The organism is Paracoccus sp. 08 (assembly GCF_024105395.1).
GTDB classification, from domain to species: domain Bacteria; phylum Pseudomonadota; class Alphaproteobacteria; order Rhodobacterales; family Rhodobacteraceae; genus Paracoccus; species Paracoccus marcusii.
In genome coordinates this window covers 170,680-226,864 of sequence record NZ_WEKR01000064.1, presented here as the reverse complement: position 1 = coordinate 226,864, position 56,185 = coordinate 170,680, and the positions used below count along the sequence as shown (strand labels likewise).

Here is a 56,185-nt window from a genome sequence, read left to right as displayed (position 1 = left end):
GATCGGGCGGTCACGGTCGGCGCGCATGCCACGCTTCTTCCTGTCGCCGCCGTCCAGTTCCTCGCCCAGCCGCTCCAGCCGCCGGATCGTCTCGGGCTTCAACCCGCCATAGGCGAGTTCCTGGATGCGATAGGCCAGCCGGCTTTCGAGGTAGCGGCGATTGAAGGGTGGCGGTTCGCAGTCGAACAGATCGCGCCACTGCTTTTTCAGGTCAGGCGTCGGCATGGTCTTGAGCGCGGCGAGGCGCGCGGGGATGGGATCGGGCTTGTTCATGCATTTCTCCGGTGAGTTGGAGTTGCATGACGGCATTGGTCGGGCGGATAGTGTAGAGTGCTTTCTCCAGTATCGTTAGATACTTCGCCCGCCCCCCGCATCCGAAGCCGAACCAGCCCGAGCGCCAGCAGCCTGCACAGCTCGGCGCGGCGTTCTGCGGGCGTCATCTGGTCCGGCGGGAGAGGATTAGGGCGTTTCATGTCTTGGTAGCCGTGATCGGTGGTGCTGTTACCGATCAAAAGCCACCCGGCCGCCCGGGACGGGACATCTCAGAAGAACGGAATGCAGAAATGCGAACAGGGAGAGAACATCAGGGGTTGCCGATCACGGATATGTCCATGATTATCGTGGGTTGAATCAATCGAGAGCAGTTGTTCATTGAGGTGAGTTCATGGCGCGGAGGAAGAGCGAATTCGGACCGAACCTCGGGAGTATCCTTCAGGGCGCCCCAGCTGCGCTGGTCCGGCAGTTTCTCGCCAGCTTCAAACGGCCCGACGACACTCTTCTCGCTCCGCCGGAAATCATTGATGGCACGACCGATGATCAAGGCAAGGCCGCGCTGAGTGCGTACCTGCGTTCGGAGGACAAGGAAATCATCGGGCTACTTGAGGGCATCGCTGGCGCTCTGCTCGACATGGGCCAGGACAAGGGAGCGACCTCACTCGACACGGTTGCGGGGCAACGGCTGCAGAATGTCGACTACGACCATTATGAGTCCCAGCCTGACCTTCTGTGCAAGAGCATCTGGATGCGCACGGTCTTCCCGATGCACTTTCACGACGCCCAGAGCTTCTATGCCGCGCGGCGCTATCGAGAACGGCGGACGTACTACACATGCTGCGAGGTGGACTTCGACCACGCTTCTGTTGCCGACGCAGAGGGAATCCCTGACGAGAAGCTCTGTGACGCTGTTCAGGAAGCTCTGGGACTGAAGGGCAAGGTCACCGCGTCCGTCCTCGAATTGCCCGAGACCGCCAACTACCCGCCGTCCTTCATGGTCGCCCTGCGCCATCCCGGGCCCCTGTCAAGTATCGACAATCATCGCGAGGAAGGGGGCTGGACCGTCCACTACTACAGGCCATCACACGAGGCTGTCCTGATCTACACGCCCAAGCTGAAGAAAATCGAGGTCGCATCTGCCAGCGGCGAGGTTCGCGAAAAAACCTCGAAAGTCTTCGCGGAGGTCGTTCTAGGGCGCCCGCCTTCGGCCAAGCCGCTGACCCGCCGAGAGTTTAACCTCGAACGCTTCAGGTCCTCCTTCGATCTGGATCGCCCAGATTTCGACGATGTCGAGATTACGCTGGCGGCGGTAGTCGAGGCCGAGGTGCGCCTCGGCTCGTGGGGCCGGCGGCTGAACATCAAGGTGACCATAGAAGACACGATGGAGGACGTTGTCCGGAAATACGTCGCCAATTCAGCCGCCCTGATCCGGAGTTTCGGCTTCACAAAAATCGCCATCGCAATTGGTTACACCCGTCGATCAGACGGCAAGAAGGGAACCTTCCGGGTCTCGATCTCGAATGGCAGCAGTTCGGACGTGCAGAGCATGCGCGATCCGTTCCTTCGGGACCTTGGGTTCCGACTGCTCGAACACTGGGGTCTTACGCAGAACCTGCGGACGCTCACCGATCAGGAACGGGCGCAGTGGTTCGGCTTTCTTCTGTCGCTGTACGACCTGCCCGGCGACACTGTTGCAGGTGCGTTCTTCAACTCCGCGGGCGTCGATCCAGCCCGCTTGGTGAGTGCGAGATTGATTGCCCGCAAAGGGCGGCAGGTGATTGGGCTCGCCGAGGATGACGATGAGGTTGTCGAAGTTGAGCAGGAAACGGGTCCGGAGCCGGGGACGGTTCGACAAACCGGTTCCTTTGGGGAGGCGGACGGATTGCGTCTCGACACCAATGCGATCGAGTACGGGATCGATCAAGCATGGCTCGCCGAAACCATCCTCAAGGCGATAGCTGGCTCTCTCGGCATCAGGAACATCGAAACCATCAACGAGTTCCTCGTCTCGCTTGGGCCGATTGCACTGGGTGAGCGAAAGGTCCCGCTTTACCTGGCGCGCCGCCTTGCCGATCTGAAAGCCCGCGAGAATGTCGAGAATGCGCTTCGGTCGCGACATACGGCGGGTCCTGGTCTCGTACTCGCCGTGTCCAATGATCCACCACGATTCCTCGGGCCGAACGTCGTGATCGCGCTACGCGACCTGTTGCTTCAGGACGGAAGCCTCGGCGATCTGGACCAGGAGGAAATGGCTCGGCGATTCGAGGCGAACCGAACGCTAGCGTCCTCCGCGCAAGTCGCCCAAGTTGTACGACACACGCCTCGCTCTGCGACGCTCATCATCCCGGGTCTCGATCCGCTAACGCTTGATGGCGCGGGCCAGATCCAACTCTTCGAAAGCCTTGTTGAAGCGGCGACCGATGGCACAGGCCAGCGGCTGACCAAGGTCCTGATGGACGGGATGGGGTCTGACAATCCCAGACAGCTGTTCTCTTCCGGCGCATGGGCGAAGGCGCATCCGACTTACATCCGGCACGGCTCGAGCAATCGCTATTGGCGTCTCGGCGAGGCGACCGACACCGCGTGATCTAGAGTTCATCTAGGGTTTCGGGCGGGACGGTCTAACAAACCGCTGATTATTGGAAGGGCTCCACATCAGAGGAGCACTTCCATGCCGACTCCCTTCCCCTCGCGCCAGGCAGCCCAGACGAGCTGGTCCGGCGCAGCGAAGACCAAGCCCACCACCCACAACTCGGAATGGCGCTGCACGCGCTGTGACAAGCTGCTCGGCCTCTGCCTGGACGGCCGCATGCACCTGCGCTTCGCGCGGGGGCACGAGTATCTCGTGGGCTTCCCGGTGCAGGCCACCTGCCGCGGCTGCGGCTCGCTGAACAACGCGACCGCACCCGCGCGCTGACGCGCGCATTCACCCAACCCCCTGAAATCGCAGAGACGCGCGACGTCCTGACCTGGCCACGAGAAGGCGCCGGACGCCTGGCCGCAAGGCAGGCGTCCGATGTCCTTCGCGTGGCACGAGATCCGTGATCACCTCATGCAATCATCCACGAACCTTCACTTCCAGCGCAGCTTCGACGCCGTCCGGCGTGCGCAGGCTGCCCTCACACCGTTCCGGGATCCGGCGGCCCTGCTGGACGGGCTGCATCGCACGACCGGCGATCCGGCCCGGAAGAACCTGATCCTCGCCGCGCTGGTGAAGGCGGCGCAGGGCAACGGGTCCGCGTCCGACTGCGCCCTGACGCTGCTGTTGCTGGCGCTCTGGCCCGGCCTCGACGCCATCCGGCGCCGGTCGATCTGGCGCAGGATCGGCACCGCCGACGAGGTTGCGTCAGACATTCTGGCGCGCACCACCGAGGCGGTCCGCGGCCTCGACCTCGGGCGCGTCAACTGGATCGCGGCCACGGTCCTGCGAAATGTCGAGCGCGACATGATCCGCGTGCGCCAGCGCGACACGGCGCGCGAACATCTCGCCAGCGGCGCCGACCCCGACGAGGTGGCGGACAGCGGCGACAGCGGGATCGGCGAGACGGGGTACGCACGGCTGAATGGCGCGGTGCGGAAGCTGCTCGGCGACGACGCCCTGCTGGTGATCCGCGTGGCGATCGAAGGCTTCTCCCCGGCCGAGGTCGCCGTCGAACTCGGTCTGACCGAGGCCGCCGCCCGCAAGCGGTACCAGCGCGCGATGCGCCGACTGCACGACGCCCTCGAGGAAATCCCCTGACCCGATGTCCCGATCCGGTCCCGCTGGTGGCTTTTCCCATTCGAGCGCCCCGAGCGCCTTCCCTCCAACCGAAAGCAGACACGCATGAACCGCACTGCCGATCTGTCGCTCGAGGATTTCAGGCGTCTCCCGGGGCTCTATCGCCGCTGGGAGCTGACCGAGGTCTGCGAGCCCAACCGCAACTATCAGATCGAGGACGCCGGCGCCCATGCCGACGGGACGCCGCTCTTGGCGATCTACGTCGCCGAGCCCGCGCCCGACGTCCGCGAGGCCGCGTGATGCGCCTCCTCGATCACCTCATCTCACGGAGAAAAGCCATGCCGGACCAGCCGGACGACATCACCCGTCTTCGCGCCGCGAGCTACGCCCTCGAAGACCTCCCCGAAACCATTTCCCTGCCGCAGCGCCCCGGTGACGAGCCGCGCGCCCCGCTGCCGGTCCTCGAGGCGACCGTGGACGAGATCGCCTTCGCCATCGTGGAAGCGGAGCGCGAGAGCACGGCCGCCTACCGCCGCGCCGACGCGCTTAAGCGCCTCTACAAGCTCGCTCGCGAGGCGGGGNGCGTCGGCGCAGATCGCGCCGCCACGGCGGTGATGAAGAAGGAGGGCCAGTGATGGCCCTTCCCATCATCGGAGCCGACGAACGGCTGGCGCAACGCAAGGGCATCAAGGGCGTCATCTTCGGCCGGTCCGGCATCGGCAAGACCAGCCTGCTCTGGACGCTGAACGCCTCCACCACGCTCTTCCTCGACCTCGAGGCCGGGGATCTGGCGGTCGAGGGGCTGGAGATCGACACTCTCCGGCCCCGCACCTGGAAGGAATGCCGCGATTTCGCGGTGTTCATCGGCGGGCCGAACCCGGCGCTGCGCGAGGACCAGCCTTACAGCAAGGCGCATTTCGACGAAGTCTGCGGGCGTTACGGCGATCCGGCGGTGATCGGCAAATACGAGACCGTCTTCATCGACTCGATCACCGTGGCCGGGCGGCTCTGCTTCCAGTGGTGCCGTGGCCAGCCCGAGGCGTTCTCCGAGAAGACCGGCAAGCCCGACATCCGTGGCGCCTACGGTCTGCACGGCCGCGAGATGATCGGGTGGCTGACCCACCTGCAGCACACGCGCGGCAAGCATGTCTGGTTCGTGGGCATCCTTGACGAGCGGCTCGACGACTTCAATCGCAAGGTCTTCCAGCCGCAGATCGACGGCTCGAAGACAGGGCTCGAACTGCCGGGGATCGTCGATCAGGTCATCACCATGGCCGACATCCCGGACCCCGGCGGCCAGCCGCAGCGGGCATTCGTCTGCCAGACGCTGAACCCCTGGGGCTATCCGGCCAAGGACCGCTCGGGCCGCCTCGACAGGGTCGAGGCCCCGCATCTCGGACGGCTGATGGAGAAGATCCAGCGCCCCGCGGCGCCTGCCTCCGAACGCCTGACCTGGCCGCCGGTGACGCCCACCGATCCCGCCCCCGCGCAGGAGCCCGACCATGGCTGAGCGCCTCTCGCCACGCCCGGTGTCCCGATCCGGTCGCCGGGGTGGCTTTCCCCTTCTGACGCCGCTGCGCGTCCCACCCTCCAACTGAAAGGAGCCGCGCAATGTCCGGACCCTGGAACGACTTCAACTCCGCCCAATCGAACACCAACGTCATCCCGAAGGGCACGCTCGCCAAGGTGCGGCTGACCCTGCGCCCGGGCGGCTTCGACGACCCCTCGCAGGGCTGGACCGGCGGCTGGGCGCGCCGCGCCGCCACCGGCGCCGTCTATCTCGACGCCGAATACACGGTGCTCGAGGGGCCCTATGCCCGGCGCAAGGTCTGGTCGCTGATCGGCCTCTACAGCCCGAAGGGACCGGACTGGGCCAACATGGGGCGCGGCCTGATCCGCGGTATCCTCAACTCGGCGCGCGGCGTGTCCGACAAGGACAACTCGCCGGAGGCGCAGGCCCGCCGCCGCATCAACGGCTTCGGCGATCTCGACGGGGTCGAGTTCATCGCCCGTATCGACATCGGTCAGGACACCAACGGCGACGACAAGAACGAGATCCGCGCTGCCGTCACGCCCGACCATCGCGACTATGCCGCGCTGATGGGCACGGTCGCGCCGCAGTTCACCGCCGCCCCGGCGCAGGGCCACGCCCCGCAGCAACCCACGACGGCCACCCAGCCCAGCCAGCCCGCGTCCGCCCCCGGCACCGCCGGTCGGCCGAGCTGGGCGCAGTAAGGGGGAGACCGGCCATGCGCCTGCGCCCCCGCCAGAAAACCTTCGTCGAGCGCAGCGTGGCTGCGCTCGCTTCCCGCGGCAACACGCTGGGCGTGGCGCCCACCGGCGCGGGCAAGACCATCATGCTCTCGGCGGTCACCGGCGAGATGATCGGCGACGGGGCCAAGGCCTGCGTGTTGGCCCATCGCGATGAGCTGACCGCGCAGAACCGCGCCAAGTTCCAGCGCGTGGTGCCGGGCGTCGCCACATCGGTCATCGACGCCACCGAGAAGTCCTGGGGCGGCCAGGTCGCCTTCGCCATGGTGCCGACGCTGGCGCGGGCCTCGAACCTTGCAGACATGCCGCGCATCGACCTGCTGGTCGTGGATGAGGCGCACCATGCCGTCGCAGACAGCTACCGCCGCATCATCGATCGGGTGCGCGAAGCCAATCCCGACGCCCGCATCTTCGGGGTCACGGCGACGCCGAACCGGGGCGACAAGAAGGGCCTGCGCGAGGTTTTCGACAATGTCGCCGACCAGGTGCGGCTGGGCGAGCTGATCGCCTCGGGCCACCTGGTGCCGCCCCGCACCTTCGTCATCGATGTCGGCGTGCAGGACGAGCTGCGTTCTGTCCGCAAGACGATGTCGGATTTCGACATGGCGGAGGTCGCGGGCATCATGGACCGCGCCCCCGTCACCGACGAGGTGATCCGGCACTGGAAGGAAAAGGCGGGCGACCGGCAGACCGTGGTGTTCTGCTCCACCGTCGCCCATGCCGAACACGTCACCGACGCGTTCCGGGCCGCGGGCGTTTCCGCCGCGCTGATCCATGGCGACCTGGCGGCCGAGACCCGCAAGGCGATCCTCGCCGACTACGCGGCGGGCAGCATCCGCGTCGTCGTCAACGTGGCGGTGCTGACCGAGGGCTGGGACCACCCGCCCACCTCCTGCGTCGTGCTGCTGCGGCCCAGTTCCTACAAGTCCACAATGATCCAGATGGTCGGGCGCGGGCTGCGCACCGTCGACCCCGAGGAATACCCCGGCATCGTGAAGACCGACTGCGTCGTGCTGGATTTCGGCACCTCCAGCCTGATCCACGGCACGCTGGAACAGGATGTCGATCTCGACGGCAAGACCGAGACCGGCGAGGCGCCGACCAAGACCTGTCCTGCCTGCGAGGCGGAGATCCCGCTGGCCGCCACCGAATGCCCGCTCTGCGGTGAGGCGTTCCCCCGCGAGGATCTGGATGCAGGCGAAGGTGGGGCCGCGGCGCCGCTCTCGGGCTTCATGATGACCGAGATCGACCTGCTGAAGCGGTCCAGCTTCGCGTGGGTCGACCTCTACGGCACGGACGATGCGCTGATGGCCACCGGCTTCGCAGCCTGGGGCGGCATCTTCTGGCTGGACGGGGTCTGGTACGCCATCGGCGGGGCGAAGGGCGAACGCCCGCATCTGCTGGGTGTGGGCGAGCGCACGGTCTGCCTCGCGCAGGCGGACGACTGGCTGAACACCCACGAGACGGACGAAAGCGCCTTCAAGACCCGTTCCTGGCTGCGCCAGCCGCCGACCGAGAAGCAGTTGCAATACCTGCCGCCCGAGTGCCGCCATGACTTCGGCCTGACGCGCTACCGCGCCTCGGCGCTGATGACCTTCGGCTTCAACAAGCGCGCCATTCGCCAGCTGATCGACACAGCCGCCCGGCCCGAACGGAGGGCGGCATGACCCATGTCCACATCCACCCCCATCACGGCCGCGGACCGGCGGCGGCTCTGGCATCCGCGTGGAACGCTCTGTGCTGTCTGCCGGCAACCCACCCGTGGTTTTGGCTGGTTCGATCCGCACCGGTCGAAGCGGCCCCGGCCCTCGGTCTGGTTCTGCTCGATGCCCTGCCAGTCCTTCTGGACGCGCTTGGCGCGGGAGCGTTTCGCCATGGTTGACCTGACCGAGGAAGAGCGCGCCGCGATCTCCGCCACCATGAAGCGCGTGGCGCTGCTGATGGACGAGATCGGCTGGGCCACACCGCTTGCCGAGCTGACCGAGGCACAGGTGCGCGCGCTGATCGAGGAAGCCGTCGAGGGCTTCCGCGAGGCCATGTCCGACATCGCCCGGGCGCAGACGCCGGAGGTGCCGTTTTGACCCTCGATTACAATCATCGCCCCAGCTTCGCCGACCGAGTCAACGCCGCCGTCGATCAGGCGCTCACCGCCGATCAGGCCACGCGGCCGCTCCGCGACTATCTCGGCGGATCCCGCCTCGGCCATGCCTGCGAGCGCGCCCTTCAGTTCGAGTTCACGGCGACGCCGAAGGACGAGGGCCAGGGTTTCAGCGGCCAGTCGCTGCGCATCTTCGCCATCGGCCACGCGCTCGAGGATCTGGCCGTCGCCTGGCTGCGCGGCGCGGGCTTCGACCTCTACACCCGGAAGGGCAACCGTCCCGATGGCGGCCAGTTCGGCTTCTCGGTCGCGGGCGGGCGCATCCGCGGTCATGTCGACGGCATCATCGCTGCGGGGCCCGAAGGCTTCGGTCTGGCCGTTCCCGCACTGTGGGAATGCAAGACGATGAACGCCAAGAACTGGCGCGCCTGCGTCAAGGACGGCGTGACCAAGTCGAAGCCGGTCTATGCCGCCCAGATCGCGGTCTATCAGGCCTACATGGAAACCAGCGTGCCCGGCATCAGCGCCGCGCCCGCGCTCTTCACCGCGATCAACAAGGACACCGCCGAGCTTCACCATGAGCTGGTGCCCTTCGACGCCGATCTCGCGCAGCGCATGTCCGACCGGGGCGTGCGGATCCTGCAGGCGACCGATGCGGGCGAGCTTCTGCCACGCGTCGCGACCACGCCCGACTTCTTCGAATGCCGCTTCTGCCCGTGGTCCGAGCGCTGCTGGGGGCTTCCGGCATGAGCGACGACGGTATCCTGCACTTCAACCCGTGGACGGACTTCAACGACGGGCCACCCTCCGAGAACCCGTTCGGCTGCGACCCCGACCCAGAGCAGATCGCCGTGTTCCTCGACACGGTCTTCAGCTGGTGCGAGGGGCTGATCCCGCTCCGCGGCTTCGTCGACAAGGGTCAGGGCCGGGACGGCAAGCCGCACAACATCTGGATCCCGGCCGACGACACTGCGCCCGAGAAACTCGAAACCTTCGCCGCATGGGCGAACCGCGAGGGCGCCGCCGTCTATGTCATCCCCGGCACGGTCGAGGAGCAGGGCCAGGCCCGCGCCGCCGATGTGCTGCAGATGCAGGCCATCGTCGTCGATCTGGACGCGGGCCACATCCCGGCCAAGCTGGACCATGTCACCCGCCACCTCGGCGCGCCCACGCTCATCATCGAAAGCGGCGGGCGCACGCCCGAGGGCGCCGCGAAGCTCCATGTCTGGTGGCAACTCACCGAGCCTGCCGAGGGCGATGACCTGGCCACCCTCTGCCGCCTGCGCGGCGAGATTGCCGTGAAGGTCGGCGGCGACACGCATTTCCGCTCCGCGCACCAGCCGATCCGGGTGCCGGGCACGGTCTATCACAAGTACGGCCACCAGCGCCTCGTGCAGATCCGCGAACAGCGCGACGTCGAGGTCGACCTTGCGGACTTTGCCGATCGGGTCGCCGAGATGCCGCCGCTGCCCGGTGTGGGCTTCGCCAGCGACGTTGCCGCGCCGACCGAGAAGCTTGGCATCGACGCGGTGCTCACCACGCCGGTGCGCGAAGGCGCGGTGGACGATTGGTCCCGCTTCCAGGGGGCCAGCGCCGCCATCGGCCATTACGTGCGCCTGGTGCACGAAGGCCGCCTCGACCCGTTCGCGGGCTGGGAGGCGATCTGCGGCTACAACGCCGCCATGCTGCGCCCGTCCTGGCCGCTCGATCGGCTGATGGCCGAGTCCGAACGGCTCTGGGCGCTGCATGTGAAGCGCAACGGTCCGCCGCTCCTGCGCACAGCCCATGCCGATGCCCCGACCATCCCGTTGCCGACCTTCAGCCTCGGCGCGCTGCTCGACGACAGCAGTCCAATGCCGGAGGACATCATCGGACCCCGCGTGCTGACCCCTGGCGGGCTCCTCGTGCTGGGTGGCGCGCCCAAGGTCGGCAAGAGCGATTTCCTGATCTCCTGGCTCGTGCACATGGCCGCTGGGGTGCCCTTCCTCGGCTTCACACCGCCCCGGCCGCTGCGCGTGTTCTACCTGCAGGCCGAGATCCAGTATCACTATCTGCGCGAGCGCATGCAGCAGATCGCGCTGCCCGCCGCCGTGATCGCCGCCGCGCGCGACACCTTCATTGCCACACCGAAGCTGAAGCTGCTGCTCGACGCGGAGGGCGTCGCCCGCGTGGCCGAGGCGATCCGGGCCGCATTCGCCGACGCGCCGCCCGACATCATCGTCATCGACCCGATCCGCAATCTCTTCGACGGCGGACCTGAGGGGGGCGGCGAGAACGACAACACCGCCATGATGTTCTTCCTGAAGGACCGGGTGGAGCTTCTCCGCGATGCCGTCAATCCGGACGCGGGCGTCATCCTCGCCCACCACACCCGCAAGGCCACAAAGCATCAGGTCAAGGACGATCCCTTCCTCGCGCTCTCCGGCGCCAGCGCGCTGCGCGGCTTCTACACCTCGGGGCTGCTCATGCACCGCCCCGACGAGGACAGCACCGTCCGCCGGCTGGAGATCGAGCTGCGGAACGGCCCCGCGCTGCCAGGCAAGCTCATCGACAAGGTGAAGGGCGAATGGGTCGAGCTGAACCCGATGAACGAGCGCCTGGTGCGCAAGGAGGTCGGGGCCAAGTTCGACGCCGAACGGCTGCGCAAGCACGATGTCATTCTCGGCATGTTGCTGGATGAGGCGGCGGGTGAGCGGCTCTACACCGCCATGCAGTTCGCCGAGACCTTCGAGAACCGGGGCGGTCTGGGCAGCAAGCACACCATCCGCGAGCGGCTCAGCGTGCTGGCGACCAAGGGCTTCGTGAAGTTCCTGCGCGACCCCTCGGGGTTCGGTTTCCCCATCACCCGGTCGCGGTTCGGCTACCTCTGCGTCGAGGGCATGCAGTTCGGCGTGCCCGTCGAGGAGATCGATCCGGCCACCGGCGAGGTCACCACCGAGGCCCGTCCGGTCCTGCCCAGCCACTTCAAGTGTCCCCAATCCGGGGTCTGCTTGCAGGTCGAAAACCCCGCCGTCTGGGTCTACCCGGAGGGGCTGGAGGACGACCTCACTCATATGAGTGAGGCCTGACTCATATGACAGCGCCAACTGTGCACTCAACGAAATCAACGGGTTACGGGCAAATAAGAGTTAGGTCCCTAACTCATGCCCGAAGACTTCATGAAGTCTTATTCCGCAATGATTTCAGCTACTTGCCCTCCTCGGAACAGTTAGGTGTCAAACCCCCATACTACGTATGGGAGGGCCACCCCACAGGGTTGGCCACTCCTCCCATACGTCCGGGCCAGCCGCGCGCGCCGCCGTGACGGTCTGTTGTGCTTCCCGATCCGACGACGGCGGCCCCGTACCGCCAAGCACCAGACCGCCGTCGTCTTCCACCACCACAGGCCACCGGCAAAGGAGACCCATCATGGCTCAGCCGACTCTGATCCCCAATTGCGACGGCGCAAGGTTTGAATCGCTGCCGCTCGACGCCCCCCGCAACCGCTGCATCCTCGCGCTCGACCTTGGCACCTCGACCGGCTGGGCGATCCGCGGCCACGACGGTCTGATCACCAGCGGCACCGTCTCGCTGCGCCCGGGCCGCTTCGATGGCGGCGGTATGCGCTACCTGCGCTTCACCAACTGGCTGACCGAGATCGACCGGCTGTCCGGGCCCGTCGCCGCCATCTGGTTCGAGGAAGTCCGCCGCCACGCAGGCACCGACGCGAGCCACATCTACGGCGGGCTCATGGCCACGCTGACCGCATGGGCCGAGCTGCGCGGCGTGCCCTACGAGGGCGTCCCGGTCGGCACGATCAAGCGTCATGCCGCTGGCAAGGGCAACGCAGACAAGGCCGCCATGGTCGCCGCCGTCCGCGCCCGCGGCTTCAGCCCGGCCGACGACAACGAGGCCGACGCCATCGCCATCCTCCTCTGGGCGATCGAGACGAAGGGAGGTGTCGCATGAGATGGCATCCCCACGGCTACGGCGGCCGACGCCGGGATCCCGAACAGGTCAAGCGCGAGGGCTGGCAGGAACAGGGCGTCCTCGCGGTCTTCGCCGATGACGACCGCCTCACCTGGCCCGAGCGTGAACTTGTCCGCCAGCTTGGCGAGAAGCTCTACGGCCCGCGCCCTTCCGACAGGGAGGCGCGCCATGGCTGATCGCGAATGGACTGCCGACTGCGTCGCCGATCATTTCGAGGAGGCGTTCCGCACCCTGCGCAAGCTGCCGCCGGTCAAGGCGCAGGGCTACTTCAACACCTGGCCCGACATCGTGCGGACCAGCCGCGAGATCGCGGCGATGGAGCCGCAGCCGATGCGGGTCTGGCCCTCGGCCGCCGCGATCACCCGGCTCGAGCAGACCTTCGACTGGGTGCTCTGGATCGAGGAGGCGGAGCGCAAGCTGGTCTGGTCGCGCGCGGCCCGGGTGCCGTGGAAGCAGATCAGCGGCGAGCTGGGGTGCGACCGCACGACCGCGTGGCGTCGCTGGCAGCTCGCGTTGACCAAGATCGCTGCGCGCCTGAATGCGCAGTGACTCCAATGTGTTGCAACACTTTTCCCTTCGACATCTGCAACAGATCCATGCTATTCCGAAGGCAAGATGGGGAGAGTGCGCTGGAAAGCCCGCTCTCCCCTTTGCGTTGACGGGGGCCGTCTGGACCCCGGTATCCAGCGAGGGTCCGGCCGGGGTCCAGCTCACGGCAGTTTCCGGTTCCTTCCTGGCGATATTCGTATGCTGGCGGGCGAAGCGCGGGACATCGCCAGCGACAGGGCCGGATTTTTGGGAAGCCACCCGGAAGCCGGAGCCGCGCGCGCCCCGCACAAACCCCAATGAACGCTGGCCTTCCGACCGGACACCGATGGTGTCCGCTGGACCCCGTGTGGAGTCCGGCCCGGCATCCGGAGTCCGGAAGCCACCGGCATCCACCCGCCCGAGGAACCTTGCCCACCATGACGCTGAGCTTCGCCCCGGACGCGATCGAGACCTGGCCGCTGTCGCGCCTCCAGCCCTACGCGAAGAACGCAAAGGCGCACGGGCCGGACCAGGTCGCGAAGATTGCTGCCAGCATGGCCGAGTTCGGCTGGACCGTGCCCTGCCTCGTCGGCGAGGACGGCGAGTTGATCGCGGGGCACGGGCGCGTACTGGCCGCCACGCAGCTGGGGCTGACAGAAGCGCCCGTGATCGTGCTCGGGCATCTGACCGAGGCACAACGCCGGGCCTATCGCATCGCGGACAACAAGCTGACCGAACTCGGCACCTGGGACGAGGCGCTGCTGTCGGCGGAACTGAACGACCTGCTGGCCGAGGATTTCGACCTGTCGCTGGTCGGCTTCTCCGACGGCGAGTTGGACAAGCTGCTGGCGTTTGTGCCGGAGGGGGACGGTGAAGAAGGTGGCGCCGGGGGCTCCGTGCCGCCGGTGACCATCCCCGAACCGCCGCGCAACCCGGCCTCGCGCACCGGCGATCTGTGGATCCTTGGCGATCACCGCCTGCTCTGCGGCGACAGCACCAGCGCTGCCGACGTTCGCCGCCTGATGAATGGCGAGCGGGCGATCTTGTTCGCGACCGATCCGCCGTATCTGGTGGACTACGACGGCTCGAACCATCCGACGCGCAACAAGGACTGGTCGGCGTCCTACGGGACGACATGGGACGACAGTTCGCAGGGGGCCGAGCTTTACGACGGCTTCATCGCCGCGGCAGTCGCCGAGGCGATCACCGAGGATGCCGGCTGGTACTGCTGGCACGCCTCGCGCCGTCAGGCGATGCTCGAGGCCTGCTGGGAAAAGGCGGGCGCCTTCGTCCATCAGCAGATCATCTGGGTGAAGGACCGGGGCGTCCTGACCCGATCGCACTACCTCTGGAAGCACGAACCCTGCTTCATGGGCTGGCGCCGTCCGAACCGCCCGCCGAAGGTCGCCGAGCAGACGTTGCCCTCGACGTGGGAGATGCCGTCCTTCGCCAAGGACGAGCGCCCCGACCATCCGACGCCGAAACCGCTCGACGCCTTCGGCATCCCGATGCGCCAGCATGTCGCCCGCGGCGGGCTTTGCTACGAGCCGTTCTCGGGCTCCGGCTCGCAGATCATGGCGGGCGAAGCCAACGGCCGCCGCGTCTTCGCAATGGAAATCAGCCCGGCCTATGTCGATGTCGCCGTCGAGCGCTGGCAGGCCGAGACCGGGAAGGACGCAATTCTTGAAGGCGACGGCCGGACCTTCGCACAGGTGAGAACCGAGCGGCTGGGTGACGATGCCGAAGCCCCGGCCGATGCCCCGGCAAAGGACGCAGCCCCCGAACCCGCGCGAAAGCGCAAGACCGCCGCATGAAGCAGTCCCGCCTCATGTCGCTGGTCGAGTCCGTCGCCAACGTGATCGTCGGCTACGGTGTCGCCGTGGTCACGCAGATCCTGATCTTCCCGATCTTCGGGCTTCACACGACGCTGGCGCAGAACCTGAAGATGGGCGCGGTGTTCACCGTGGTGAGCATCGCACGATCCTTCGCCTTGCGGCGGGTGTTCGAGGCGATCCGGATGCGGGGCGCCAAATGATCGACCGCCGCCCCGGAGGGACGGCGGCCATCAACTTGTCGGGGTCCGGTGCGTCAAGCGGCGGGGAGCTTGTACACGCGCCCCCGGTTCTCGACCTTCTCGGAGGTCACCTCGAGCCCGAGTTTCTTCTTCAGCGCCCCGGCCATCGCGCCGCGCACCGTGTGCGACTGCCAGCCCGTTGCGGCCATGATCTCCTCGATGGTCGCGCCGTCCGGCGCGCGCAGCATGGCGATCAGGGTGGCTTGCTTGGTGCCCTCGCGCGGCGTGCGCGTCTTGGGCGCGGCCTTCGGTTCCGTGGGAGTGTCCGGCACGGGCTCCTCGGTCGGCGCGTCCGTCGCGCCCGCAGGCGCGGGGTTCGCGTCCTCGGGCTCGATGCCTATGGCGGCGAGGCCTGCGTCGGTCGCGACCAGTGTGACGCCGTGGCCGTCGCCGGTCTCGCGCCAGGCGGGCTCGCCCTTGCGCGTGTCCGCGTCGACCTCTTCGAGGAAGCCCTTGGCGAGCATCGCGCCGACCACCTTGGCGGCGGCGCCACCCCGCAGGCTCTCGGGCAGCGGCAGGGCGATATGCTCGGGCCGCTGGGCGGCGGCGCTCAGGATCAGGGCTTGGGTGTCGGAAAGCTTGGTCATCGTCGTCTCCCGTATCGGGGCGCGCGGGATGCAGGCCCTTCTACGAGGTCGAGCCCGCCAGTCGGCGGGCGGGACCGGGAGCGGGCCGTCTCACTCGGCGTGTTCGCCTTCGTGGAAAGCCATGTCGGTGATCTCGCGCAGCTTGGCGCGATAGTGGTTCAGGGTGCCGACGTGCCCCCAATTGATCTCGTCGGGGAGGGTCTCGAAGTGGTCGGCGCTGAGGGCGGCGAGCCGCTCCAGCATCGCGCCGATCTCGGTCTTTGCGGCGATAAAGGCGTCGAGGGCTTTCGTGTTGTCGGTCGCGCGGCGGGTCATCGGGCTGGCTCCTTGGGTCGATTTGCATCGCGTCGTCGAAGTGACGTTCGCTCTGTCCACCGCACTTATCAACTCGATAAGCACATGATTTTGAATGATAATCGGAGCCGTCGATGCAGGGCATGAGCGAGCGCCAGTACGCCGCCCATGTCGGGCTGTCGCGCGGTGCGATCCAGAAGGCGAAGGCCGCCGAGCGGCTGGTCCTCTATCCCGACGGCAGCATCAACGCGGCCGCCAGCGACGCGCGGCGGGCGGAAACGACGGACCCGTCCAAGACCCGCAAGCCGCCCGCGCCGAAGCTGAAGCCCGTCCCCGAGGCGGCGGTGGCCGCAGTCGGCGACACGCTCCGCGAACAGGGTCTGTCGGTCCCGGCCGTCGGCGGCGGCACGACGTTCCTGCAGGCGAAGACGGCGAACGAGGTGCTGAAGGCGCAGGAGCGACGCATCCGGCTCCAGAAGCTGAAGGGGGAGTTGATCGAGCGGGCCCGCGCGCTGGCGCTGGTGTTCCGGCTGGCGCGGGAGGAACGGGACACGTGGGTGAACTGGCCGGCGCGTGCGGCGGCGCTGATGGCGGCCGAGCTCTCGGGCTCATCCAGCGACGCGACGGGCCAGCAGATCACCGTGGAGCCAGCCGCGATGCAGAAGGTGCTGGAGAAACATGTACGCGCCCACCTCGACGAACTCGCCGAGGTCCGGCCCGACTTCCGGTGAAGATGATGCGCTGACGGACTTCGACGGCGCGGGCGAGATCCTGCGCGCCTGGGGCAGCGGGCTCAGACCCGACCCGGACCTGACCGTCTCGGAATGGGCGGACCGGCACCGCATGCTCTCGGGCCGCGCCTCGGCCGAGCCCGGGCGATACCGCACGGTGCGTACGCCCTACATGCGCGAGATCATGGACCGGCTGTCGCCCGGCGATCCCACGCAGCGGATCGTGTTCATGAAGGCGGCGCAGGTCGGGGCGACCGAGGCGGGGAACAACTGGATCGGGTTCGCGATCCACCAGGCGCCGGGCCCGATGCTCGCGGTCCAACCGACCGTGGAACTGGCGAAACGCAACTCGCGGCAGCGGATCGACCCGCTGATCGACGAAAGCCCGGAGCTGCGGGAGCGGGTGAAGCCCGCGCGATCCCGCGATGCGGGCAACACCATGCTGTCGAAGGAGTTCGCGGGCGGCATCCTGATCATGACCGGCGCGAACTCAGCGGTCGGGCTGCGCTCCACCCCGGCGCGCTACATCTTCCTCGACGAGGTCGATGCCTATCCCGCCTCGGCCGACGAGGAAGGCGATCCGGTCACGCTGGCCGAGGCGCGGTCGCTGACATTTGCCCATCGGCGCAAGGTGTTCCTGGTCTCGACCCCGACGATCCGGGGGCTCAGCCGGATCGAGCGAGAGTTTGAAGCTTCCGACCAGCGGCGGTTTTTCGTGCCATGCCCGCATTGCGGTCACGAACAATGGCTGAAGTTCGAGCGGCTGCGTTGGCAAAAGGGGCGGCCGGAGACTGCTGAATATCACTGCGAGGGCTGCGACCAGCCCATCGCAGAGCACAACAAGACGGCGATGCTGGAAACGGGCGAATGGCGCGCGACGGCCGTTGCGGCTGATCCCGGTACCGTTGGTTATCACCTCTCGGCCCTCTATTCGCCGATCGGCTGGCTGAGTTGGGAGCGGATCGTGCGCGCATGGGACGCGGCCCAAGGGTCGGACGAGGCGATCAAGGCGTTCCGCAACACGATCCTCGGCGAGACATGGGTCGAGACCGGGGAAGCGCCCGACTGGCAGCGGCTCTACGACCGGCGCGAGCGCTGGACGTCCGGCACGGTGCCAGCGGGCGGGTTGTTCCTGACCGCCGGAGCCGACGTCCAGAAGGACCGGATCGAGATCGATGTCTGGGCCTGGGGCCGTGGCCTCGAAAGCTGGCTCGTCGATCACGTCGTCATCGAGGGCGGCCCCGACCGGCACGACGCGTGGTCGGAACTGACCGCGCTGCTTGACCGAAGCTGGCCGCATGAACGCGGCGCGCGTCTGCGCATTGCGCGGCTGGCCATCGACACCGGCTACGAGGCCCCGGCGGTCTATTCCTGGTCGCGGGCGCAGGGGTTCGCGCAGGTCTCGCCTGTGAAGGGCGTCGAGGGGTTCAACCGCTCGAGCCCGGTCTCGGGGCCGACCTTCGTCGACGCGACCGAGGGCGGCAAACGCCTGCGGCGCGGGGCGCGGCTCTGGACCGTGGCGGTCTCGACCTTCAAGGCCGAGACCTACCGCTTCCTGCGGCTGGCGCGGCCGACCGAGGAGGAGATGGCCGACGGGGCGGCGTTCCCGCCCGGCTCGGTGCATCTGCCGCATTGGGTCGAGAACGAATGGCTGAAGCAGTTCGTGGCCGAACAGCTGGTGACGGTGCGTACGAAACGCGGCTTCGCCCGGCTGGAATGGCAGAAGCTGCGCGAGCGCAACGAGGCGCTGGATTGCCGGGTCTACGCCCGCGCCGCCGCCTGGATCGCGGGCGCGGATCGTTGGCCCGACGAGAAATGGCGCGATCTCGAGGATCAGCTCGGGGCGGCCCCCACCGACACCGATCCCGCTGGGCAGATCAACCGGCCGGGACAGGCCCCGCAGGGCAAGCGCCGCTCCGACTGGCTCGGACGGCGCGGAGGATGGTTCTGACATGGTGAGGACCGGTCCGCGCAGCGGACGCGAGGCTCCAGTGGAGCGTCGCGAGGGAACGAACGCACTGAGCGGGAGCGAAGGGCATGAACTGGACGGAAACCGAGCTCTCGGCGCTGCGCCGGGCCTATGCCAGCGGCACGACCCGCGTCAGCTATGACGGCAAGTCGGTGGACTACGGCTCGGCCGAGGATCTGCTCGCCCGCATCCGGACCATCGAGCGCGCCATCGCGGGCACCACACGGCCGCTGCCGGTGGCCGGGCTCGCGGGCTTCTCGCGTGGGGACCGGTGATGTCGGCGACCTGGTTCGACCACGCCATCGCCACGGTGGCGCCGCGCATGGCCGCGCGCCGCGTGATGGCGCGGCAGGCCTTCGAGACCCTGACGCGGGGCTATGACGGCGCGGCGCGCGGGCGTCGCACCGAGGGCTGGCGCGCGCCGGGATCCTCGGCCGACACCGAGATCGGCGTCGCCGGGGCGCTCTTGCGCGACCGGATGCGGGATCTGGTGCGCAACAACCCGCATGCGGCCAAGGCCGTCGCGGTGCTGGTCAACAACATCATCGGCGCAGGTATCATGCCTCGCGCCGCCAGCGGTGACGACACGCTCGACCGGAAGGTCGATGCGCTCTTCGAGCGCTGGACGGCGGACTGCGACGCCGACGGCCAGCTCGATTTCTACGGGCTGCAGACGCTGATCTGCCGCGAGATGGTCGAGGCGGGCGAGGTGCTGGTGCGCCGCCGTCTGCGGCGGGCGAGCGACGGCCTTCCGGTACCGCTGCAATTGCAGGTGCTGGAGGCGGACTTCCTCGACGCCACGAAATCCGGCGCCATCGGCGCGGGGCGGCTGGTCCAGGGGATCGAGTTCGACCCGGTCGGCAAGCGCCGGGCCTACTGGCTGCACGCCGAGCATCCGGGCGACGCCTATGGCGCATTGCAGAACGGGTTGCAGAGCCGCTCGGTCCCCGCCAGCGAGATCGCGCACATCTACGAGAAGCAGCGCACGCAGGCGCGTGGCGTTCCCTGGGGCGCGCCGGTGATCCGCAGCTTGCGCGATCTCGACGACTACGAGGTGGCGGAACTGGTCCGCAAGAAGACCGAGGCCTGCGTCACGGCCATCGTCTTCGGCGACGACGAGGCGCAGCAGGGTATCGCGCCCTCGGTGGTCGATGCCGACGGCAACCGGGTCGAGCAGTTCGAGCCGGGGCTGATCGCCTATGCGCGCGGCGGCAAGGACATCCGCTTCAACCAGCCCTCAGCGACGGGGGGCTACGGCGAATACAAGCGGGCGAGCCTGCACACGATCTCGGCCGGGTTCCGGGTGCCCTATGAACTGCTGACCGGCGATCTCAGCCAGGTGAACTATTCCTCGATCCGGGCGGGCCTCGTCGAGTTCCGCCGCCAGATCGACGCCGTGCAGTGGCAGCTGTTCATTCCGATGTTCTGCGCACCGGTCTGGCGCTGGTTCACGGAAGCGGCGTGGGCGGCGGGGCAGATCCCTTCGCCCATCGTGCCGGTCGAATGGTCGCCGCCGAAGTTCGAGGCGGTCGATCCGCAGAAGGACGCGATGGCCAACCTGCTGTCGATCCGCTCCGGCACCATGACGCTGGCCGAGGTGATCGCGAAACAGGGCCGCAACCCGGACGCGGTGCTGGCGGAAATCGCCGCGACCAACGCCAAGCTCGATGCCCTCGGCCTCGTGCTCGATAGCGACCCGCGCCGCGTCACCAAGACCGGCAGCGCGCAGGCGGGCGATCCGACGGCCACTGCCGACGCGGAAATCACACCGGCGCAGGCCGACCAACAGGACTGATCCCATGGACACGATGATCGAACTGCCGGCCATGCGCCGGTCGGCGGAGCTTGCGCCGAACACCGCCGATGCCGACAGCCGCACCGTCGAGGTGATCTGGTCGGCAGGCGCACGGGTCCGCCGCGCGACCTTCTTCGGCGAGCCCTATGACGAGGAACTGAGCCTCGACCCGGCCCATGTGCGGCTCGACCGGCTGAACGCGGGCGCGCCCTTCCTGAAGGTGCACGAGCTCGAGACGCTCGATGCGGTGATCGGCTCGGTCGTCCCGGGCTCGGCGCGGATCGAGAACGGCCGGGGCATCGCCCTGGTGCGGATCAGCGAGCGCGCCGATGTCGAGCCGATCTGGCGCGACATCCAGGCCGGGCACATCCGGGCGGTCTCCATCGGCTACCAGGTCCACCGCTTCGAGGTCTCGAAAACCGAAGCCGCCCGCGAGCTTTGGCGCGCGGTGGACTGGACGCCGTTCGAGATCTCCGCCGTCGCGGTCGGCGCAGACCCCGCCGCGGGCTTCCGCGCCCTGCATCCCCTTCACGACTGCGTCCTCCACCGCCGGGACGCCCCCACACCGCAAGGAGCATCCCCGATGACGGACAAGACCCAGACCCCGGCGAGCGACGCCGCAACCCCCGCCACCACCCAGCCGACCGAGCCGGTCGCAACCGAGGACACCCCCATGACCGAGCCGAAACCGGCTGCGCCTGCCTCGAAGGTCGCCGCAGTGGAAACCCGCACCCAGCCGAAGCTTCAGAATACCGATGCCCCCGTTACGCCCGACACCGAGGCTGTCGCCACCCGCGCCCGCGAGGCCGAGCGCGACCGCGTCTCCACGATCTACGATCTCGCGGGCCGCCTGAACCTCGAGCGCGGCTTCGCCGAGGATCTGGTCAAGCGCGGCGTCAGCGTGGACGAGTCCCGCCGCCTGATCCTCGACCAGGTCGCCGCGAAGTCCGACGAGATCCGGACCTTCCCCCATGTCTCCGTCCCGCTCGGCGGCCGCGACGAACGCATTACCCGGCGCGACGCCGTGGCGAATGCGCTGCTGCACCGCTACAGCCCGACGCTGTTCCAGCTGGAGGACGCTGCGCGCCAGTACCGCGGCATGACGCTGCTGGAACTGGCCCGCGAAAGCCTCGGCAATGCAGGCGTCAACACGCGCGGCCTCTCGCGCGACGAAGTGGCGACGCGCGCGCTGCACTCGACCTCGGACTTCCCCGAGATCCTGTCGGCGGTCACCAACAAGACCCTGCGGCAGGCCTACGAGGCCTATCCCCGCACCTTCATGCTGTTCTGCCGCCAGGTGCTGGCCACCGACTTCAAGGCCATGCACCGCGTCCAGCTCGGCGAGGCCCCTCAGCTGCTTGAGGTCGGCGAGAGCGGCGAGTTCAAGCGCGGGACGCTGGGCGAGAGCAAGGAGAGCTACAAGGTCAAGACCTATGGCCGGGTGGTCGCAATCACGCGACAGACGCTGATCAACGACGATCTCGACGCCTTCACCCGGATCCCGGCGATGTACGGCAATTCCATCGCGCAGCTGGAATCGGACGTGGTCTGGGGCATCATCACCGCCAACCCGGCGATGGCCGACGGCAACGCGCTGTTCCACACCACCCACAAGAACCTCGCCGGGACCGGCGCGGCGCTCGACGTGAGCAGCGTCGGTGCGGCCCGCGCGGCGATGGCCAAGCAGACGGGGCTCGACAAGAAGACGGTGCTGAACGTCCGGCCCGCCTTCCTGATCGTGCCCGCCTCGCTGGAGCTGAAGGCCGAGCAGCTGGTCGCCCAGAACCTGGTGCCCGCCGCGACCGCAAGCGTCGTGCCGCAGTCGATCCGCACACTCGCGCCGATCAGCGAGCCCCGGCTCGACGCCGCCAGCGAGACCGCCTGGTATCTGGCGGCTTCGCCGAACCAGATCGACACCATCGAATACGCCTATCTCGAGGGTCAGCAGGGCGCGTACATCGAGACCCGCAACGGCTTCGACGTCGACGGGGTCGAGATCAAGTGCCGCCTCGACTTCGGCGCCAAGGCCATCGACTGGCGCGGACTCTACAAGAACCCGGGCGCGTAACCCGCACCCCACGCTGAACCCATGACACATGGGCGGTCCTGACGGGCCGCCCTTCGTCTTTCCGAAAGGACCCTCCCAATGAAGAACTACGTCCAGCCCGGCAACACCATCACCCTGACCGCGCCCTATGCCGTCGCCTCCGGCGATGGCCTGCTCGTCGGCTCCATCTTCGGCATCGCCTCTGGCGCCGCCGCCCTCGGCGAGCCCGTCGAGAGCGCGCTCGTCGGCGTCTTCGACATCACCAAGGTCGGCTCCCAGGCCTGGACCGTCGGCGCCAAGGTCTATTGGGACGACACCAACAAGCGCTGCACCACGGTCGCCACCGACAACACTCTGATCGGCGCTGCCGTCGAGGCGGTGGCGAGCGGCGCGGGCGACACCATCGGCCGGGTGCGCCTGAACGCAGCCTTCTGATGAGCGCCTTCGCCGCCGCCGTTGGCGCGCTCTTCGCCGATCCGAACATCGGCCGGGACGCGGTCTACATCGCCGACGGCGGCGCGCCCGTCCTGGTGCGCGTCGTCGCCCGACGCGCGGATGTCGTCTCCGACTTCGGCGATGCCCGGCTCTGGTCCGAGACCACCCGGATCGACCTGCGCGTGGCCGAGGTGGCGACCCCGCGTCCCGGCGACAGGATCGAGATCGACGGCGAGGCCTTCCTCATCCAGGGCGAGCCGGTCCGCGACCGCGAGCGGCTGGTCTGGACCATCGACCTGCGCCCGGCGTGACCGTTATGAAGCTGAAGCTCGACATCGATCCCGACATCGTTGCGATGATGGCGGCCGAGGTCGCGGCGGGGGAACGCGCTGTCACGGCCGCGATGCGCGAGGCCGGGACCGGGTTGAAGTCCGCGTGGCGGTTGCAAATCACCGGCGCGGGGCTCGGCCCCCGGCTCGCCAACTCGATCCGCAGCCAGAACTTCCCGAGGTCGGGCGAGAGCCTGGATGCGGCGGCGCTGGTCTGGTCGAAGGCCCCAGTCATCGTGGGCGCGCACGACACGGGCCCGTTGATCCGCTCGAAGAACGGGTTCTGGCTGGCGATCCCGCTCCCCGCAGCGGGCAAGTCCCTGCGGGGCGGCCGGATCACACCCGGCGAATGGGAGCGGCGACGTGGCCTGCGCCTGCGCTTCGTCTATCGCCGCACCGGCCCAAGCCTGCTGGTGGCGGAGGGACGGCTGAACACCAAAGGCCAGGCGGTCGTGTCGCGCTCGAAAACCGGCCGCGGCAAGGTCACCGCGCCGATCTTCCTGCTGGTGCCGCAGGTCAAGCTGCCGAAGCGGCTGGACCTGGCGCGGGATGCGGACCGGGCATTGGACAGCGTGCCGGGGCTGATCGTGGCGAACTGGGTGGAGGGCAAAATAGGATGATGGCCGCTATGCGGACGAAGCCGCCGTTTGCTTCTTGGCTTCACGCGTAACTAGCAGCCCGCAAAACACGCGACTTTTCCAGGTCAGGGAAGGTGTGAATAGCTTTCGCTCAGGCGTAGTGAGGTCTTACAATCGTGAGCGCTCTGCATGCTTACCTCGCTTCTTAAACTGAGCAGAAAGTAGAATAGCGGTGAATCATCTCGCTTGCTAGAGTGAGAGGATGTGAACGCCATTGGTAGCCGCCGAGGGACTTCATCGGCTTTTCGACTCAGAACTTTGAACCCAACGACTGTCGAGATGGAGGATCGGCTTTGTGGGAGGGTTGATCCCCTTTGAGGAATTGCCGGAGTGGGTTCCGGGAAAGGTGCTTCTGGCCAGCGATGGACAGAACTGGAAGAGGGTCGCGTTAAGATCCTATCGCTACCAAGGCCAAGATGTCGTCGTACCTGCGATGCGCGACTTCATGCTCGTGAGCTACAGGACCGGCACGACCCCGATGCAGCGTCGTTTCGATGGCCGATGGAAGAAGGAAACTCTGGGACCGGGCGCGGCTTCGCTTTTGACGCGGGCGCAGCAGGCCTACTGGAACTGGCACGAGCCGATCGACGTGACCCACGTTTATCTCTCGGGCGAAATGGTCGCCGAGGTGGCGAGCGAGGTCATGGATTGCGCGGTCAGCGAGGTCACCCTCGACGATGTGCTTCGGGTGGACGACCCGGTCATGTCGAGTGCGGCTGATGCGATTGCCGGCGAAGCACGAAACCGCGCTTTGGGCGGTTCACTCTACGTCGACACCGTGGCACGCGGTCTCATCATTCATCTCCTGCGCCGCTACGCCTCCGTACGCCAGCTTGAGCCTGAGCGCACCGGCGTCCTGACCCCTCAGCAGGAAAAGCGTATCGTTGAGTTCATCGAGACGGAGATTGAAACGCCGCTCGACCTCAAGGTGATGGCCGACGCTCTCGATATGACTCCCTGCCTCTTCGCCCGGCAATTCCGCCGCAGCTTCAACATGCCGGCCTATGCCTTCGTGAAGGCTCGCCGGCTCGAAAGGGCCCGTCGCCTGCTGGCCACCACCGAACTGCCGATCAAGGCAATCGCGGCCGATTGCGGCTTCTGCGACCAGGCCCACCTCACGCGCATGTTTTCCTCGGAGTTTGGCATGCCGCCTGGCGAGTTCCGTCGCCGCGCGCACTGAGTGGGCGACAGAAACATACAAAGATTGGTTGCGGTTCGTTCAAGATCGGCGACCTGCAGCACTGCCAAGCTGACCGGGTGCCGCGACGAAGACCGATTGGGTCGACACTACGGCACAGCCCGTGACCGGCAGGAGGCGGTTGCGGCCAGCTCGGAGGAAATCATGCTAGATTCTAACCAAACCGCCACCGTGGCGGATCGCAGACCTGTGCCCGCCGAACTCGATGCATTGGTCATCGGAACTGGTTTCGCGGGTCTCTATCAGCTGCACCAGCTTCGCGAAATGGGCCTCAAGGTCCACGCGTGCGACACCGCGGAGGACGTCGGCGGCACCTGGTACTGGAACCGTTATCCGGGTGCCAAGTTCGACAGCGAAGCCTACATATACCAGTATCTTTTCGACGAAAGCCTCTACAAGGACTGGACCTGGAGCGAACGGTTCCCCGGCCAGCGCGAGGTCGAACGCTGGATGCACTACATCGCCGACCGGCTTGACCTCCGCCGTGACATTTCCTTCTCGACCACGATCACAAAGGCCAGCTTCGACGAGACGACCGGCCTCTGGACCGTGGAAACCGACAAGGGCGATACCGTCCTCGCGCGCTACCTGATCGGCTGCACCGGGATGCTTTCCGCTCCGCTGGAGGACCGCTTCCCCGGGCAGGCCAGCTTCAAGGGCAAGATCGTCCACACCGGGCGCTACCCAAAGGGCGGTCTCGACCTCGAAGGCAAGCGCGTCGCCGTCATCGGCACCGGGGCGACCGGCATCCAGGTGATCCAGACCATTGCACCCGAGGTCGAGCACCTGACGGTCTTCGTACGCACGCCGCAATACGTACTGCCGATGAAGAACCCCAAATACGGGCCGGGTGAAGCGGCATGGTACAAGGATCGCTTCGACGAACTGAAGGCCAATCTCCCGCACACGTTCTCGGGCTTCGAGCACGACTTCGAGAACACGTGGGCCGACCTGACGCCCGAGCTGCGCCGCGAGGTGCTGGAGGAGATTCATGCGGACGGATCGCTGAAGCTCTGGCTGGCCTCCTTCGCCGAAATGTTCTTCGACGAAGAGGTCAGCGAGGAGATCTCCGAATTCGTGCGGGAAAAGATGCGGGCCCGCCTGAAGGATCCGAGGCTGATCGACATCCTCGTGCCGAAAAAGGGAGACTACGGCTTCGGCACACACCGCGTTCCGCTCGAGACACACTACCTCGAGACCTACCTGCGCGACAATGTCGAGGCGGTCAGCGTCCGTGATAACCCGATCGCCGAGATCGTGCCCGAAGGCGTCAGGTTGGAGGACGGCACCGTCTACGAGGTGGACACGATCATCATGGCGGTGGGCTTCGATGCCGGCTCGGGGGCGCTTGCGCGGATCGACATCACCGGCCGCAATGGCATGAAGCTCGCCGAAGAATGGGGCAAGGACATCCGCACCACCATGGGGCTGATGAAGTTCGGGTTCCCCAACCTCTTCATGACCGGCGCGCCGCTCGCGCCTGCAGCCGCGCTCTGCAACATGCCCACCTGCCTGCAACAGCAGACCGAATGGATCACGGAGTGCATCGGCGCGATGCGGGCGAGCGGCCACGACGTGATCGAGCCGACGGAGGAAGGCGAGTCCGACTGGGTCAAGCACCATGACGAGACCGCGAATGCCACGCTGATCGCGAAGACGAACTCGTGGTACACTGGGTCCAACGTGCCGGGCAAACCGCGCCGCGTCCTGTCCTATACCGGCGGGGTCGGCACGTACCGCGACAAATGCGACGAGATGGCCCGGAACGGCTATCCGTCCTTCGCGATGACCAAAGCCGGCGTTCCCGCTGACGCCTGAAATCCAGCAAACGACAAGACCGCCCTGTTCCCGCGACGGGGCGTTCCCAAGACCGGCTTCAAAGAATGGGAGGAAACCATGGGCCACAAATTCAACGCTGATTCCGTCCTGAATGGTGTCGTGACGTCCGATCCACGCGTGCCCGGCGTCGTGGCGATGGTCACGGACCGCGAGAAGAACATCTACGAAGGTGCCGCGGGTGTCCGCCGGATCGACGGTGACACGGCGATGACCACCGACGACGTCTTCGCGATCTTCTCGACCACGAAGGCTATCACCGCGACGGCCGCGTTGCAGCTTGTCGAGGAGGGCAAGCTCGACCTAGACGCACCGGCGAGCGACTACGCGCCCGATATCGGAAAGCTCAAGGTGATCGACGGCTTCGACGACGCCGGCGAGCCGATCCTGCGCGACCCGAAACGCCCGATCACGACGAAGCACCTGCTGCTCCATACCGCCGGCTTTGGATACGACTTCTTCTCCGAAACCTACAACCGGCTGGCGCAGGAGAAGGGCCAGCCCAGCGTCATCACCGCATCGAAGGCCTCGTTGATGACGCCCTTGCAGTTCGACCCGGGCGACAAGTGGGAATACGGCACCAACATCGACTGGTGCGGGCAGGTGGTCGAGGGGATCACCGACAAGCGTCTGGGCGAAGTCTTCCAGAGTCGGATCTTCGAGCCGCTCGGGATTGAAGACATGACCTTCGAGTTGAACGACAGTCTCCGCAAGCGGCTTGCGGGCATGCATGCGCGCGGGGAAGACGGCTCGCTGACGCCGATGGACTTCGAGCTGCCCGATAGGCCCGAGATCCACATGGGCGGGCACGGCCTATACGGCACGGTCGGCGACTACATGAAGTTCATCCGCATGTGGCTGAACGACGGCATGGGGCCGAACGGGCGCGTCCTGAAGCCCGAGACGGTGGTGATGGCCGAGAAGAACCACCTTGGCGAGAAGAAGATCGGCATGTTGCCGGGGGTGATCCCGTCCCTGTCGAACGACGCCGAGTTCTTCCCGGGCCTTCTGAAGTCATGGTCCTATAGCTTCATGGTGAACGACGAGGCAGCCCCCACAGGTCGGCCGGCAGGGGCGTTGGGCTGGGCGGGGCTCGCGAACCTGTTTTACTGGATCGATCGGGCGAACGGGTTCGGAGGCTTCTGGGCGACACAGATTTTCCCATTCGGAGATCCCGTCTCCTTCGTCGGCTACATGGACTTCGAAAGCGCCTTCTACGCCTCGCTCAAGTCTGCAAAAGCTGCCTGAGTTAGACCGTGATCGCCGGCACCGCCGGCGATCGCCCTCCGTCGTTCAAGAGCCGTCTTAGGGCTGGAGAGCGATTGGACGGGGCACGGTCCGAGCTCTTGCTGAATCCAAAGCTTAGGTCGTATTTGGGCTCCAAGCGGACCTTTTCTGCACCCGCAAGATAGCGAAAGCCAATGCCCACCCCCCGCGAAACCATCCTCGCCGCGCTGCACGCGCGGCTTTCGGCGCTGCCCGCCACCGCCCTGCGCGGCGAGGTGCTGCCCGAGCGCGTGCCGGCCGAGGGGCTGCTGATCCTCCGCGACGGGGAGCCGGGCGAGCCCGAGGTCACGTTGTCGCCGTTGCGCTACCACTACCAGCACCGCGCGGAGATCGAGGCGGTCGTGCAGGGTTCCGACCGTGACGCCGCCTTCGACACGCTGACAGCCAGCATCGGCGCGGCGCTCGCCGCCGACCGCACGCTTGGCGGGCTCTGCGATTGGGTCGAGGCCGAAGCCCCGCGCCCGGTCGATCTGCCCGTCGAGGGCGCGGCGAGCCTCAAGGCGGCCGTGATCCCGGTCGTCCTGCACTATTCCACGGCCGACCAGCTGGCCTGACCCAACCGATCACAGGAGAACACCATGGCACGAGCCCAGGGGGCGCGGGCGCTGATGGCGCTTGCGTTCGAGACGACCTATGGAACGCCGCCCGCGAGCGGCTTCACCCGCATGCCCTTCGCCAGCACCTCCCTCGGCGCCGAGCAGCCGCTGCTGAACTCCGAGCTGCTCGGCTACGGCCGCGATCCGCTGGCGCCGATCAAGGACGCGGTGACGGCCGATGGCGACGTCGTCGTGCCGCTCGACGCCGAAGCTTTCGGCTTCTGGCTGAAGGCAGCGTTCGGTGCGCCGACGACTACGGGCGTCGAGGCCCCGTATAGCCACGAGTTCCAGTCAGGGTCCTGGACGCTGCCCAGCATGTCGATCGAGACCGGCATGCCGGAGGTGCCGCGCTACGCGATGTACTCGGGCTGCGTGCTCGACCAGATCACCTGGCAGATGCAGCGCTCGGGCCTGCTGACCGCGACGGCGCGGCTGGTGGCGCAGGGCGAGAGTGTGGGCACGACCACCAGCGCCGGAACGCCCGCCGCGCTGGAGCTCAAGCGCTTCGGCCATTTCAACGGGTCGATCACGCGCAATGGCACGGCTCTCGGCAACGTGGTCTCAGCCGAGATCACCTATGCCAACAACCTCGACCGGATCGAGACCATCCGCTCTGACGGCCGTATCGATGGCGCGGACCCGTCCATTGCGGCGCTGACCGGCCGGATCGAGGTCCGCTTCGCCGACCAGACGCTGGTGACGCAGGCCATCAATGGCGATCCTTGCGAGATGGAGTTCGCCTACGTCCTGCCCTCGGGCGAGAGCTTCACCTTCACGGTGCACGCCGTCTACCTGCCGCGCCCGCGCATCGAGATTTCCGGACCGCAGGGCGTCCAGGCGACCTTCGACTGGCAGGCGGCGCGCGACAGCGTCGTCGGCCGGATGTGTACCGCAACCCTCGCGAACGATGTGGAGACGTATTGATGCTGACGCTCGACCTGACCAACGCCCCGCGCTGGCATGACCTCGCGCCGGGTGTCCGGGTGCAGCTGCGCCCGTTGACCACCGCCCTGATGGTGGCAACACGCAGCGACCCGGCCGTCGAGGCCGTGCCGGAGGATGCCTCCGACGAGGAGCGTGCAGTCGCCTTCGCCAAGGCGCTGGCCCGCCGCGCCGTGCTCGCCTGGGAGGGTATCGGCGACGCCGACGGCAAGCCCATCGCCCCCAGCTCCGAGGCCATCGACGCGCTGCTCGACGTCTGGCCGATCTTCGAGGCCTTCCAGCTGGCCTACGTCTCGAAGGGCCTGCTGCTGGAACAGGAAAAAAACGCCTCCGCGCTCTCGCCGAATGGTCCTTCGGCGGGGGTGATCGATATTGCGAAGCCTGCGCGCCAGCCTGCCCGGACTGCCCGGCGCGGCTGAACCGTCCGGAAACGCCGGAGGGTTGGCAGGTCTGGGACCTGGTCGGCCGTCTCGGCGGTCAGCTCCGTGTGCTGCCTGGCGCGGTGATCGGCTGGGACATTTCGGCGGCGCTGGCGCTCGGGGATGCGCTCGGGGTCTCGCCGCCCGCCATGGCCGAACTGCTGCCCGTCATCGAAGCGGTGATGGTGGCCAAACTCAACGAACAGATGGAACGCCCCAATGGCTGAAAAACGCGTCAGCGTCCGCCTTGCGGCGGTCGGCGGCCGGCAGGTGCGCGCCGAACTGGAAGGCGTCGGAGAAGCCGGTGCCCGAGGCTTCGGACGGCTCAGCCGGGAGATGGAGGCGGCCAACGCCCGGCTTGCGGCCTTCTCGCGGCGTGTTGCTGTGGCGGCCGCAGCAGCCGTCGCCGCCGCTGCGGCTGCTGGCGTGGCGATGATCCGCTCCGGCCTGCAGACGGTCGATGCGCAGGCCAAGCTGGCGCAGTCGCTCGGCACCACCGTCGCCTCGATCCAGACGCTCGAGCGCGCGGGCGAACTGGCCGGCGTCTCCATGTCCGGCATCGAACAGGCGACCAAGGATCTGACGCGCCGTCTCAGCCAGGCGGCAGCCGGGACCGGTCCCGCCGCCGACGCGCTGGGCCGGCTGGGCCTTTCCGCCACCGACCTGATCGCGCTGCCGTTGGACCAGCGTGTGGGTGCCATCAACGCCGCCATCGAGAACTTCGTGCCCGCCGCCGAGCGCGCGGCGGTCGCGGGGCAGCTCTTCGGCGAGGAAGGCTCCATCGCGATGAGCCGGATCGACACGGCGACGCTGCGCCAGGCGACCGAGGACGTGCTTGCCTTCGGGGTCGTCGTCTCCGAACAGGACGCCGACCAGATCGAGCGGACCAACGACGCGATCTCCCGGCTCGGGCTGATCTGGCGCGGGCTGTCGAACCAGCTGGCCGTCGCCGCCGCACCGGCGCTCGAAGCGGTCGCCAACGCCATGGCGGCGGTCGCCAGCCGCACGGGGCCGCTCGGCATCGCGATCCGCGGTCTCTTCGACAACATCGGCCGCCTGACCACCTATGCCGCCACGTTCGCCGCCTTCCTCGCGGGCCGCTGGGTGGCGGGGATGGCCGCCGCCGTGCTCTCGGTCCGTGGCGTCGCCACGGCGCTGGTCGTCTTGCGCGGCGCGCTGATCCGGACCGGCATCGGCGCGCTGATCGTCGGCGCGGGCGAGCTGATCTACCAGTTCACCCGCCTCGTGTCGGGCGCGGGCGGGTTTGGCGAGGCCATGTCGCTCCTGAAGGATCTCGCGGTCGAGGTCTGGGAGCGGATCAGGATGGGCGCTGCTGCGGCGGGCGCAGCCGCCACGGCGATGTTCTTCGACCTGAAGGCGGACGCCGCGTCGGGCATGCAGAGCGCCATCGAGAGCGTGGTGGCCTTCGGCAACACCGCCGCGAACACCTTCGAAGGCGCCTACGAGGCGATCAAGGCGATCTGGGGTCTGCTGCCCGCCGCCATCGGTGATCTGGCGTTTCAGGCGGCCAACAGTCTGGTCGATGGTGTCGAGGCGATGCTGAACGGCGTGGTCTCGCGCATCAACGGCTTCATCGGCGGCATCAACCAGGGGCTCGAAGCTCTCGGGTCGGAGCGGCGCATCTCGCTGGTGCCAGACCTCGACCTCGGCGAGATCGAGAACCGCTTCGAGGGCGCGGCCAGTGCCGCCACGACAGCGGCACAGGCGGCGTTCGACCGGGCCTTCGAGGACAACCCGCTGACCGCGCCCGATCTCGGTCTGACCGAGGCGGCGGCTCGGGCGCTCGAATCCGCGAATGTCTACCGTGGCGCGGCGCGCGATCTGGCCGCGGGGGCACGTGCGCCCCTCGAAAGCTGGCAGGCGCTGCGCGATGCCGTGCGTGGAGCTGACGAGGCGAGCGCGGGCGCGCTGACCGAAGCCACCGGCGCGGCGGAGCGGCTGGAGACGGCGCTCGGCGATGCCGGACGCGCCGCAACAGGTGCAGGCGCGGCGGCCGGAGCCGCCGCTGCGGCAGCGGAGCCCGCGACCGAGGCCGCCGTCACCGGGTGGCAGGCGGCCACGGCGGCGCTGTCCGATTACGCCAGCAAGGCCCGCGAGATCGGCGGTGACGTCGGCCAGAGCCTGGTCAGCGCCTTTCAGTCGGCCGAGAACGCGGTCGGCCAGTTCGTGCGGACCGGCAAGCTGAACTTCCGCGATCTCGTCACCTCGCTGCTGGCCGATCTCGCCCAGCTGGCGGCTCGGCGTTTCATCCTCGGGCCGATCGCCAATGCGCTCTCCGGCGTGTTCTCCGGGGCGGGCGGGATCTTCGCCAGCGTCCTGCATGCGGGCGGGATGGTCGGATCGGCCGGACCCTCCCGCATGGTGCCTGCCATGGCTTTCGCCGCGGCCCCGCGAATGCACGGTGGCGGAATGGCCGGACTTCGCCACGACGAGGTGCCCGCGATCCTTCAGCGGGGCGAGCGGGTGCTGTCGCGCCGAGAGGCGCAGAGCTACGGCGCGGGCGGCAGCGTCAACGTCACCATCATGGCCCGCGACGCCGAGAGCTTTCGGCAGTCCCGCACGCAGGTCGCGGCCGACATCGCCCGCGCCGTGTCGCTCGGGCGGAGGGGCATGTGATGGCGTTCCACGAGGTCCGGTTTCCCGACGACATCAGTCGTGGTGCCCGGGGCGGGCCGGAACGGCGCACGCAGATCGTCGAGCTCGCGTCGGGCGACGAGGAGCGCAACGCCAGCTGGGCCAACTCGCGCCGCCGCTACGACGTCGCCTACGGCATCCGCCGCGCTGACGATCTGGCCGCCGTCGTGGCCTTCTTCGAGGCACGCAACGGGCGACTGCACGGCTTCCGCTTCAAGGACTGGGGCGATCACAAGTCCTGCCTGCCGTCGGGCACGCCGTCGCCGACCGACCAGGCGATCGGCACCGGCGACGGTGCGACGACCGCCTTCCAGCTGGTGAAGCGCTACGTCTCGGGCGCGCAATCATGGACGCGCGCCATCACGAAGCCGGTGACCGGAACCGTGCTCATCGCGCTGGCGGGGGTCGAGCAGCCCTCCGGTTGGTCGGTCGACACCACGACCGGCGTCGTCACCTTCAGCGCCGCGCCGGCCTCCGGCGTCGCGATCACCGCGGGCTTCGCCTTTGACGTGCCCGTCCGCTTCGACACCGACGTGCTCGACGTGACGCTCGATCTCGAGCGGCTCGGCTCGATCACCTCCATCCTGCTTCTGGAACTGCGCCGATGAAGACCCTTGATCCCGACCTGCAGGCCCATCTCGATGAGGGCACGACGACGCTCGCCTGGTGCTGGCGGATCGCGCGCGCCGATGGTGTCACCTTCGGCTTCACCGACCACGACCGGACGCTCACCTTCGACGGAACGGACTTCGAGCCCGAGAGCGGATTGACGGCCTCCGAGGTCCGCTCGGGATCGGACCTGTCGGTCGATGCGCAGGACGCCGAGGGCGTGCTGACCTCGGACCGGATCACCGAGACCGACATCCTTGATGGGCGCTGGGACAACGCGGAGGTGGAGGTCTTGCGTGTGAACTGGACCGATACCGGGCAGCGCGTGTTGATGCGGCGCGGCGCGATCGGCCAGATCCGGCGCGGGCGGCTCGCCTTCGTCGCCGAGGTGCGTTCGCTCGCCCATGTCCTCGGCCAGACGGTCGGGCGGACGTTTCAGGCGACCTGTGACGCCGCGCTCGGCGATGCGCGCTGCGGCGTCGATCTCGAAAATCCTGCCTTCAAGGGCGCTGGCGCTGTCATCGATCTCCTGCGCGACCGGGCCTTCACCGCCTCGGGCCTCGGCGGCTTCGCCTCCGGCTGGTTCACCTTCGGCACGCTGGACTGGACCAGCGGCGCGAATGCCGGGCGGCGCACCGAGGTGCTCGGCCATGACGTGACGGACGGCGTGGCGATCCTGACGCTGCTCGAAGCGCCGGTGCGCGCGATCGCAGAGGGCGATGCGTTCACCATCCGCGCGGGCTGCGACAAGCGGATCGAGACCTGCGGCGCGAAGTTCGCCAATACCGCCAATTTCCGCGGCTTCCCGCACATCCCCGGTCAGGATGCCGTCCTCCGCTACGCCACAAAGGACGGCGGGCACGAGGGCGGCGTGCTGTGACGCAACGCCTCGCATCAGCCGACCCAGCGCACGTCATCGCCATCGCGCGGTCCTGGCTCGGCACGCCCTACCATGACCAGGCGAGCCTGCGCGGTGTCGGCTGCGACTGCCTCGGGCTGGCCCGGGGCGTCTGGCGCGAGGTGGTGGGGCCGGAACCGTTCCCGATCCCGCCCTACAGCCGGGACTGGGGCGAGACCGGACCGCGCGAAGTTCTGGCCGAGGGCGCGCGGCGCATGATGATCGAGATGCAGCCCGCCGAGGCTGGTCCCGGCGCGCTGGTCCTGTTCCGCATGAAACCGCGCGCCATCGCCAAGCATGTCGGGATCCTCACGGGGCCCGACAGCTTCCTCCATGCCTACGAGCGGCTCGGCGTGATCGAGGAACCACTTAGCCCATCCTGGCGGCGGCGCATCGCCTTCGCCCTCCTGTTTCCGCAAACCTGAGACCCACCCATGGCCACCCTCGTTCTCGGCGCGGCCGGCGCCGCCATTGGCGGTTCCATCGGCGGCGCGATCCTCGGTGTCAGCGCCGCGACCATCGGCGGCTTCATCGGCTCCACCATCGGCTCGGTCGTCGACAGCTGGATCATCTCGTCGCTGGCGCCCACGCAACGCATCGAGGGCACGCGGCTCGACACGCTGCGGATCACCTCGGCCACCGAGGGCGCGGTGATCCCGCGGCTCTACGGGCGCATGCGGATGGGCGGCAACATCATCTGGGCGACGGATTTCCGCGAGGAGACGAAGACCACCACGCAGGGTGGCGGCAAGGGCGGCGGGGGCGGCAAGGTCAAGACCACCGAGTATCTGTACTACGCCAGCTTCGCGGTCGCCTTGTGCGAAGGTCCGATCACCGGCATCGGCCGAATCTGGGCCGACGGCAAGCCGATGGACCTCTCCGGCGTCACCTGGCGCTGGTATCCGGGCGACGAGGCGCAGAGCGCCGATCCGTTCATCGCGGCGAAGATGGGGGCCGCCAGCACGCCGGCCTATCGCGGCACCGCCTATGTGGTCTTCGAGGAACTTGCGCTCTCGACCTACGGCAACCGCCTGCCGCAGCTCTCCTTCGAGGTGTTCCGCCCACTGGCCGATCCCGACACCGCCGAGGGGCTGACCCGGGCCGTCACCATGATCCCGGCGTCGGGCGAGTTCACCTATGCCACGCAGGCGATCCGCAAGACCGATGGCGGCGCGACGGTACCCGAGAACCTGAACGCGCTGGCCGACTCCACCGACATGGTGGAGTCGCTGGACCGGCTACAGGCGATGGCGCCCGCGGTCGAGAGCGTCAGCCTCGTGGTGGCCTGGTTCGGCGACGATCTGCGCGCGGGGTCGTGCAAGGTGCGGCCGGGCGTCGAGGTCTCGGCCAAGTCGACGACGCCCGCCATCTGGTCGGTGAACGGCGTGAGCCGCGCCAATGCCTTCCTCGTCAGCCGGGACGATCAGGATCGCCCGGTCTATGGCGGCACGCCGTCCGACTTCGCGGTGGTGCAGGCGATCCAGGAGATGAACGCGCGTGGGCTGCGCGTCACCTTCTACCCCTTCATCCTGATGGACGTGCCGCCCGGCAACACGCTGCCGAACCCGTATTCCGACAACGCCACCGAGACCGGCCAGCCGGTTTTTCCGTGGCGGGGGCGGATCACCTGCTCGCCTGCAGCGGGGTTCGCAGGGACCGTGGACAAGACGGCCACGGCCGCAAGCCAGGTCGCGGCGCTGTTCGGCGCGGCCACGCCTGCCAGCTTCAGCGTCTCGGGCCAGTCTGTCTCCTGGACCGGCACGCCCGGCGACTGGGGCTTGCGACGCATGGTGCTGCACTACGCGCATCTCTGCGCCGCGGCGGGCGGGGTCGATGCGTTCCTGATCGGCACCGAGATGCCGGGGCTGACGACGATCCGCTCGGGCGCCAGCACCTATCCGGCAGTGCAGGCCTATCGGGACATGCTCGCGGATGTCCGCTCGATCCTCGGGTCCGGCACCAGGATCGGCTACGCCGCCGACTGGTCGGAATACTTCGGGCACCAGCCGGGTGACGGCTCGGGTGACGTGTTCTTCCACCTCGATCCGCTCTGGGCCGATCCCGAGATCGATTTCATCGGCATCGACAACTACATGCCCCTGTCGGACTGGCGCGATGGGTTCGAGCATGCGGACGCGGTTGAGGGCTGGCCCGCGATCTACGACCGGGCCTACCTGCAGGGGAACATCGCAGGCGGGGAAGGCTTCGACTGGTTCTATGCCAGCGCGGCGGATCGGTCGGCGCAGATCCGGACGCCGATCACGGACGGGGCCGCGGCCAAGCCGTGGGTCTTCCGCTACAAGGATCTGCGCGCCTGGTGGTCGAACCCGCATTACAACCGCCCGGGCGGGGTGGAGAGCGGGACGCCGACGACGTGGACGCCGCAGTCCAAACCGATCTGGTTCACCGAGCTCGGCTGTCCCGCCATCGATCGGGGCACCAACCAGCCCAACGTCTTCTTCGACCCGAAATCCTCCGAGAGCTTCACACCGCATTTCTCGCGGGGCTGGCGGGATGACGCGATCCAGCGGGCGTATCTCGAGGCGACGTATCTCTGGTGGGGCGTCCCGGCGAACAACCCGGTGTCCTCGGTCTATGGCGGCCGCATGGTGCACGTCCCCGAATGCGCCGCCTGGACCTGGGACGCTCGACCCTATCCGTTCTTCCCGGCGCTGACCGACGTCTGGACGGACGGCGCGAACTGGCGGCTCGGCCACTGGCTGACCGGGCGGCTGGGCGCGGTGTCGCTGGCAGCCCTCGTGCGGCACCTCTGCATGCGGGCGGGGCTGCCCGAGGCGCGGATCGACGTCACCGGCCTCTGGGGCGCGGTCGAGGGCTACGCCATCACCGCGCTGGAAAGCCCGCGCGCCTCGATCACAACGCTGTCGCGCCACTTCGGCTTCGACGCGGTGGAGACCGAGGGCGTGATCCGCTTCGTCATGCGCGGCCGGGCCTCCGTCGCCACGCTTGCGCCCGACGATCTGGTCGCCGGTCGTGAAGGCGACGTGCTGGAACTGACGCGCGGCCAGGAGACCGAACTGCCGCAGGCGCTGAAATGGCAGGTCGCCCGCGCCGACGAGGACTACGACGCAGCCCTCGTCGAGGCGCGGCGCATCACCGTGGACACGACCCGGATTGCCTCCGAGTCCTTCCCGATGGCCGTGCCGCCCGAGGAAGCCGAGCGGCGCTGCCGCCGCGCGTTGATGGAGGCTTGGGTGGGACGCGAGACGGCGGCGTTTCGTTTGCCGCCCTCGCGCCTGGCGCTCGATCCGGCCGACGCGATCCGACTCGCGCATGACGGGCGGTTGGTCGATCTGCGGCTCGTTTCCATCGCCGACGCCGAGGCGCGCGGCGTCGAGGTGGTGCGCCAGGACCGCGCGACCTACGACCTGCCGCCCGGCGATCCCCGCGCGGCGTCGCTGACCCGCGCCGTCGTGTTCGGCGCGCCGGAAGTAGTGCTGATGGACCTGCCGCAGCTGACCGAGGATCAGCCCGCGCATCGTCCCTTCGCAGCGGCGCATGCCGTGCCGTGGCCGGGCGAGATGGCGGTGTTCCGCAGCCCCGCGACCGATGGGTTTGACTTGTTGACCACGTTCGGCAGTCGCGCCCGGATCGGGCTGCTGGTCTCGGACTTCTACGCTGGGCCGACGTCGCACTTCGACCTCGGCAATGCGCTGGTGGTCGATCTGCTGACCGGCACGCTGGAAAGCGTCACCGACCTGACGCTGTTCGGAGGGGCCAACGCGCTCGCGGTAGAGAGCGCGCCCGGCGTCTGGGAGATCGTGCAGGCGGGCGCGGCGGAGCTTCTGACGCCCGGCCGGNATCGTCTGACATGCTTGCTGCGGGGCCAGCGCGGCACCGAGGGCGCCATGGGCAACCCGGCGCCTGCGGGAGCGCGGGTCGTGGTGCTCGACGATGGCCTCGCATCGCTGCCGATCGCCGAGGCCGATCTCGGCATCCCGTGGAACTGGCGCATTGGTCCAGCCAGCCGCCCTGTCAGCGACGAGACCTACGTGGCGCAGGCCTTCACGCCCGCGGGCACCGGCCTGCGGCCGTTCTCGGTCGCCCATGTGGAGCAGCCGTGGCGCAGGCCGCGCCCTGCCGGGGACTTGACGATCCGCTGGACCCGCCGATCCCGCGCGCTCGCGGCCGACAGCTGGGGCGGGCTTGAGGTGCCGCTGGCCGAGGAGCTCGAAGCCTACGAGGTCGAGATTATCGACGGCGCCATCGTGAAGCGGGTGCTGAGCACGGACACCACCAGCGCGCTCTACACCGCCACCGACCAGACTGCGGACTGGGGTGCGCCGCTCGGCCCCGGCGACAACCTCACGATCCGCATCTTCCAGCTCTCCGCCCTCGTCGGGCGGGGCGCGCCCAAGACCGTCACGCTCACGTTCTGAAGGCTTTTCCCATGTCCGACGCGACCACCCATCTCCTGCTGCCCTACATCCTGGCGGCGCAGGCCCAGAAGCATGTCACCCACAACGAGGCGCTGCGGGTCCTCGACGGGCTCGTCCAGCTTTCCGTTCTCGACCGCGATCTGACAGCGCCGCCCGGCAGCCCTGCGGATGGCGACCGCTACATCGTCGGCTCGGGCGCCACCGGCGATTGGGCAGGCTGGGACCTGAACGTCGCGCTCTGGGCCGACGGCGCCTGGCTGCGCCTGCCGCCGCGGACGGGCTGGCGCGCGTGGGTCGAGGACGAAGGGCTACTGCTGGTCTACGACGGGTCTGGCTGGGTGGGGACCACACCGGCGGTGCTGCAGAACATGGCGCTGCTCGGGCTCGGCACGACGGCGGACGCCTCGAACCCGTTCTCGGCCAAGCTAAACGCCGCACTCTGGACGGCGAAGACCGTAGCCGAGGGCGGCACCGGCGATCTGTTCTACACCATGAACAAGGAAGCGGCGGGCGACGATCTCGGGCTGACGCTGCAGACCGGCTTCGTCACCAAGGCGCTGGTGGGTCTCTTCGGCTCCGACCGCTTCCGTCTCGCGGTTTCGGCCGACGGCAGTACCTTCTTCGACGGGCTCAGCGTCGACAACGCCAACGGCATCGTCGACCAGCCCCGGCTACCGCGGTTCAAGGCGTACACCAACTACGACAACTACGTCGGCGTCGGGACCTGGACGAAAATCGGGCTGAACAACACCGACTACAACGACCAGGGCGCCTTCGACGCCGCCAACAACCACTTCGTGGCGCCGGTGGACGGTACCTACCTTTTCGGCGCTACGCTGCTCTACAAGATCAACGCCAGCGCCACCGCCCGCATGCGCGGGCGGCTGGTCCTGAACGGCACGACCGAAATCCGTGGCTCCCTCGGTGAAATCTCCGCGACCCATGTCTCGCTCGCCACCGCGATCTGGCTGCAGACCATGGTGCCGCTGACCGCAGGCGATACCGTCGAGCTGCAGGGGTATTTCCGGGTCGCGGACGGCTACTTCGCTGCCGATCACACGTCCTTCTGGGGCTGCAAGGTCGGCTGAGCGGTAGAGGGAGCATCAGACGACACCACCCCGATCCGAGGGCTTCGTGCGCATGCCCGACGCCGAGTTCGAGGCGATCCTGACGCGGGCGGCCGAGGAAGGCGCGAAGCGGGCGCTCGCCGACGTCGGGCTCGACGGCGACGAGGCCGCGCTCGACATCCGCGATCTGCGCTCCCTGGTGGACTGCATCCGGCTGGTCCGCCGCACCGCCATGCAGACGGCCGTCCGCATGATCACCACCGGCGTCATGTTGGCGCTGCTGGCGGGGATCGCAATCAAGCTCAAGATCTTCGGCGGCGGCCCGTAGCCGCGCCACATCCCCATTCATCAGCCCGCAATCACCCGCCCTCGTTGCGGGGTGAGCTGTGGTCTGCCGGACAGGCAGACGGGAAGGTCCGGTGGACCTTCCCGAGCGGCGAACGCACCGAGCCCCTGCGAGGGGCCGGAAACTCGTTTTGGAGGACCCCCATGAGCACGACGTTCTACGACCAGTGGCGCAAGGCGCCGGAGGTTGCCTGGCGCTGGCCGAATTTCTCACCGGCGGAGATTGCCTGCCGGGGCACCGGCAAGCTGCTCATCAACGAACCAGCGCTCGACAAGCTGCAGGCGCTGCGCGACCGGCTGGGCAAGCCGCTGATCGTCCGTTCGGCCTATCGCAGCCCGGAACACAACCGCGCCGTCGGCGGCGCGACCCGCTCCAAGCACCTCGATGGCGCCGCCTTCGACATCGCCATGGCGAACCACGATCCAGTGGCGTTCGAGGCGGCGGCTCGGGAGGTCGGGTTCCTCGGCTTCGGCTTCTACCCGCGATCGGGATTCATCCATGTCGATCTCGGGCCCGCACGGCAGTGGGGCGAGCGGTTTCCGGTCCGGGCGACGGCATTTGCAGCCGAGACGCCGCCCGCGCGCGAAGTGCTGGCCGAGAGCCGCACCATGAAGGGTGGCGGGGCGGCCGGTGTCGCCACGCTGGGCGCTGCCGGCGTGGAGGTCGCGCAGAGCGTCCTGGCCGAGACCCAGACCGCCATCCTGCCGCTCGTCCCGTATCTCGACGCCCTGCGCTGGGTGTTCATCGCCGTCGCGCTTGGAGGCATCGCAGCCACGATCTACGCCCGTCTCGACGATTGGAAGCGGGGGCGGCGGTGATCGGCGGGCTCTTAGCCACGCTCGCCGGATCGGCATTGGCGCGCGCGGCGCTCCGCTATGGCGTCATCACCCTGGCGATCCTGCCGTTTCTGTTGGCGCTGCGTCGCTCGGGCGAGCGAGCGGGACGGCTGGCTGAGCGGCTCGAGACCATGGAGAACACCAATGAAGCCCAACGACGGATGCTCGAGGCTGCGGCGCGTCGCCCTCGTTTTCGCGACGATCAGGCTGAGGGGATGCGCAGGGGGCGTTTTTGACAGCGCCACACCACACTTTGTAGCTTAACAGCGAAAACTGTGGTTAACTCAGGCAAGGTTATCAGGAGAATCACAACATGCGTGTGCTTCGAACCACATTGTTTTTCTTACTTATGGCCCCCTTGAGCTCGTTCGCGCAAGAAGTACCACTCGGGGAGGCTTGGGGTGCTCTTTCTGAGGGTGAAAGGCCACGAGTTGAGCAAATTCTCCGCGATACAAAGCTGGTGCCTCTAGGAGCGGAACTGACATCCGAGATACCGCCTGGACCGGCAAGTGGCGACACTTTCATACCCGCTTCCAATGCTGGCCAAGCTGCTTGCTACGCAGCATATGCTGTGGCGATTGCGGCCTGCGGCGACGACAGCCAATGTCGTGAAGTCACTGACGCAGCGCTCAGAATCTGCTTGGTAGCGGCAGGCTAGAAAGTTTTATCAGCGACAGGAGGAATCCACCATGGCCTACAGTGATGCATTGGCGAACTTCGTTCTGAGACTAGGAAGTGACGCCTCGTTGCTGCAAAGCTTTAAGTCTGACCCTAGAGGCACATTGAACGCAGAGGCGGGCTTAACCGACGACGACAAAGCTCTTCTGCTTGATCCTGACCCCGCCCAAATTCGTGCGGCCATCTCTGGCAAACCTCTCCCGGCCGGCGTCACAGTTGTGGTTGTTGTTGCGGTCATAAAGTAACAGGATCTTTTCTATCTGAGAGTGGGTTTAGCATGGCCAACGCCCCTGCCTTGGCCGCATTTATGTTGCGATTGGGAAGCGATGCATCTCTTTCGCAGCGCTACCAATCTGATCCCACAGGCACTTTAGAAGCCGAGCCCGATCTCGATGAGGAAGACAAGACGCTGTTACTCAAGCGAGACCCAGCGCTCGTTCGGGTGGCGCTCTCAGGGGAAGCACGGCCTTTAGTGCTTCCTCCAATAATAGTTGTATGGGTGACGAACGTGGAGGAACAATGAGCGGCACGCTTACTGTTGTAGGGTCAGGCATAAAAGCCGGTGCCCACCTGACATCCGAAACTATTAGCTGGATCACAACGGCAAACAAAGTATTTTATCTGGTCGCGGACCCAGTCTCTGAGTTCCAGATAAAGAACCTTAACGCAACATGTGAGTCCCTGAGCGACTGCTATCGCGATGGAGAAAGTCGAAGTGTCGCGTACGAAAGAATGATAGAAAGAGTTGTAAGTTCGTTATCGCCTAACCAAACGACTGTAGTGGTACTCTACGGACACCCCGGTGTTTTCGTTTATCCGTCTTTCGAGATGCTGTCAGAAGCCCGCCATCGTGGTTATAGCGCTATAATGCTTCCAGCCATATCGGCTGATAGTTGTCTGTTTGCCGATCTGGAAATCGACCCTGCTCGGGACGGATGTCAGAGTTTTGAGGCCACAGACTTTCTGCTTCATGAGCGCCTGTTTGACCCTCGCAGTCTGCTGATTTTATGGCAGATCGGAACGGTTGGTGATGGGTCTTTTCAAGCCAATGGCTACCGCGATACTGCGATAGTCAAGCTAGTGGAGGCCCTGCTCGACAAGTATCCAGAAGCTCACGAGGTAATCGTCTATGAGGCTTCGCAGTACGCAATGTTCGATCCGGTTATAAATAAATGCAGGCTTAGCGAATTAGCCTCCGCTCCAATTACACCAATTTCCACGCTGGTGGTCCCACCGATTCCTCGGCGACCGGTGTCTCAAAAAGCGCTTGATAGACTTGGATTGAGCAGAGGTGATATTATTATTGAGAAGGAGAAATAAGCTTGCGGTTGGCAGATAAATGAAAGCAATTGTCAGGCTTCCTAGCTATGCCAAGGCGCAAAGCCGTTATGAGGTGTCGAGCATATCGAGGTTAACAAGACGAAGATCCAATGTTATTGTTGGTGACTTTGACCTAGATGAAATTGCAGACATTGAGCGTGAGGGCGGCGAAGTATACCCTGATGTCCAATTTCAGCTTGCTTCGACTGATTACCCATTTCTTCCAGAGAGAGATGCCGCTCGATTTTGGGAGCGGGATTATGGTGAATTTTCTCCCGCCAGCGGCTTTTCTCTAGATGACGTCTTGAATCATATTAAGGCACCGGAAGCTTGGCACTTTTCACGCGGTTCCGGCGTCACCATCGCTATCGTGGACACCGGCATCGCGACCGACCGACCGGAGATACCGTCATTCAAGCGCTCCAGCATTGATGTGCCGAGTGAGTTTGCAGGTCAGCATTGGTCCGACTCTTTTGGTCACGGCTCTATGTGCGCCTGTATTGCGGCGGGAACAAGTAGCGACGGCGGTCTCTACAATGGGGTTGCGCCTGACGCCAATGTTCTGGCAGTCAAATCTATATTGTCCTCGACAGACTTATACGTAATATATGATGATTTGATAGAAAGATTTTCAGATAAATCAGAAGGTCGACTTATAATAAATAACAGTTTCGCTCTGCTCCGCTGCGCGTCTACAGGCGAATTCACGCTAGATCACCCACTAGTCGATCTTATAAAAAGCGGAGTGAGCGCAGGCATACCCTTTGTCTTCGCGGCAGGCAATAGTCATTATGACGGAGCCTGTGATAATCGTGCAGGGGAATGCTATCCTAATACGATTTGGTCCATTAATTCGCTGGATGAAGTTTTTTGCGTTGGCGCTGTAGATGGCGAGAATTCTAATCAATCTGAATCGTCAGCGCACGCCAATTCGAGTCGAGGTCCGGGCGAACTATCTATGCTAGGCGACAAACCTGATTTGGTTGCCCCTACATACGGGAGAGTTCCTTGGGGCAATATAGGTTACAAGACCCTGGAGTGGTGGGGAACGAGTGGGGCCGCGCCACAAGCCGCCGGTGCAATGGCGCTAGTATTGGCAGCTTATCCAAATATGAGTGTAGAAGAGTTATATCGTCTACTTCGTGAAAGTGCACTGCCGCTTGCATCATCGAAGCATTGCACTGGGGCGGGCCTGCTGAACTGCGAGCGGATAGTACAGAAGTTGTTGGGCCACATATCCTGACCTAGATTTGGTTGGAGAAGGTTCGACGTCAGGCCCATCCCCTCCGCCATTTCCTTTTTCCAAGCTGCTGATAATCGGGCGTTTTGCGATCTCTTTTAGCCGCGGGGTAGCGACCAGGGTAGCATCGTCTCGTCTTGGGGTGATTGGATCCGCCCTGTCTCAAGATAGGTGTTCAGGCAGGCGCGGGGAAGTCTTGGCCCGGACCATCGCTCTGACAGTCTGAATCCACCTCCGACGCCAGGCGCATTCTTCTCAGACGCGATCGGATGATGGTATTCAGACGGTCCATCGGCAGAAGGCGCGGCACGCCATTCGGTGGAAGGAATGCCGCAACAGTCATGCCAGGATGGCCCGTCGTCAGCGCCGCCAGCCGCTCCGCGCTCCCGGGTTCCGGCCCCAGCAGCGCCCGGAGGCATTGCGGGGTCAGAATGAGGACCGGGGCGGTCTGCTTGTCCACGTCCGGCCCATGCTGCATGAGCTTGTCCCACAGTGCCGCAGTGTTCCTGCGCAGGTAAGGGTTCTCCACGAAGTAGGCGGGACTGCGTCCTCGCAGCCTGGCGGCCATATGCGCGCGCAGCGCGGCCTGGGTCCCAGCCAGCGGGGTTCCTGGGCCACCGTAGCGGGGGAGCGGCGATGCTGTATCGTCCCGGCTGATCACCCACCGCTTCGCGCCTGCGAGTGCCCGCGCAAAGATGCGCGCCATCGGCACGGAACCCGTGCCACCCCGCTCCAGCAGAACGATGTCCGGGCGGATGCCGACTGCGCTGCCGTCTTCGAAGCAGACCGCGATGGTCGGGTCGCCCCGGCGGATGGCGGCCCGGGCCGTGATGCCAAGCCCGCGGCAGAGGCGCCGGGCGAGCAGAAGCAACGCTAGGACGTGCCTTCGGCTTCGAACAGGTCGTCGCTCAGCGCGGTGACGGTCTGCCTCAGCGAGAGCTGCCCGTCGATCAGCAGGTGCTGCGCCGCCATGACCTCCCGGAGCTGTGCGGTCAGGCCGCGGACCTCCTCCCGCTGTTCCGAGATCAGGGTCGCCAGATCCTGCGCGATGGTCTGGGTCGAGACGAGGATCTGGCGCAGGGCCTCGGCCAGCTGCCGGCCCAGCTCCTCCTGGTCCTGGGGTCGGCGCAGCAGATCCAGAAGTGCGGTCAGCGGCAGGACCGTCTCGTATGTCTCGCTCGAGAGGTGCTGGATCTCCCGCTGCCGGTCCAGAAGCAGGCGCAGGGCCTGCAGGACCTCCGGCGTGATCGGGGCCCGCAAGGGATGGTCGGAGGTCTCGGTCATTCCGTAGCCTTTCGTAGAGGTGTTGCAGGTCGGCATCGGCCGCCGCCAGGGAGGCCAGCAGGTGGCGCTGGTCGATGAGTGCGCGCAGCTGGCGAGACTGCTTGGCGTGGTGGAGGATCGACAGCAGGTTGATCCGGTCGAGCTCGTCGCTGAGCGCGCGGCCGGGAACACATGTCCGTCCCAGGCTGAAGATGATTCGGCGGCGCTCGGCCTCTTTGACCTCCTCGACCCGCATCGGGGAGCCCGACGCCACCAACGCCGCCTGTAGCGCGGGCAGGTCTGTCGGCTGCCACCGGGTGAGCGCGATGTTGACGTCGGCCGCCATCCGGCGCCGGTCCCCACCACGCAGGCGCCGCGTCGGGCAGAAGACCTCGAGGCGCGGCCCGGCCGCCGGCCGGTGATAGCGTGGCGGGGTGAGGCCGAGATGGCGGCAGAGGCGGCGATGCACCTCATCGCAGCGATGCTGCAGGTCGGGCAAGGACAGCGGGCGGCCGGTGAAGGTGGCGGCCATCAGCATCAGGTGCAAGTGATCGCAGCGTGTGTCGCGATGCCGGACCGCAAGCCATGGGATCTGGCGCGGCGGCAGGCCCAGCCCGGCGATCGCCATCTGCGCCATCTCGACCCATGCGGCGCGGTCCGCCGTCATCCCGTCGGGCAGCGAGAGGGTCACGTGCAGGACGTTCTTCGCATGGCGTGCCGGGCGCGGCATGCGCTGCGCGTGGCTCAGCGTCGGGCCTTCGCCCAGCCAGGGGATCGTGCCGCCGATTGGCTCGGGCGCTCGGAGGGTGCCGGGCTTGTCGCTCTGCGTCAGGTAGCCCAGCACCTTCGCCACCGAGGCGTGGAAGGTCACATGCGGCCTCATTCCCATCCCCTGCGGTTCAGGTCCCGCACGATCCGGCGCATCAGCGCGGATCCGTCGGAGACGAGGCGACCGAGATCGCCGTCGACCGCGTCTTCACCGGTAGGCACCGCGTGCACGATGGCGTTCAGCACAAGACCGAGCTGACCCAGCTCCTCGGTCAGACGGTCCGCGCGACCGGCCCGACCCCCCAGCAGGCAGTCGCGCAGGTAATCCGCGCGGCTGGCGGCYCCCCGCCGGCGCATGTCGGCCATGACGTTCTTCGACTCCGACTGTGACAGCCGGACCTCGAAGCGGGTGGTGTTCACAGCTCCTCCATGGTCAGCGTCCCGGTCGGATCGAAGCCATGATCCTCGTAAGCCACGTGCGCGAGCTGACGAATGAAGCGGATGACCTCGTCTTCGACCCACCGGATCGACCCGGGACCCAAGCGGCGGGGCTGCGGAAAGCTGGGATCAGAGCGCAGCCAGCGATCGACGGAAGCCTCGCTCGCGGCCAGACGACGACAGGGCTCAGTCTTGGTGATTAGCCGGACATCGGCTGCGGGGTGTTTCTGCTGCATCGTCTCTCCTGTTGCAGGTTTCTGGTTCAAATCCGGTTGACAGCTTTCCCGGTGAGGCGCAGAGACGATGCTGTTCAGGTCATCTTCTCGCGGCCCTACCAGGGAGATCGCGCAGCCAACCGCATGCTGCCGCGACTTCTTCATTTTAGAGCCTGTCTGCGACACCGCACAGAGGACCAGCGAGGATGATTGTGGATAGTGGCTACAAGCCCAGCAAATGCTGGGCAGAAGCGCTCCATTTCCGGCACAGCCCTTTAGGTTCTTGAATGGGCCAGAACCTCCCGCACGCCCTCGGCCATGGCGATCGTGGTCGATAAATGCTCCTAACCGCCGCGATGCATGGCGACAGAGGGGACGAAAGGCCTGGTGCGGTCTTCGGTCTGACGCCGTGAGGATGCGATATAGTTTTTACCATCCTTGGCGTCGGTCGTGCCGCGCCAAGTCCTGCAACACGATCCGGCACCGGAAAGAAACCGGGTATGATCGAGTAACCGGGTTCATGGCGCAGTGTCATCACGGCCTTCGGGAGCCACATGATGGCGTTCAGCCGTCCTAAGGACGGGTGCCAAGGCCACCGCCAGGTCAGCCTCCACCAGAAAGCCTCTGGTCTCGAGATCCCGTGCGAGGCTCTCCAGAAGCAGTCGATGCTCTACGAGAACCTCGAGTGCCAACGTAAGTGCCCGGTCGAGGTCGCGCTGCATATTCTGCCGCATGAGCCCCGGCAGCGTGAGCAGCGTCGCTGCCGGGGGTGGCGCGCCGAGGGAGAGGTGGCCCATGTCGCCGAGGCCAAGGCTCAGGTGGCTTTGCAGCATGAGCATAGTCGCCGCGTGCAGATCGCTGTCGTGGGTGCCGCCGGCACCGCCGCTCGCCTCGCCGAGGAGCAGGATCTCCGCCGCGCGCCCCGCGAGATGCGCCGCGCAGCGCTGCTGAAGCGTGTCCCGGGTCACGTCAACGTCGAACCAGCGTAACCGTGTCTCGCCGCCGTCCGGGCTGAGCCGGAGGGCCTTGACCTCACCGACGCCGAGCGCGGTCATGACCACGGCGTGCCCGGCTTCATGAACCGCCGCGCGGCGGCGCATGTTTGGGGGCAGCGCGAGGTGGCCTGGGACCAGCGCCGTGCGCAGATCGTCGGGTGTCAGCGGCCGCTTCGCACGCCGGGCAACGCCCCGTGCTGCCCGAACGGCGGCAGCGCAATCGGCCCCCGAGAGGCCGAGGGCCATCTGCCCGAGCGCGGTCAGATCTGTCTCGCGCAGGTCCTCACCCAAGTGCTGGCGCAGGATGATTGCCAGCGCCTCGGCGTCCGGTCGGCCGATCTCGAACCTCTCGTCAAATCGGCCGGGGCGCAGGATCGCGGGATCGATATGGTCGGGGTGGTTGCAGGCGCCCACGACAATGACGCCCTCACGCCCATCGATGCCGTCGAGCTGCTCCAGCAAAGCCGCGATGACCTTGCTGTCGTAGCTCTGATGTTGGCTGGTTCGCCCGCTCGTCCGTGACCCAAATGCGTCGAGCTCGTCGATGAAAAGGATCGACGGCGCCTGGTCGGCGGCGGTCGAGAAGCCGGCGCGCATGGCCTTGAGCATATCTCCCAAGGCGCCCCGCGACTGCCATTGCGCATAACTGGCGCTCTCGAGATGGATGCCGGGCTCGCGGGCCATGGCGCGGGCCAGCTCGGTCTTGCCGCAGCCCGGCGGACCCACGATCAGCATGCCGCGATGCACCGCGTCCCATGCGAGTTCGCCCGCCTGCCAGGCGCGGAGATCCTCGACGATGCCGATGGCCGTGTCGCGGGCGGTGCCGAGACCCGCGAGATCGGCGAGGCGAATGCCGCTCTTCTGTCGCGCCTCCGCCTTCGCCTTGTCGACCGCGATCGCTTGAACCTTGTCTTTGAAGGTCCGGGGGTTCGACGCCGTAGTTGTGTCACACAGGACCTTGAGCGCCTCCTCGACGCTTTCGCTGCGCAGCGACAGCATCAGCGGCAGCAGCGGCGTCGCTGCAAGATGATCATTGGATGGCAGCCGTTCCTGCAGCACCGCAGGATCGGATCCCGGCCAGCTTAAGGCAAGCAGCTGTGCGGCGATCTCCCGATCCATCCCCCGGAACGGCCAGAGAGGCACCTTCGCCACGCCCAGGATCTCCGCGGCAGGCATGCCCTCGGGGAGTAGCATCATGACAGGCACGTCGAGCGTCAGCGCCTCGACCAGGTCGCGTTCCAACTGGTCGCGCGGGGAGCCGCCATAGGTCTGGCCCGGCTGAATGACGGCGACCGCGCCGCGGCGGCGGCGCTCATGCTCGGTCCGCGCGATCTGCCAGCCCTGCGGCAGCATCAAGGGCAGCAGGCGGCGCACGTCCTTTGACCTGTCATCGGGAAGACCGGTGATCGCAATGATCGCCCCGCGGTCAAGCGCGGCCTGCAGCCTGGCCTCGCTGCCGATCGTTGCGGCGAGGCAGAGGATCATCATCTGCTGACGGCGCGAGGTGTAGGAGACGTCCCCCTCGCCCTTGAGCGGCGGCAAGTCGTCGGCGGCATCGCCATGCTCCTTGAGCAGGCTGGCCCGCTCGGCGTCATTGCGGGCCTCCTCGACGCGGGCACGAGCGAGGATCTCGGCGGCATAGGCACGCCAGTCGGGGTGGGACGGCGCAGCCGTCTGCATATCACTGTCGGTCATGTCGACCTCCTGTTATTCATTGGCAGGTGAAGGATGTCCGGCCCGTCAGCCGCGCCCGGCTTGAGGTCCGTCGGCAGGACGCTTGCGGCGCTGACGGTTCTTGATGCGACGGGCGTTCTGCCGTTCCTGCCGGCGGGCTTGCCTTGCTTTGTGCCTCGCTAGGGACCTGACCCGCAGCGCAACATCGTCGAGCAGCGCCATGATCTCCGGCGCGATGCTGGCGCAGTAGAGCTCCGACTTAACCTTCACCTGGCCCGCGAACTCGGCCTGCTCGAGGACCGCCTCGGGATGAAGGGCGCACAGGGTGCCATGCAGGCGCTTTTCCCGACCGATGGCGTCGTGGCCGGTCGTGACCGGGATGACCCGGATCAGCGCGGCGTCCTGCTGCGGATCGGTCATCAGCTGATGGCGAAGACGGGACCATGGATCGCGCGAGAACCCGACCTTGATGGCATCCCGGCCGCTCTGGAGGCCGAAGCGCATCGCATAGATGTGGCTCGGGGCGCGGGTCCAGGCGTCCCCGCAGCCCCCGCAGGTGAAGCGTCCGGTCCGCATGTTGACGATCGCGACCCGTTGCTCATGTCCGCAGCCGTGCCGATAGAGCAGGTAGTCGCGGTCGCCTTCGGGATCGTCATCGATGACCTGCCACCCGCGGGCCTCGGCCTCGGCCGCGAGCCGCGCGTCGAGGCATTCCTCGCAGCGGATCCCGGTCTTGCCCGCCGCCACGCGCTCCAAAAGCGATTGCTGCCGGCAAGTCTCATGGCCACAGGGAAGCCTGATCCAGAAATCGTGCGAGCCGTCGGCCTCGAGAAACGCCACGCCGGCAGCGTCGCAGAGGCGCTTGCGTCGATCATCGAGGCAATGCGGGCAACGCGGGGTGGCCGTGCGCAGCACAAAGACCTTTGAGACCATATGTCCGCCGCAGGTGTCGCAGCGCAGGTAGAGATGGTTCCTGTCGATCACGCGCTCGACGATCTCGTAGCCCTTCTCGTCGGCAAAATCGTGCCATTGGTCCGGGATGTCGCAGTCATAAATCGGATAGTCTTCCTCACCGACGGTGTAGATCGGCTGAAGGTTGGAAAAGGACATGCGTGGTCCTCCCGTTCGGGTTTGCGAATAAGAAAGGGACAGCCAAGGGTGCGGGTGACGCCGTGGCGACGAAGGCCCGGCGTCAGCCTGCATGGGCCATCGCCCGCGCGGACGCGGGGGATCAGCCTGGGCTGTCGACGATGAGAAGAAGTGTCAGGCCGCGATGGGCTCCGCGTCGAGCCCTGCACCCTCGGTGCGATAGAGCGGCAGGCGCGCCATCAGGGCGAAGCGCCGCTCTGCGGAGGAAAGCATCTTGCGCACTTCATCCGCCGCCGGACCATCGCCCGGCACGAGGAAGAACTGCGCGAGTTCGCTTTTCAGCGTTTCGTAGCGGGCGAAGGCCGATGCACGGTTCTCCCGGACCAGCGTTGCGAGCAGCAAAGTCATCCGCCGCAAGGGCAGGTCCAGCGGCTCGGCCGGAAGGGCTTTGAGCGTATTGAGCAGCGTCTCGTGAAACGTCGGCAGCGAGTTTTCTGCCCAGGCCAGCGCACGACCGTAGCCGAGATCCGCGGGCCGGGTCCGGTTCAGCGCAAGTTCGGAGTGGATATGCTCGCCCCAGGCATCGAGCAAGCTGATGAACTGCAGTCCATAGTAGCTGGCGTGCCAGAAGGGCGCTTTCACCGCGCGGGGCGCGGTGGTAGAGGTCTTGGTAGCCATGTCAGTCTCCACGAAGATTGGCTGGTTAGGGTCTTGGCGGGGAGGTGAGATGCCCTGCCGAGGCCTGCCGGGCGTTTGCCGCGACATAAGGTGATTCTGACGGCGGCGAATCACCGTGTCAACAGCTCATCTGTGATAACATCTTCGTTACTGGAACTGCGATTTGCCTCACGCGATGCGGTCTCGTTCAGTCGGTAGTCCGTCGCGAGTGGCATTCGGACGCCATGAAGCGGATTGAAATCCGGTAGGGGAATTGTCCCTGGGCCTGCCTGTCCGTAAACCGGCCTAAGGCACCATTCTCTACATATCCAAATCATGTCTTTGTAATAGAAGCAGAAATATGAGGTTTGGTGAGTGTAACGCGCGTTACGCTTGCGTTACGGTTTTTGTTACGGCCAAGTTTTTGATGTTATTGTAAAAAATGTATTTCGTAACGACGTAACACATATACACACATAATCGCCTACGTATACAGGCGCACATACGCACACACGGGCACATCAAATTCATTTCCCCCCGCGTTACAGGCGTTACGCTGTTACAGCGTTGATTTTAAAAGGTTTCAGCGTAACAGCCCTGTTACGTCCCTGTTACGGTCGCGCTGTCCACACTTTGGCAACCGGGGCGGGTTTCGCGTTTCCCGATCAGCGGTTAATTTGGTCATCGTGGAAATGGGCCCCGGCTCCGAAAGGGTGGGCCGAGCGGAGCGGGGACTAGATCGGTCGGTCCCAAGAATGGCGCAGCAGGAGGCGGGATTTGGAATTTCGAATGGAGGATTTTGCCGACAGCGTGACCCTGGGGTGTTCGAAGTGGGACGTCCGGCTTCTCCTCGGCACGCTAATTGCTTGGCTGCGCCGCTGGCCTCCCGAGGGGGCGGGCAAGCCCCATCGGAGCGGCGATGGAATTGAAATGGGAAAGGGATTTTCAATGAGCCGCCAGGATGGCGTGACAGGCAGCGCCAGGCTCCGCTTCGCAACGTCAGCGGCCATCCCGGTTCCTGCCTCCTGCGAGGGCTCGAGCGCTAGCGTTCGGCTGACTCTCGAGCCGGCCTGCAGTCCGAGTTCCGTGCCATGGCGTTGACAGCGGTAATCAATCACGGGCTGCCGGCGCGACTGGCCCCTTCTGACAGACCAGCTCGCTTCGGTTCAGGCCGCGATGGCGGCTTTGGTCGGCTCCCCCAGTCGGCCGGACAGCCGAATGAGGCCGATGCTCGCCGCAACGACGAGCGCGCCGACGAAGGGTGCCGCAATGAGGCCCATATCGTCTACCACGACCCCGCCCACGGCGGCCCCCAGGGCGATGCCCAGATTGAACGCCCCGATGTTCAGGCCGGAGGCCACGTCGACCGCATCCGGGCTGACCTGCCGCGCGATCTGCACGACATAGGCCTGAAGCGGCGGCACGTTGGCGAAGGCGAAGCCGCCCCAGAGAGCCACCACGGCGACAGCGGCGACGGGATGGGGCAGCGCCAGTCCGAAGGCGGCCAAAAGGACCGCAAGACCCGCGAAGATCAGCGTCAGTGCAGGGACTGGCCCCATGCGGTCGGCCAGCCTGCCGCCCAGGTTATTGCCCACGGCGACCGAAGCCCCGTAAAGCAGGATCACCAGACTGACCGCTCCGGCCGACAGGCCCGTGACGTCGGTCAGCATCGGCGCCAGATCACGCGCGATACCCCGAGATTGGGCTGACCGTCGACATGACCGACAGCATCGTCGACCTGATCGACGCCCATGCCGATGTTGCCATCCGCTTCGGCCCGCTGCCCGACAGCGACCTGCTGCACCGGCCCCTCGGGCGGGCCGAGTGGCGTCTGGTCGCCGCGCCGGACTATCTTGCGCGGAGCGGGCGCCCGGAACGGCCCGCAGATCTGGCCGCGCTGGAGCAGGTGCGGTTCTCGTCCCCCGCGCATATCAACGATCTCCGGTTTCACGGCATGGCGGACCCCGTCTCTCCGCGCATCTCGGTGACGGCGGCAAACGGCGAGGCGGTTCGGCAGTTCGTCCTGGGCGGCATGGGCATCGCGCGGTTCTCAGACTTCATGATCGACGCCGACATCGCATCGGGCCGCGCGGTCGAGCTGTTTACGGGTCAGCTGGACATTACGCCTCTGGCCGTCAGCGCGCTTTACCTGACGCGCGCCTCGGGCCTGCGGCGAATGGCCGTATTCCTCGACTGGCTGACCGACGTGATGGCGGATCCGTCCGAACGGAATGCGGTAAGCGCAGTCGTCAGCCCATCCTTAAGGCGCTCTTCGAGCGAATGACCGGTCACTGCGCACTCGGCCCAAAGCGGCCTGACAGCGCCCGCCTGACGCCGCCCTGCAGCATCGCCATACCAGACGTTCGTGCTTGGCGCGGCGAGATCGTCGGGTCACAGTCCGCTACGCGGGACCTTTCGGCCGTTCGCTGCAACCGCATCCTCATCTTGTTTTGGTTGAAACCAGATTGGCCAAATGAGCGAAGAACTGCCCTACGGCGGTGCGGCGAGACGATTCCGGAAGCCGGCGAAGGCGGCCATTCATCTCCTCGAACCCATGATCCAATCGGCCCGCCTCACGCATGGAACCGCTGCCGATATTCTCCCGGTGTCAACCCGACGATCCGGTAGAAGATCTTGCGGAACGATCCGGCATCGGTATAGCCGACCTCCCAAGCCACGCGCTCCACCGGCAGACGGCTGAACTGCAAAAGTTCCTGCGCTTTGGCGATCCGCAGCCGCTGCGCATAGTCGGTCGTGGTAAGGCCTGTCGCTTTCTGGAAGCGGCGCAGCAGCGTCCGCTCTTCCAAGCCGGCCTGGTCAGCCAGCATAGCCAGGCGCGCCTCGCGGCCCTCGGTCGCCTGCAAGTGATGCTGAACCTTGAGCACCGCCGCGTCGCCATGGGTCAACCGTGGAACGAAACTGCTGTAGTATCGTTGCTCGCGCCCCGGTGGGTCCACCAGCATCATCCGCGCGGTCTGCGCCATCACCACGGGTCCCAGGAAACGCTCGACCAGCTTTAGGCCGAGATCAGTCCAGGACATCAGCCCCCCGGCCGAGATGATGTCGCCGCCGTCGATGATGAGGCGGTCGGTGTCCAGCACGACATCAGGAAAACGATCCCGGAAAGCTTGGGCATAGGTCCAATGTGTGGTGACCGTGCGTCCCTTCAGCAGCCCCGTTTCCGCCAGCAAAAAGGCACCACCACAGACGGAGGCCAGCACAGTTCCCTCGCCATGACGCTTTCGTAGCCAGTGCGCCAACGAGGCCGCAGCATCAGGCTGGATCGGCTGCTGAAGCGAGGGCGGAAGGATCAGGACATCGCATGCGACCTCGGCTGCCGGCTCGGCGGGAACGTTCGGGTGGATGTCGTGCACCTGCAAGCGCGGCGAACCCTTCTCCGCCGCTGCCTGCCCGGCAACATAAAAGAGGTCCGTCAGCCCCATCGCTGCAGAAAGTTGCACGCCGGGATAAAGAACGATGCCGATCCTGATTTCGCTCATTTGTCGGTATCGCCCTTGTTTGTGTCTATTTTGCCGCTGGCAACAAAGATGGCCACGCATCAGGTTAAGATCAAGAAACGCAAACTCTGAAAGGTTTAGCCATGACCAACCGCGCAATTGTCGTCGTCGATCTGCAGAACGAATATTGGCCGAACGGTGGACTTCCGCTCGAGAACATCGAGGGCGCCGCTGCCAATGCCGCTCGCGTCATCGCCCATGCACGCGAGGCCGGCGATCTGGTTGTGAACGTGCGGCACGAGATGCCCGGCGGGCCGGTCTTCGTTCCCGGATCCAACGAGGCTGCGATTGCTACGGTCGTCGCCCCCGCTGAGGGTGAGCCGGTCATCACCAAGAACTACCCCAACTCCTTCCGCGAGACTGGCCTCAATGGCCTGCTCAAAGAGAAGGGGATCGAGGAAGTGGTGGTTGTCGGCGCCATGAGCCACATGTGTATCGACGCGACCGTCCGCGCGGCCAATGATCTAGGCTACCGCACCGTCACCGTTCATGACGCCTGCGCCACCCGCGAACTGGAGTTCAACGGCGCAAGCGTGCCCGCCGCCTATGTTCACACCGCCATGATGTCGGCTCTCGCCTTTGCCTATGGCGAGGTCGTCTCGACCGACGATTTCATCGCGCGCTGATCGGGCTTGAGGAGAAAAGACATGACCACACGTCGGCAAATGCTTGCCTTGTCCGCCTCAGCCCTTGCCGCGGGCGCCATTCCCGCTTCAGCTCAGACACCCGAGGTTGTTCAGGAAGGCGGCAGCAAGATCACCCAGCTCCGCAACGCCACGCTGCGGATCGACTATGGCGGCGTCCGCTTCCTGGTCGATCCGATGCTGGCCGAGCGTCACGCTTTCCCCGGCTTTCCAGGCACGGCCAACGATCACGAAGCGAACCCGATGGTAAATCTGCCTCTGCCGCTACCAGAGATCATCAACGTCGATGCCGTAATCGTCACCCACCTGCACGAAGATCACTGGGACCCGGCCGCGCGGGACGCACTGGACAAGGCTCTGCCAATCTTCGCCCAGAACGAGGCCGATGCCGAGGTCATCCGTGGTCAAGGCTTCCGTGACGTCCGCGTGCTGACGGAAAGCACCCAGTTCAACGGGGTCCGGTTGATCAAGACCGGCGGCCGTCACGGAACGGAGGCGCATTACGCCGTGCCGGAGATGGCGGAGGTTCTGGGCGAGGTCTGCGGCGTGGTGTTCCACCGCACCGGCGAGAAGACGATCTACCTCGCCGGGGACACGATCTGGAACAAGGATGTTGCCGCAGCCTTGTCCACACATGCGCCTGACGTGGCGATCCTGAATGCGGGCTATGCGATGGTTGAGGGCATCGACGGTGCGATCATCATGGGAACCGAAGATGTCCTGCGTGTTCACCAGGCCGCCCCAGAGGCGCTCCTGATTGCCTCGCATATGGAGGCAATCAACCACTGCGTCCTGACGCGGGCCGAACTGCGGGCGTTCGCGGCGAGCAAGGGATTTGAAG

The 56,185-nt window shown here is 66.5% G+C and carries 57 protein-coding genes and 2 pseudogenes (2 of these 59 running past the window's edge); 46 read left to right on the top strand and 13 right to left on the bottom strand.

Going from position 1 to position 56,185, the window contains the following annotated elements; all coding sequences use genetic code 11:
- Positions 1-273, bottom strand: the 5' portion of a protein-coding gene (locus GBO37_RS15115) for a DUF2924 domain-containing protein (protein WP_252929887.1). Its footprint begins 183 nt before the window's first position; 273 of the gene's 456 nt are visible here — the first part of the coding sequence; its start codon is at positions 271-273; its stop codon lies beyond the left edge, outside the window.
- Positions 274-664: 391 nt separating this feature from the next.
- Here GBO37_RS15115 and GBO37_RS15110 point away from each other — a divergent pair, with 391 nt between their 5' ends.
- The 15 genes from GBO37_RS15110 to GBO37_RS15040 all read left to right on the top strand — a co-directional run bounded on the left by GBO37_RS15110 (position 665) and on the right by GBO37_RS15040 (position 14,892).
- On the top strand, positions 665-2,860 hold the full coding sequence (locus GBO37_RS15110; protein WP_252929886.1) for a hypothetical protein: 2,196 nt from the start codon (positions 665-667) through the stop codon (positions 2,858-2,860).
- A gap of 84 nt (positions 2,861-2,944) precedes the next feature.
- The gene (locus tag GBO37_RS15105) at positions 2,945-3,190 is read left to right on the top strand and encodes a hypothetical protein (protein ID WP_252929885.1); all 246 of its coding nucleotides are present in this window, start codon (positions 2,945-2,947) and stop codon (positions 3,188-3,190) included.
- A gap of 99 nt (positions 3,191-3,289) precedes the next feature.
- The gene (locus GBO37_RS15100; protein WP_252929884.1) at positions 3,290-4,012 is read left to right on the top strand and encodes an RNA polymerase sigma factor; all 723 of its coding nucleotides are present in this window, start codon (positions 3,290-3,292) and stop codon (positions 4,010-4,012) included.
- Between the two features lie 84 nt (positions 4,013-4,096).
- Positions 4,097-4,291, top strand: a complete 195-nt coding sequence (locus GBO37_RS15095; RefSeq protein ID WP_018303655.1) for a hypothetical protein — start codon at positions 4,097-4,099, stop codon at positions 4,289-4,291.
- A 334-nt stretch (positions 4,292-4,625) separates the two neighbouring features.
- Positions 4,626-5,501, top strand: a complete 876-nt coding sequence (locus GBO37_RS15090) for an ATP-binding protein (RefSeq protein ID WP_252929883.1) — start codon at positions 4,626-4,628, stop codon at positions 5,499-5,501.
- Between the two features lie 101 nt (positions 5,502-5,602).
- The gene (locus GBO37_RS15085) at positions 5,603-6,226 is read left to right on the top strand and encodes a hypothetical protein (RefSeq protein ID WP_252929882.1); all 624 of its coding nucleotides are present in this window, start codon (positions 5,603-5,605) and stop codon (positions 6,224-6,226) included.
- 14 nt (positions 6,227-6,240) lie between these two features.
- A complete protein-coding gene (locus GBO37_RS15080; protein ID WP_252929881.1) occupies positions 6,241-7,929 on the top strand; it encodes a DEAD/DEAH box helicase in 1,689 nt (562 codons plus the stop codon).
- A gap of 3 nt (positions 7,930-7,932) precedes the next feature.
- Complete coding sequence (locus tag GBO37_RS15075; RefSeq protein ID WP_252929880.1) at positions 7,933-8,343, top strand: DUF6511 domain-containing protein; 411 nt, start codon at positions 7,933-7,935, stop codon at positions 8,341-8,343.
- Complete coding sequence (locus GBO37_RS15070) at positions 8,340-9,110, top strand: hypothetical protein (RefSeq protein WP_252929879.1); 771 nt, start codon at positions 8,340-8,342, stop codon at positions 9,108-9,110. The genes GBO37_RS15075 and GBO37_RS15070 overlap by 4 nt, the downstream gene beginning before the upstream one ends.
- The gene (locus tag GBO37_RS15065; protein ID WP_252929878.1) at positions 9,107-11,428 is read left to right on the top strand and encodes an AAA family ATPase; all 2,322 of its coding nucleotides are present in this window, start codon (positions 9,107-9,109) and stop codon (positions 11,426-11,428) included. Before GBO37_RS15070 ends, GBO37_RS15065 begins: the two co-directional genes overlap by 4 nt.
- A gap of 340 nt (positions 11,429-11,768) precedes the next feature.
- A complete protein-coding gene (locus tag GBO37_RS15060) occupies positions 11,769-12,308 on the top strand; it encodes a hypothetical protein (protein ID WP_252929877.1) in 540 nt (179 codons plus the stop codon).
- Entirely contained in the window at positions 12,305-12,505 is a 201-nt protein-coding gene (locus tag GBO37_RS15055; RefSeq protein ID WP_252929876.1) for a hypothetical protein, read from the top strand. The genes GBO37_RS15060 and GBO37_RS15055 overlap by 4 nt, the downstream gene beginning before the upstream one ends.
- Entirely contained in the window at positions 12,498-12,878 is a 381-nt protein-coding gene (locus tag GBO37_RS15050; RefSeq protein WP_018303644.1) for a DUF6362 family protein, read from the top strand. Before GBO37_RS15055 ends, GBO37_RS15050 begins: the two co-directional genes overlap by 8 nt.
- Positions 12,879-13,294: 416 nt before the next feature.
- Positions 13,295-14,671 (top strand): site-specific DNA-methyltransferase, encoded by a 1,377-nt coding sequence (locus GBO37_RS15045; protein ID WP_252929875.1) that lies wholly within the window; start codon positions 13,295-13,297, stop codon positions 14,669-14,671.
- The gene (locus GBO37_RS15040) at positions 14,668-14,892 is read left to right on the top strand and encodes a hypothetical protein (RefSeq protein ID WP_252929874.1); all 225 of its coding nucleotides are present in this window, start codon (positions 14,668-14,670) and stop codon (positions 14,890-14,892) included. The genes GBO37_RS15045 and GBO37_RS15040 overlap by 4 nt, the downstream gene beginning before the upstream one ends.
- Positions 14,893-14,945: 53 nt before the next feature.
- On the opposite strand, the gene GBO37_RS15035 is transcribed toward GBO37_RS15040, so the two are convergent.
- Complete coding sequence (locus tag GBO37_RS15035; RefSeq protein WP_252929873.1) at positions 14,946-15,518, bottom strand: DUF3489 domain-containing protein; 573 nt, start codon at positions 15,516-15,518, stop codon at positions 14,946-14,948.
- 90 nt (positions 15,519-15,608) lie between these two features.
- Entirely contained in the window at positions 15,609-15,833 is a 225-nt protein-coding gene (locus GBO37_RS15030) for a hypothetical protein (protein ID WP_252929872.1), read from the bottom strand.
- A 113-nt stretch (positions 15,834-15,946) separates the two neighbouring features.
- On the opposite strand from GBO37_RS15030, the gene GBO37_RS15025 reads away from it, so the two are divergent.
- From GBO37_RS15025 to GBO37_RS14895, 27 genes are all read left to right on the top strand, one after another.
- Positions 15,947-16,543 (top strand): hypothetical protein, encoded by a 597-nt coding sequence (locus GBO37_RS15025; RefSeq protein WP_252929871.1) that lies wholly within the window; start codon positions 15,947-15,949, stop codon positions 16,541-16,543.
- A complete protein-coding gene (locus tag GBO37_RS15020) occupies positions 16,491-18,494 on the top strand; it encodes a phage terminase large subunit family protein (protein ID WP_252929870.1) in 2,004 nt (667 codons plus the stop codon). Before GBO37_RS15025 ends, GBO37_RS15020 begins: the two co-directional genes overlap by 53 nt.
- Positions 18,495-18,580: 86 nt before the next feature.
- Entirely contained in the window at positions 18,581-18,787 is a 207-nt protein-coding gene (locus tag GBO37_RS15015) for a phage head-tail joining protein (RefSeq protein ID WP_101498967.1), read from the top strand.
- The gene (locus GBO37_RS15010) at positions 18,787-20,307 is read left to right on the top strand and encodes a phage portal protein (protein WP_252929869.1); all 1,521 of its coding nucleotides are present in this window, start codon (positions 18,787-18,789) and stop codon (positions 20,305-20,307) included. The genes GBO37_RS15015 and GBO37_RS15010 overlap by 1 nt, the downstream gene beginning before the upstream one ends.
- 4 nt (positions 20,308-20,311) lie before the next feature.
- A complete protein-coding gene (locus GBO37_RS15005) occupies positions 20,312-22,375 on the top strand; it encodes a prohead protease/major capsid protein fusion protein (RefSeq protein WP_252929868.1) in 2,064 nt (687 codons plus the stop codon).
- 78 nt (positions 22,376-22,453) lie between these two features.
- Positions 22,454-22,789: a DUF2190 family protein gene (locus GBO37_RS15000; protein ID WP_252929867.1), complete on the top strand. Its 336-nt coding sequence runs from the start codon at positions 22,454-22,456 to the stop codon at positions 22,787-22,789.
- On the top strand, positions 22,789-23,100 hold the full coding sequence (locus GBO37_RS14995; protein ID WP_252929866.1) for a hypothetical protein: 312 nt from the start codon (positions 22,789-22,791) through the stop codon (positions 23,098-23,100). The genes GBO37_RS15000 and GBO37_RS14995 overlap by 1 nt, the downstream gene beginning before the upstream one ends.
- A 5-nt stretch (positions 23,101-23,105) precedes the next feature.
- Positions 23,106-23,738 carry a DUF6441 family protein gene (locus GBO37_RS14990; protein ID WP_252929865.1) on the top strand — a complete coding sequence of 211 codons (633 nt, stop codon included), beginning with the start codon at positions 23,106-23,108 and terminating at the stop codon, positions 23,736-23,738.
- Positions 23,739-24,051: 313 nt separating this feature from the next.
- Positions 24,052-24,936 carry a helix-turn-helix domain-containing protein gene (locus GBO37_RS14985; protein WP_252929864.1) on the top strand — a complete coding sequence of 295 codons (885 nt, stop codon included), beginning with the start codon at positions 24,052-24,054 and terminating at the stop codon, positions 24,934-24,936.
- 162 nt (positions 24,937-25,098) lie between these two features.
- Positions 25,099-26,772, top strand: coding sequence for an NAD(P)/FAD-dependent oxidoreductase (locus GBO37_RS14980; RefSeq protein ID WP_252929863.1), 1,674 nt, complete (start codon positions 25,099-25,101; stop codon positions 26,770-26,772).
- Positions 26,773-26,850: 78 nt separating this feature from the next.
- Positions 26,851-28,038: a serine hydrolase gene (locus tag GBO37_RS14975; protein WP_252929862.1), complete on the top strand. Its 1,188-nt coding sequence runs from the start codon at positions 26,851-26,853 to the stop codon at positions 28,036-28,038.
- Positions 28,039-28,211: 173 nt separating this feature from the next.
- Complete coding sequence (locus tag GBO37_RS14970) at positions 28,212-28,631, top strand: acyl-CoA transferase (protein WP_252929861.1); 420 nt, start codon at positions 28,212-28,214, stop codon at positions 28,629-28,631.
- A gap of 24 nt (positions 28,632-28,655) precedes the next feature.
- Positions 28,656-29,597: a phage tail tube protein gene (locus GBO37_RS14965; protein ID WP_252929860.1), complete on the top strand. Its 942-nt coding sequence runs from the start codon at positions 28,656-28,658 to the stop codon at positions 29,595-29,597.
- Positions 29,597-30,034, top strand: coding sequence for a hypothetical protein (locus tag GBO37_RS14960; RefSeq protein WP_252929859.1), 438 nt, complete (start codon positions 29,597-29,599; stop codon positions 30,032-30,034). The genes GBO37_RS14965 and GBO37_RS14960 overlap by 1 nt, the downstream gene beginning before the upstream one ends.
- 83 nt (positions 30,035-30,117) lie before the next feature.
- Positions 30,118-30,261: a hypothetical protein gene (locus GBO37_RS14955; protein WP_252929858.1), complete on the top strand. Its 144-nt coding sequence runs from the start codon at positions 30,118-30,120 to the stop codon at positions 30,259-30,261.
- Positions 30,254-32,671, top strand: a complete 2,418-nt coding sequence (locus GBO37_RS14950; RefSeq protein ID WP_252929857.1) for a phage tail tape measure C-terminal domain-containing protein — start codon at positions 30,254-30,256, stop codon at positions 32,669-32,671. Before GBO37_RS14955 ends, GBO37_RS14950 begins: the two co-directional genes overlap by 8 nt.
- Positions 32,671-33,297, top strand: a complete 627-nt coding sequence (locus GBO37_RS14945; protein ID WP_252929856.1) for a DUF2460 domain-containing protein — start codon at positions 32,671-32,673, stop codon at positions 33,295-33,297. The genes GBO37_RS14950 and GBO37_RS14945 overlap by 1 nt, the downstream gene beginning before the upstream one ends.
- On the top strand, positions 33,294-34,178 hold the full coding sequence (locus GBO37_RS14940) for a DUF2163 domain-containing protein (RefSeq protein WP_252929855.1): 885 nt from the start codon (positions 33,294-33,296) through the stop codon (positions 34,176-34,178). Before GBO37_RS14945 ends, GBO37_RS14940 begins: the two co-directional genes overlap by 4 nt.
- Positions 34,175-34,621 (top strand): NlpC/P60 family protein, encoded by a 447-nt coding sequence (locus GBO37_RS14935; protein ID WP_252929854.1) that lies wholly within the window; start codon positions 34,175-34,177, stop codon positions 34,619-34,621. Before GBO37_RS14940 ends, GBO37_RS14935 begins: the two co-directional genes overlap by 4 nt.
- Before the next feature lie 9 nt (positions 34,622-34,630).
- Positions 34,631-38,596: a glycoside hydrolase/phage tail family protein gene (locus GBO37_RS14930; RefSeq protein ID WP_252929853.1), complete on the top strand. Its 3,966-nt coding sequence runs from the start codon at positions 34,631-34,633 to the stop codon at positions 38,594-38,596.
- 11 nt (positions 38,597-38,607) lie between these two features.
- A complete protein-coding gene (locus GBO37_RS14925; protein WP_252929852.1) occupies positions 38,608-39,684 on the top strand; it encodes a DUF2793 domain-containing protein in 1,077 nt (358 codons plus the stop codon).
- 52 nt (positions 39,685-39,736) lie between these two features.
- Positions 39,737-39,991 carry a DUF6127 family protein gene (locus tag GBO37_RS14920; RefSeq protein ID WP_198590314.1) on the top strand — a complete coding sequence of 85 codons (255 nt, stop codon included), beginning with the start codon at positions 39,737-39,739 and terminating at the stop codon, positions 39,989-39,991.
- A gap of 161 nt (positions 39,992-40,152) precedes the next feature.
- Complete coding sequence (locus GBO37_RS14915; protein ID WP_252929851.1) at positions 40,153-40,827, top strand: D-Ala-D-Ala carboxypeptidase family metallohydrolase; 675 nt, start codon at positions 40,153-40,155, stop codon at positions 40,825-40,827.
- Positions 40,824-41,081 (top strand): hypothetical protein, encoded by a 258-nt coding sequence (locus tag GBO37_RS14910; RefSeq protein WP_252929850.1) that lies wholly within the window; start codon positions 40,824-40,826, stop codon positions 41,079-41,081. The genes GBO37_RS14915 and GBO37_RS14910 overlap by 4 nt, the downstream gene beginning before the upstream one ends.
- Positions 41,082-41,534: 453 nt before the next feature.
- Positions 41,535-41,768 (top strand): hypothetical protein, encoded by a 234-nt coding sequence (locus GBO37_RS14905; protein WP_252929849.1) that lies wholly within the window; start codon positions 41,535-41,537, stop codon positions 41,766-41,768.
- A gap of 274 nt (positions 41,769-42,042) precedes the next feature.
- The gene (locus GBO37_RS14900; RefSeq protein ID WP_252929848.1) at positions 42,043-42,843 is read left to right on the top strand and encodes an SAM-dependent methyltransferase; all 801 of its coding nucleotides are present in this window, start codon (positions 42,043-42,045) and stop codon (positions 42,841-42,843) included.
- Positions 42,844-42,862: 19 nt separating this feature from the next.
- A complete protein-coding gene (locus GBO37_RS14895) occupies positions 42,863-44,086 on the top strand; it encodes a S8 family serine peptidase (protein ID WP_252929847.1) in 1,224 nt (407 codons plus the stop codon).
- 172 nt (positions 44,087-44,258) lie between these two features.
- Here the strand turns inward: GBO37_RS14895 and GBO37_RS14890 are convergent, their stop codons facing one another.
- Both GBO37_RS14890 and GBO37_RS14885 read right to left on the bottom strand, forming a co-directional pair.
- Positions 44,259-44,954, bottom strand: a complete 696-nt coding sequence (locus tag GBO37_RS14890) for a hypothetical protein (RefSeq protein WP_252929846.1) — start codon at positions 44,952-44,954, stop codon at positions 44,259-44,261.
- 2 nt (positions 44,955-44,956) lie between these two features.
- Entirely contained in the window at positions 44,957-45,367 is a 411-nt protein-coding gene (locus GBO37_RS14885) for a hypothetical protein (protein WP_252929845.1), read from the bottom strand.
- Positions 45,368-45,389: 22 nt separating this feature from the next.
- Between GBO37_RS14885 and GBO37_RS14880 the strand changes: the two genes are divergently transcribed.
- Positions 45,390-45,635 (top strand): hypothetical protein, encoded by a 246-nt coding sequence (locus GBO37_RS14880; protein WP_252929844.1) that lies wholly within the window; start codon positions 45,390-45,392, stop codon positions 45,633-45,635.
- A gap of 159 nt (positions 45,636-45,794) precedes the next feature.
- Here GBO37_RS14880 and GBO37_RS21665 read toward each other — a convergent pair.
- From GBO37_RS21665 to GBO37_RS14850, 7 genes and pseudogenes are all read right to left on the bottom strand, one after another.
- Positions 45,795-46,076: pseudogene (locus tag GBO37_RS21665) on the bottom strand (relaxase/mobilization nuclease domain-containing protein); the annotation flags it as partial.
- A 149-nt stretch (positions 46,077-46,225) separates the two neighbouring features.
- Positions 46,226-46,534 (bottom strand): hypothetical protein, encoded by a 309-nt coding sequence (locus tag GBO37_RS14875; protein ID WP_252929843.1) that lies wholly within the window; start codon positions 46,532-46,534, stop codon positions 46,226-46,228.
- On the bottom strand, positions 46,531-46,932 hold the full coding sequence (locus GBO37_RS14870) for an AlpA family transcriptional regulator (RefSeq protein WP_252929842.1): 402 nt from the start codon (positions 46,930-46,932) through the stop codon (positions 46,531-46,533). The genes GBO37_RS14875 and GBO37_RS14870 overlap by 4 nt, the downstream gene beginning before the upstream one ends.
- Before the next feature lie 353 nt (positions 46,933-47,285).
- Positions 47,286-49,457, bottom strand: coding sequence for an AAA family ATPase (locus GBO37_RS14865; RefSeq protein ID WP_252929841.1), 2,172 nt, complete (start codon positions 49,455-49,457; stop codon positions 47,286-47,288).
- A gap of 45 nt (positions 49,458-49,502) precedes the next feature.
- On the bottom strand, positions 49,503-50,546 hold the full coding sequence (locus GBO37_RS14860; RefSeq protein WP_252929840.1) for a GIY-YIG nuclease family protein: 1,044 nt from the start codon (positions 50,544-50,546) through the stop codon (positions 49,503-49,505).
- A 153-nt stretch (positions 50,547-50,699) separates the two neighbouring features.
- Positions 50,700-51,203, bottom strand: coding sequence for a hypothetical protein (locus tag GBO37_RS14855; RefSeq protein WP_252929839.1), 504 nt, complete (start codon positions 51,201-51,203; stop codon positions 50,700-50,702).
- 1,145 nt (positions 51,204-52,348) lie between these two features.
- Entirely contained in the window at positions 52,349-52,852 is a 504-nt protein-coding gene (locus tag GBO37_RS14850) for an MFS transporter (protein ID WP_252929838.1), read from the bottom strand.
- Positions 52,853-52,875: 23 nt separating this feature from the next.
- Here GBO37_RS14850 and GBO37_RS14845 point away from each other — a divergent pair.
- Positions 52,876-53,466 (top strand): annotated as a pseudogene (locus GBO37_RS14845) (substrate binding domain-containing protein); the annotation flags it as partial.
- A gap of 289 nt (positions 53,467-53,755) precedes the next feature.
- Here the strand turns inward: GBO37_RS14845 and GBO37_RS14840 are convergent.
- Positions 53,756-54,682: a GlxA family transcriptional regulator gene (locus tag GBO37_RS14840; RefSeq protein ID WP_252929836.1), complete on the bottom strand. Its 927-nt coding sequence runs from the start codon at positions 54,680-54,682 to the stop codon at positions 53,756-53,758.
- A 101-nt stretch (positions 54,683-54,783) separates the two neighbouring features.
- Between GBO37_RS14840 and GBO37_RS14835 the strand changes: the two genes are divergently transcribed.
- Together GBO37_RS14835 and GBO37_RS14830 are read left to right on the top strand one after the other, a co-directional pair.
- Positions 54,784-55,326, top strand: a complete 543-nt coding sequence (locus GBO37_RS14835) for a cysteine hydrolase family protein (protein ID WP_252929835.1) — start codon at positions 54,784-54,786, stop codon at positions 55,324-55,326.
- 21 nt (positions 55,327-55,347) lie between these two features.
- A protein-coding gene (locus GBO37_RS14830) for an MBL fold metallo-hydrolase (protein WP_252929834.1) crosses the window boundary here: on the top strand, positions 55,348-56,185 show its 5' portion. It continues 44 nt past the right edge of the window; only the first 838 of its 882 coding nucleotides appear in the window; it begins with the start codon at positions 55,348-55,350; its stop codon lies off the right edge, out of view.

Excerpts from the sequence above, each read along its gene's own strand:
- GBO37_RS14915 (WP_252929851.1), top strand. The coding sequence starts at position 40,153 with ATGAGCACGACGTTCTACGACCAGTGGCGCAAGGCGCCGGAGGTTGCC.
- GBO37_RS14850 (WP_252929838.1), bottom strand. The coding sequence starts at position 52,852 with ATGCTGACCGACGTCACGGGCCTGTCGGCCGGAGCGGTCAGTCTGGTG.
- GBO37_RS15055 (WP_252929876.1), top strand. The coding sequence starts at position 12,305 with ATGAGATGGCATCCCCACGGCTACGGCGGCCGACGCCGGGATCCCGAA.
- GBO37_RS14860 (WP_252929840.1), bottom strand. The coding sequence starts at position 50,546 with ATGTCCTTTTCCAACCTTCAGCCGATCTACACCGTCGGTGAGGAAGAC.
- GBO37_RS14895 (WP_252929847.1), top strand. The coding sequence starts at position 42,863 with ATGAAAGCAATTGTCAGGCTTCCTAGCTATGCCAAGGCGCAAAGCCGT.
- GBO37_RS14980 (WP_252929863.1), top strand. The coding sequence starts at position 25,099 with ATGCTAGATTCTAACCAAACCGCCACCGTGGCGGATCGCAGACCTGTG.
- GBO37_RS15040 (WP_252929874.1), top strand. The coding sequence starts at position 14,668 with ATGAAGCAGTCCCGCCTCATGTCGCTGGTCGAGTCCGTCGCCAACGTG.
- GBO37_RS15030 (WP_252929872.1), bottom strand. The coding sequence starts at position 15,833 with ATGACCCGCCGCGCGACCGACAACACGAAAGCCCTCGACGCCTTTATC.
- GBO37_RS14995 (WP_252929866.1), top strand. The coding sequence starts at position 22,789 with ATGAGCGCCTTCGCCGCCGCCGTTGGCGCGCTCTTCGCCGATCCGAAC.
- GBO37_RS14855 (WP_252929839.1), bottom strand. The coding sequence starts at position 51,203 with ATGGCTACCAAGACCTCTACCACCGCGCCCCGCGCGGTGAAAGCGCCC.
- GBO37_RS14835 (WP_252929835.1), top strand. The coding sequence starts at position 54,784 with ATGACCAACCGCGCAATTGTCGTCGTCGATCTGCAGAACGAATATTGG.
- GBO37_RS15060 (WP_252929877.1), top strand. The coding sequence starts at position 11,769 with ATGGCTCAGCCGACTCTGATCCCCAATTGCGACGGCGCAAGGTTTGAA.
- GBO37_RS14885 (WP_252929845.1), bottom strand. The coding sequence starts at position 45,367 with ATGACCGAGACCTCCGACCATCCCTTGCGGGCCCCGATCACGCCGGAG.
- GBO37_RS15025 (WP_252929871.1), top strand. The coding sequence starts at position 15,947 with ATGCAGGGCATGAGCGAGCGCCAGTACGCCGCCCATGTCGGGCTGTCG.
- GBO37_RS14960 (WP_252929859.1), top strand. The coding sequence starts at position 29,597 with ATGCTGACGCTCGACCTGACCAACGCCCCGCGCTGGCATGACCTCGCG.
- GBO37_RS15035 (WP_252929873.1), bottom strand. The coding sequence starts at position 15,518 with ATGACCAAGCTTTCCGACACCCAAGCCCTGATCCTGAGCGCCGCCGCC.
- GBO37_RS15005 (WP_252929868.1), top strand. The coding sequence starts at position 20,312 with ATGGACACGATGATCGAACTGCCGGCCATGCGCCGGTCGGCGGAGCTT.
- GBO37_RS14975 (WP_252929862.1), top strand. The coding sequence starts at position 26,851 with ATGGGCCACAAATTCAACGCTGATTCCGTCCTGAATGGTGTCGTGACG.
- GBO37_RS14900 (WP_252929848.1), top strand. The coding sequence starts at position 42,043 with ATGAGCGGCACGCTTACTGTTGTAGGGTCAGGCATAAAAGCCGGTGCC.
- GBO37_RS14920 (WP_198590314.1), top strand. The coding sequence starts at position 39,737 with ATGCCCGACGCCGAGTTCGAGGCGATCCTGACGCGGGCGGCCGAGGAA.
- GBO37_RS15000 (WP_252929867.1), top strand. The coding sequence starts at position 22,454 with ATGAAGAACTACGTCCAGCCCGGCAACACCATCACCCTGACCGCGCCC.
- GBO37_RS14965 (WP_252929860.1), top strand. The coding sequence starts at position 28,656 with ATGGCACGAGCCCAGGGGGCGCGGGCGCTGATGGCGCTTGCGTTCGAG.
- GBO37_RS14950 (WP_252929857.1), top strand. The coding sequence starts at position 30,254 with ATGGCTGAAAAACGCGTCAGCGTCCGCCTTGCGGCGGTCGGCGGCCGG.
- GBO37_RS14865 (WP_252929841.1), bottom strand. The coding sequence starts at position 49,457 with ATGACCGACAGTGATATGCAGACGGCTGCGCCGTCCCACCCCGACTGG.
- GBO37_RS14990 (WP_252929865.1), top strand. The coding sequence starts at position 23,106 with ATGAAGCTGAAGCTCGACATCGATCCCGACATCGTTGCGATGATGGCG.
- GBO37_RS14870 (WP_252929842.1), bottom strand. The coding sequence starts at position 46,932 with ATGAAGAAGTCGCGGCAGCATGCGGTTGGCTGCGCGATCTCCCTGGTA.
- GBO37_RS15110 (WP_252929886.1), top strand. The coding sequence starts at position 665 with ATGGCGCGGAGGAAGAGCGAATTCGGACCGAACCTCGGGAGTATCCTT.
- GBO37_RS14970 (WP_252929861.1), top strand. The coding sequence starts at position 28,212 with ATGCCCACCCCCCGCGAAACCATCCTCGCCGCGCTGCACGCGCGGCTT.
- GBO37_RS15105 (WP_252929885.1), top strand. The coding sequence starts at position 2,945 with ATGCCGACTCCCTTCCCCTCGCGCCAGGCAGCCCAGACGAGCTGGTCC.
- GBO37_RS15045 (WP_252929875.1), top strand. The coding sequence starts at position 13,295 with ATGACGCTGAGCTTCGCCCCGGACGCGATCGAGACCTGGCCGCTGTCG.
- GBO37_RS15050 (WP_018303644.1), top strand. The coding sequence starts at position 12,498 with ATGGCTGATCGCGAATGGACTGCCGACTGCGTCGCCGATCATTTCGAG.
- GBO37_RS15075 (WP_252929880.1), top strand. The coding sequence starts at position 7,933 with ATGTCCACATCCACCCCCATCACGGCCGCGGACCGGCGGCGGCTCTGG.
- GBO37_RS15090 (WP_252929883.1), top strand. The coding sequence starts at position 4,626 with ATGGCCCTTCCCATCATCGGAGCCGACGAACGGCTGGCGCAACGCAAG.
- GBO37_RS15095 (WP_018303655.1), top strand. The coding sequence starts at position 4,097 with ATGAACCGCACTGCCGATCTGTCGCTCGAGGATTTCAGGCGTCTCCCG.
- GBO37_RS15080 (WP_252929881.1), top strand. The coding sequence starts at position 6,241 with ATGCGCCTGCGCCCCCGCCAGAAAACCTTCGTCGAGCGCAGCGTGGCT.
- GBO37_RS15065 (WP_252929878.1), top strand. The coding sequence starts at position 9,107 with ATGAGCGACGACGGTATCCTGCACTTCAACCCGTGGACGGACTTCAAC.
- GBO37_RS14940 (WP_252929855.1), top strand. The coding sequence starts at position 33,294 with ATGAAGACCCTTGATCCCGACCTGCAGGCCCATCTCGATGAGGGCACG.
- GBO37_RS15085 (WP_252929882.1), top strand. The coding sequence starts at position 5,603 with ATGTCCGGACCCTGGAACGACTTCAACTCCGCCCAATCGAACACCAAC.
- GBO37_RS15020 (WP_252929870.1), top strand. The coding sequence starts at position 16,491 with ATGTACGCGCCCACCTCGACGAACTCGCCGAGGTCCGGCCCGACTTCC.
- GBO37_RS14945 (WP_252929856.1), top strand. The coding sequence starts at position 32,671 with ATGGCGTTCCACGAGGTCCGGTTTCCCGACGACATCAGTCGTGGTGCC.
- GBO37_RS14905 (WP_252929849.1), top strand. The coding sequence starts at position 41,535 with ATGGCCTACAGTGATGCATTGGCGAACTTCGTTCTGAGACTAGGAAGT.
- GBO37_RS14840 (WP_252929836.1), bottom strand. The coding sequence starts at position 54,682 with ATGAGCGAAATCAGGATCGGCATCGTTCTTTATCCCGGCGTGCAACTT.
- GBO37_RS15100 (WP_252929884.1), top strand. The coding sequence starts at position 3,290 with ATGTCCTTCGCGTGGCACGAGATCCGTGATCACCTCATGCAATCATCC.
- GBO37_RS14925 (WP_252929852.1), top strand. The coding sequence starts at position 38,608 with ATGTCCGACGCGACCACCCATCTCCTGCTGCCCTACATCCTGGCGGCG.
- GBO37_RS15010 (WP_252929869.1), top strand. The coding sequence starts at position 18,787 with ATGTCGGCGACCTGGTTCGACCACGCCATCGCCACGGTGGCGCCGCGC.
- GBO37_RS15015 (WP_101498967.1), top strand. The coding sequence starts at position 18,581 with ATGAACTGGACGGAAACCGAGCTCTCGGCGCTGCGCCGGGCCTATGCC.